The organism is Paramaledivibacter caminithermalis DSM 15212 (assembly GCF_900142245.1).
Lineage (GTDB): Bacteria > Bacillota > Clostridia > Peptostreptococcales > Caminicellaceae > Paramaledivibacter > Paramaledivibacter caminithermalis.
In genome coordinates this window covers 1-57,671 of the sequence record NZ_FRAG01000008.1, presented here as the reverse complement: position 1 = coordinate 57,671, position 57,671 = coordinate 1, and the positions used below count along the sequence as shown (strand labels likewise).

The 57,671-nt window shown below is 30.1% G+C and carries 56 protein-coding genes and 3 pseudogenes (1 of these 59 running past the window's edge); 15 read left to right on the top strand and 44 right to left on the bottom strand.

The features are described from left to right. From BUB36_RS04805 to BUB36_RS04785, 5 genes are all read right to left on the bottom strand, one after another. Positions 1–212, bottom strand: partial view of a DUF6385 domain-containing protein gene (locus BUB36_RS04805; protein ID WP_073147571.1) — the 5' end (the start) only. 529 nt of this gene lie to the left of the window's left edge; the window shows 212 of its 741 coding nt (coding positions 1–212); its start codon is at positions 210–212; its stop codon lies beyond the left edge, outside the window. A 180-nt stretch (positions 213–392) separates the two neighbouring features. After that, positions 393–1,253, bottom strand: coding sequence for a DNRLRE domain-containing protein (locus tag BUB36_RS04800; RefSeq protein WP_073147569.1), 861 nt, complete (start codon positions 1,251–1,253; stop codon positions 393–395). 494 nt (positions 1,254–1,747) lie between these two features. After that, the gene (locus BUB36_RS04795) at positions 1,748–3,124 is read right to left on the bottom strand and encodes a SpoVR family protein (RefSeq protein WP_242655717.1); all 1,377 of its coding nucleotides are present in this window, start codon (positions 3,122–3,124) and stop codon (positions 1,748–1,750) included. 10 nt (positions 3,125–3,134) lie between these two features. Continuing rightward, positions 3,135–4,322, bottom strand: coding sequence for a sporulation protein YhbH (gene yhbH / locus BUB36_RS04790; protein WP_073147565.1), 1,188 nt, complete (start codon positions 4,320–4,322; stop codon positions 3,135–3,137). Between the two features lie 199 nt (positions 4,323–4,521). Then, a complete protein-coding gene (locus tag BUB36_RS04785; RefSeq protein ID WP_073147563.1) occupies positions 4,522–6,441 on the bottom strand; it encodes a PrkA family serine protein kinase in 1,920 nt (639 codons plus the stop codon). A gap of 1,345 nt (positions 6,442–7,786) precedes the next feature. Between BUB36_RS04785 and BUB36_RS04780 the strand changes: the two genes are divergently transcribed. From BUB36_RS04780 to BUB36_RS04770, 3 genes are read left to right on the top strand one after another with little or no spacing between them, the layout of a single operon-like run. Beyond that, on the top strand, positions 7,787–8,137 hold the full coding sequence (locus BUB36_RS04780; RefSeq protein WP_073147561.1) for a hypothetical protein: 351 nt from the start codon (positions 7,787–7,789) through the stop codon (positions 8,135–8,137). A gap of 23 nt (positions 8,138–8,160) precedes the next feature. Then, complete coding sequence (locus BUB36_RS04775) at positions 8,161–9,108, top strand: glycosyltransferase family 2 protein (protein ID WP_073147559.1); 948 nt, start codon at positions 8,161–8,163, stop codon at positions 9,106–9,108. Between the two features lie 3 nt (positions 9,109–9,111). Further along, positions 9,112–10,716, top strand: coding sequence for a DUF6056 family protein (locus tag BUB36_RS04770; RefSeq protein WP_073147557.1), 1,605 nt, complete (start codon positions 9,112–9,114; stop codon positions 10,714–10,716). A gap of 173 nt (positions 10,717–10,889) precedes the next feature. On the opposite strand, the gene trmB is transcribed toward BUB36_RS04770, so the two are convergent. Both trmB and BUB36_RS04760 read right to left on the bottom strand, forming a co-directional pair. After that, complete coding sequence (trmB, locus tag BUB36_RS04765; protein ID WP_073147555.1) at positions 10,890–11,534, bottom strand: tRNA (guanosine(46)-N7)-methyltransferase TrmB; 645 nt, start codon at positions 11,532–11,534, stop codon at positions 10,890–10,892. 56 nt (positions 11,535–11,590) lie between these two features. Then, on the bottom strand, positions 11,591–12,322 hold the full coding sequence (locus BUB36_RS04760; protein WP_084111709.1) for a sulfite exporter TauE/SafE family protein: 732 nt from the start codon (positions 12,320–12,322) through the stop codon (positions 11,591–11,593). A 346-nt stretch (positions 12,323–12,668) separates the two neighbouring features. On the opposite strand from BUB36_RS04760, the gene BUB36_RS04755 reads away from it, so the two are divergent. Beyond that, entirely contained in the window at positions 12,669–13,928 is a 1,260-nt protein-coding gene (locus BUB36_RS04755) for a [Fe-Fe] hydrogenase large subunit C-terminal domain-containing protein (RefSeq protein WP_073147554.1), read from the top strand. A 14-nt stretch (positions 13,929–13,942) separates the two neighbouring features. Here BUB36_RS04755 and BUB36_RS04750 read toward each other — a convergent pair whose 3' ends face one another. Continuing rightward, entirely contained in the window at positions 13,943–14,779 is an 837-nt protein-coding gene (locus BUB36_RS04750) for a CvfB family protein (protein WP_073147552.1), read from the bottom strand. A 162-nt stretch (positions 14,780–14,941) separates the two neighbouring features. Beyond that, entirely contained in the window at positions 14,942–15,424 is a 483-nt protein-coding gene (locus tag BUB36_RS04745) for a flavodoxin family protein (RefSeq protein WP_073147550.1), read from the bottom strand. A gap of 491 nt (positions 15,425–15,915) precedes the next feature. On the opposite strand from BUB36_RS04745, the gene BUB36_RS04740 reads away from it, so the two are divergent. The 3 genes from BUB36_RS04740 (at position 15,916) to hydG (ending at position 18,831) form a co-directional block, all read left to right on the top strand. Next, complete coding sequence (locus BUB36_RS04740; RefSeq protein ID WP_242655716.1) at positions 15,916–16,197, top strand: TM1266 family iron-only hydrogenase system putative regulator; 282 nt, start codon at positions 15,916–15,918, stop codon at positions 16,195–16,197. Further along, positions 16,194–17,249: a [FeFe] hydrogenase H-cluster radical SAM maturase HydE gene (gene hydE / locus BUB36_RS04735; RefSeq protein WP_073147548.1), complete on the top strand. Its 1,056-nt coding sequence runs from the start codon at positions 16,194–16,196 to the stop codon at positions 17,247–17,249. The genes BUB36_RS04740 and hydE overlap by 4 nt, the downstream gene beginning before the upstream one ends. Positions 17,250–17,328: 79 nt before the next feature. Then, the gene (gene hydG, locus BUB36_RS04730; RefSeq protein ID WP_207550757.1) at positions 17,329–18,831 is read left to right on the top strand and encodes a [FeFe] hydrogenase H-cluster radical SAM maturase HydG; all 1,503 of its coding nucleotides are present in this window, start codon (positions 17,329–17,331) and stop codon (positions 18,829–18,831) included. A 127-nt stretch (positions 18,832–18,958) separates the two neighbouring features. Here hydG and amrS read toward each other — a convergent pair whose 3' ends face one another. The 3 genes from amrS to thpR are packed head-to-tail and all read right to left on the bottom strand — an operon-like array spanning position 18,959 to position 21,940. Continuing rightward, on the bottom strand, positions 18,959–19,945 hold the full coding sequence (gene amrS / locus BUB36_RS04725; RefSeq protein WP_073147544.1) for an AmmeMemoRadiSam system radical SAM enzyme: 987 nt from the start codon (positions 19,943–19,945) through the stop codon (positions 18,959–18,961). Positions 19,946–19,975: 30 nt separating this feature from the next. Then, positions 19,976–21,376: an AmmeMemoRadiSam system protein A gene (amrA, locus tag BUB36_RS04720; protein ID WP_073147542.1), complete on the bottom strand. Its 1,401-nt coding sequence runs from the start codon at positions 21,374–21,376 to the stop codon at positions 19,976–19,978. 42 nt (positions 21,377–21,418) lie between these two features. Then, a complete protein-coding gene (gene thpR, locus BUB36_RS04715; RefSeq protein WP_073147540.1) occupies positions 21,419–21,940 on the bottom strand; it encodes an RNA 2',3'-cyclic phosphodiesterase in 522 nt (173 codons plus the stop codon). Between the two features lie 593 nt (positions 21,941–22,533). Here thpR and BUB36_RS04710 point away from each other — a divergent pair. Beyond that, a complete protein-coding gene (locus BUB36_RS04710) occupies positions 22,534–23,856 on the top strand; it encodes a GGDEF domain-containing protein (protein ID WP_073147538.1) in 1,323 nt (440 codons plus the stop codon). Between the two features lie 107 nt (positions 23,857–23,963). Here the strand turns inward: BUB36_RS04710 and BUB36_RS04705 are convergent, their stop codons facing one another. The 3 genes from BUB36_RS04705 to BUB36_RS04695 form a co-directional block, all read right to left on the bottom strand. Continuing rightward, the gene (locus tag BUB36_RS04705) at positions 23,964–25,226 is read right to left on the bottom strand and encodes a PTS ascorbate transporter subunit IIC (protein WP_073147536.1); all 1,263 of its coding nucleotides are present in this window, start codon (positions 25,224–25,226) and stop codon (positions 23,964–23,966) included. A gap of 1 nt (position 25,227) precedes the next feature. Then, the gene (locus BUB36_RS04700) at positions 25,228–25,503 is read right to left on the bottom strand and encodes a PTS sugar transporter subunit IIB (protein ID WP_073147535.1); all 276 of its coding nucleotides are present in this window, start codon (positions 25,501–25,503) and stop codon (positions 25,228–25,230) included. Between the two features lie 269 nt (positions 25,504–25,772). Then, positions 25,773–27,866, bottom strand: a complete 2,094-nt coding sequence (locus BUB36_RS04695) for a BglG family transcription antiterminator (protein ID WP_073147534.1) — start codon at positions 27,864–27,866, stop codon at positions 25,773–25,775. 637 nt (positions 27,867–28,503) lie between these two features. Here BUB36_RS04695 and BUB36_RS04690 point away from each other — a divergent pair. Beyond that, positions 28,504–29,001: a cupin domain-containing protein gene (locus tag BUB36_RS04690; RefSeq protein WP_330390411.1), complete on the top strand. Its 498-nt coding sequence runs from the start codon at positions 28,504–28,506 to the stop codon at positions 28,999–29,001. A gap of 228 nt (positions 29,002–29,229) precedes the next feature. Then, positions 29,230–29,342, top strand: a pseudogene (locus BUB36_RS19210) (IS200/IS605 family transposase); the annotation flags it as partial. Between the two features lie 334 nt (positions 29,343–29,676). Here BUB36_RS19210 and BUB36_RS19595 read toward each other — a convergent pair. The 17 genes from BUB36_RS19595 to BUB36_RS04615 form a co-directional block, all read right to left on the bottom strand. After that, positions 29,677–29,835, bottom strand: coding sequence for a hypothetical protein (locus BUB36_RS19595; protein ID WP_165613029.1), 159 nt, complete (start codon positions 29,833–29,835; stop codon positions 29,677–29,679). Positions 29,836–30,134: 299 nt separating this feature from the next. Continuing rightward, entirely contained in the window at positions 30,135–30,299 is a 165-nt protein-coding gene (locus BUB36_RS19590) for a hypothetical protein (RefSeq protein ID WP_165613028.1), read from the bottom strand. Positions 30,300–30,466: 167 nt separating this feature from the next. Further along, positions 30,467–32,236: a TRC40/GET3/ArsA family transport-energizing ATPase gene (locus tag BUB36_RS20120; RefSeq protein WP_165613027.1), complete on the bottom strand. Its 1,770-nt coding sequence runs from the start codon at positions 32,234–32,236 to the stop codon at positions 30,467–30,469. Position 32,237: 1 nt separating this feature from the next. Then, entirely contained in the window at positions 32,238–32,546 is a 309-nt protein-coding gene (gene arsD, locus BUB36_RS04680; protein ID WP_073147531.1) for an arsenite efflux transporter metallochaperone ArsD, read from the bottom strand. Between the two features lie 306 nt (positions 32,547–32,852). After that, a complete protein-coding gene (locus tag BUB36_RS04675; RefSeq protein WP_073147530.1) occupies positions 32,853–33,254 on the bottom strand; it encodes an arsenate reductase ArsC in 402 nt (133 codons plus the stop codon). Between the two features lie 48 nt (positions 33,255–33,302). After that, positions 33,303–34,364, bottom strand: coding sequence for an ACR3 family arsenite efflux transporter (arsB, locus tag BUB36_RS04670; protein ID WP_073147529.1), 1,062 nt, complete (start codon positions 34,362–34,364; stop codon positions 33,303–33,305). A gap of 12 nt (positions 34,365–34,376) precedes the next feature. Continuing rightward, positions 34,377–34,562, bottom strand: a complete 186-nt coding sequence (locus BUB36_RS04665; protein WP_073147528.1) for a hypothetical protein — start codon at positions 34,560–34,562, stop codon at positions 34,377–34,379. Between the two features lie 133 nt (positions 34,563–34,695). Further along, positions 34,696–35,013: an ArsR/SmtB family transcription factor gene (locus tag BUB36_RS04660; RefSeq protein WP_073147527.1), complete on the bottom strand. Its 318-nt coding sequence runs from the start codon at positions 35,011–35,013 to the stop codon at positions 34,696–34,698. A 306-nt stretch (positions 35,014–35,319) separates the two neighbouring features. Continuing rightward, positions 35,320–36,501 (bottom strand): MFS transporter, encoded by a 1,182-nt coding sequence (locus BUB36_RS04655; protein WP_073147526.1) that lies wholly within the window; start codon positions 36,499–36,501, stop codon positions 35,320–35,322. Between the two features lie 130 nt (positions 36,502–36,631). Continuing rightward, positions 36,632–36,865, bottom strand: coding sequence for a thioredoxin family protein (locus BUB36_RS04650; protein WP_073147525.1), 234 nt, complete (start codon positions 36,863–36,865; stop codon positions 36,632–36,634). Positions 36,866–36,894: 29 nt separating this feature from the next. After that, positions 36,895–37,131, bottom strand: a complete 237-nt coding sequence (locus tag BUB36_RS04645) for an ATP-binding protein (RefSeq protein WP_073147524.1) — start codon at positions 37,129–37,131, stop codon at positions 36,895–36,897. Between the two features lie 26 nt (positions 37,132–37,157). After that, positions 37,158–37,814 carry a cytochrome c biogenesis CcdA family protein gene (locus BUB36_RS04640; protein ID WP_073147522.1) on the bottom strand — a complete coding sequence of 219 codons (657 nt, stop codon included), beginning with the start codon at positions 37,812–37,814 and terminating at the stop codon, positions 37,158–37,160. Beyond that, entirely contained in the window at positions 37,814–38,281 is a 468-nt protein-coding gene (locus BUB36_RS04635) for a hypothetical protein (RefSeq protein WP_073147520.1), read from the bottom strand. Before BUB36_RS04635 ends, BUB36_RS04640 begins: the two co-directional genes overlap by 1 nt. A 21-nt stretch (positions 38,282–38,302) precedes the next feature. Then, complete coding sequence (locus tag BUB36_RS04630) at positions 38,303–38,833, bottom strand: permease (protein ID WP_073147518.1); 531 nt, start codon at positions 38,831–38,833, stop codon at positions 38,303–38,305. Beyond that, positions 38,830–39,315 carry a permease gene (locus BUB36_RS04625; RefSeq protein WP_073147516.1) on the bottom strand — a complete coding sequence of 162 codons (486 nt, stop codon included), beginning with the start codon at positions 39,313–39,315 and terminating at the stop codon, positions 38,830–38,832. The genes BUB36_RS04630 and BUB36_RS04625 overlap by 4 nt, the downstream gene beginning before the upstream one ends. A gap of 20 nt (positions 39,316–39,335) precedes the next feature. Further along, on the bottom strand, positions 39,336–40,331 hold the full coding sequence (locus BUB36_RS04620) for a permease (RefSeq protein ID WP_073147514.1): 996 nt from the start codon (positions 40,329–40,331) through the stop codon (positions 39,336–39,338). 1 nt (position 40,332) lies between these two features. Continuing rightward, positions 40,333–40,644, bottom strand: a complete 312-nt coding sequence (locus BUB36_RS04615) for an ArsR/SmtB family transcription factor (RefSeq protein WP_073147512.1) — start codon at positions 40,642–40,644, stop codon at positions 40,333–40,335. A gap of 209 nt (positions 40,645–40,853) precedes the next feature. On the opposite strand from BUB36_RS04615, the gene BUB36_RS04610 reads away from it, so the two are divergent. Then, positions 40,854–42,023, top strand: a complete 1,170-nt coding sequence (locus BUB36_RS04610) for a permease (protein WP_073147510.1) — start codon at positions 40,854–40,856, stop codon at positions 42,021–42,023. Between the two features lie 237 nt (positions 42,024–42,260). Here the strand turns inward: BUB36_RS04610 and BUB36_RS04605 are convergent, their stop codons facing one another. Next, the gene (locus tag BUB36_RS04605; RefSeq protein ID WP_408633770.1) at positions 42,261–42,752 is read right to left on the bottom strand and encodes a Csac_0668 family 2Fe-2S cluster-binding (seleno)protein; all 492 of its coding nucleotides are present in this window, start codon (positions 42,750–42,752) and stop codon (positions 42,261–42,263) included. 420 nt (positions 42,753–43,172) lie between these two features. On the opposite strand from BUB36_RS04605, the gene BUB36_RS04600 reads away from it, so the two are divergent. Further along, positions 43,173–43,751 (top strand): DUF6391 domain-containing protein, encoded by a 579-nt coding sequence (locus tag BUB36_RS04600; protein WP_207550756.1) that lies wholly within the window; start codon positions 43,173–43,175, stop codon positions 43,749–43,751. Between the two features lie 102 nt (positions 43,752–43,853). Here BUB36_RS04600 and larE read toward each other — a convergent pair whose 3' ends face one another. The 9 genes and pseudogenes from larE to BUB36_RS04555 form a co-directional block, all read right to left on the bottom strand. Then, positions 43,854–44,660 (bottom strand): ATP-dependent sacrificial sulfur transferase LarE, encoded by an 807-nt coding sequence (larE, locus tag BUB36_RS04595; protein WP_073147504.1) that lies wholly within the window; start codon positions 44,658–44,660, stop codon positions 43,854–43,856. Further along, on the bottom strand, positions 44,650–45,855 hold the full coding sequence (gene larC, locus BUB36_RS04590) for a nickel pincer cofactor biosynthesis protein LarC (RefSeq protein ID WP_330390409.1): 1,206 nt from the start codon (positions 45,853–45,855) through the stop codon (positions 44,650–44,652). The genes larE and larC overlap by 11 nt, the downstream gene beginning before the upstream one ends. Positions 45,856–46,046: 191 nt before the next feature. Further along, the gene (locus tag BUB36_RS04585; protein ID WP_073147502.1) at positions 46,047–46,502 is read right to left on the bottom strand and encodes a pyridoxamine 5'-phosphate oxidase family protein; all 456 of its coding nucleotides are present in this window, start codon (positions 46,500–46,502) and stop codon (positions 46,047–46,049) included. Positions 46,503–46,504: 2 nt separating this feature from the next. Beyond that, a complete protein-coding gene (locus tag BUB36_RS04580) occupies positions 46,505–47,062 on the bottom strand; it encodes a TetR/AcrR family transcriptional regulator (protein WP_073147500.1) in 558 nt (185 codons plus the stop codon). A gap of 114 nt (positions 47,063–47,176) precedes the next feature. Continuing rightward, positions 47,177–47,665 carry a C-GCAxxG-C-C family protein gene (locus BUB36_RS04575; protein WP_073147498.1) on the bottom strand — a complete coding sequence of 163 codons (489 nt, stop codon included), beginning with the start codon at positions 47,663–47,665 and terminating at the stop codon, positions 47,177–47,179. Between the two features lie 311 nt (positions 47,666–47,976). Then, on the bottom strand, positions 47,977–48,924 hold the full coding sequence (locus BUB36_RS04570) for a calcium/sodium antiporter (protein WP_073147496.1): 948 nt from the start codon (positions 48,922–48,924) through the stop codon (positions 47,977–47,979). Positions 48,925–49,504: 580 nt separating this feature from the next. Further along, positions 49,505–49,987: pseudogene (locus tag BUB36_RS04565) on the bottom strand (IS256 family transposase); the annotation flags it as partial. A gap of 121 nt (positions 49,988–50,108) precedes the next feature. After that, positions 50,109–51,497 carry a sensor histidine kinase gene (locus BUB36_RS04560; RefSeq protein WP_073147494.1) on the bottom strand — a complete coding sequence of 463 codons (1,389 nt, stop codon included), beginning with the start codon at positions 51,495–51,497 and terminating at the stop codon, positions 50,109–50,111. Between the two features lie 4 nt (positions 51,498–51,501). Further along, complete coding sequence (locus BUB36_RS04555; protein WP_073147492.1) at positions 51,502–52,212, bottom strand: response regulator transcription factor; 711 nt, start codon at positions 52,210–52,212, stop codon at positions 51,502–51,504. A 173-nt stretch (positions 52,213–52,385) separates the two neighbouring features. Here BUB36_RS04555 and BUB36_RS04550 point away from each other — a divergent pair, with 173 nt between their 5' ends. Genes BUB36_RS04550 through BUB36_RS04540 form a run of 3 tightly spaced genes read left to right on the top strand, consistent with a single transcriptional unit; the run spans position 52,386 to position 54,785 of the window. Next, complete coding sequence (locus BUB36_RS04550; protein WP_073147490.1) at positions 52,386–53,297, top strand: ABC transporter ATP-binding protein; 912 nt, start codon at positions 52,386–52,388, stop codon at positions 53,295–53,297. Beyond that, positions 53,294–54,046 (top strand): ABC transporter permease, encoded by a 753-nt coding sequence (locus tag BUB36_RS04545; RefSeq protein WP_073147488.1) that lies wholly within the window; start codon positions 53,294–53,296, stop codon positions 54,044–54,046. The genes BUB36_RS04550 and BUB36_RS04545 overlap by 4 nt, the downstream gene beginning before the upstream one ends. Positions 54,047–54,059: 13 nt before the next feature. Then, positions 54,060–54,785, top strand: a complete 726-nt coding sequence (locus BUB36_RS04540; protein WP_073147486.1) for an ABC transporter permease — start codon at positions 54,060–54,062, stop codon at positions 54,783–54,785. A gap of 900 nt (positions 54,786–55,685) precedes the next feature. On the opposite strand, the gene BUB36_RS04535 is transcribed toward BUB36_RS04540, so the two are convergent. Together BUB36_RS04535 and BUB36_RS20115 are read right to left on the bottom strand one after the other, a co-directional pair. Next, positions 55,686–57,326 (bottom strand): S8 family peptidase, encoded by a 1,641-nt coding sequence (locus BUB36_RS04535; RefSeq protein ID WP_242655721.1) that lies wholly within the window; start codon positions 57,324–57,326, stop codon positions 55,686–55,688. Positions 57,327–57,404: 78 nt separating this feature from the next. Then, positions 57,405–57,671 (bottom strand): annotated as a pseudogene (locus BUB36_RS20115) (IS66 family transposase); the annotation flags it as partial.

Below are 57,671 nucleotides of genomic sequence, written 5' to 3'. Positions count from 1 at the left end.
GTCACTGTTACCGTTTCTTTGATAACTACGCTGTCTGTTACCCCTGATAACTGTCTTATATCAAAGTTTTCTGCTGTCACTGTTACTGTACTTACCATAAGTCTGCCATCAGAATCTGTTTGAAGCTTTTTAGTCTTACCATCTTGGTCTACACCATTTATAAGAACTTGAAGCTGTTCAGCAACACCATTAAAAACTATATTATTGGGCAATTCACCTAACCCCCTTTCTAAAGAAAGATACTTTACCCACTTATATTTTATGTCACCTTCTAAGACTTGTGTAATCTTTTCAGATTAATTATTTGTGGATAAAGCAGGGATGTATTTCCCAGTCATATATTATGTTACTCTTATTAAATTGTGTGTATCTTTTTAATTTTCATCAACTTATTATTCTTGAGCTTGAAACCATATTCTGACCCTAGATGTCTCATCTTTATTTATATTTTTAACTCTTACCCTTATAAATTTTGCAAAAACATAGGGTATAAGCCTTATAGTTTCATTCTTTCTTATCATTGCTATCTTATTATCTTCAATAAAATTAATTCCGTCAGGACTAATTTGCAGGTCAGCAGTAATTGAATTTTCTCCTAAATTTTGGATGAAATAAGTTATGGTTTTTGTTAGAGAAGTATCTCTAATAGTTGAAAAATGATAGGATGTATTCGTATCAAATTCTTCTATTCCTTCAATAAATTTAGTTGGGATTACTCTACATATACATTTTGATTCTAATTTGTAAACTATCTCTACTATAGGTCCAGAATCTGTATTTGTTGTTGTCATTAGTCTTACATATCTTCCATCTTTTTTTTCATCATTTTTAATGATAATACCATAATTAGGAATTTCATTATTATACCACTTTCGAACTATTGAAGTAATATCGAATTCATTATGCGTTCCTTTACCCATATTTAAGCTTTCTCCACATATATCTGAGCTAAAAGACGGCTGATTCTTCCAATTAACTGTATTTACTAACCAATTTTCTGTTAAAGCGTAGGGGGTAACTTTTTTAGGAGGCATTCCCATAGTGTTTGAAAAGCTTGTTATATTAAATTTGGCCTTTATTATGATTGCATCTTTAGGAAGAGAAGTTATGGGAAATTTAAATAATATTCTACAAATACAGCTGCTGGTATATCTCCCCAAAAACATTGCTGGCATTTCAGAAAAATTCTTTGATGGCTGACTTGATAAAATCTGCGCAATTTCTATATTAGTATTTACATATAATTGTTCCAATATCTCTCTACCCCCTCTCTAATTACATATTGGCTTCTATTATTCTATTTCCAATACATGGTTTTTCTATTTTATTTTATGTTACTAATATATATATAGATACTGTTTTTTTATTTTATACATTTCTTATAAATCTTCATTAAAGCTATTTAACCTAAGAAACAAAGGCGTGTGATGACGCATTTTAGCTGCAAGTTCCATGTTCTAAGTTGAAAGTATCAGGATCTTTCCCTATAAAGTTCCTTCTTTTGTGAAAAAAAATCCGACTCATGTTTAACGAGTACGGATTTTGGGAAAAAACAAATTTTTTTTTGCAAGAAAAATTTTATAGGTATATTACTAAATATATTTTATAACTGAGGAAATTGCATAATACATTTAAAGAATTTTTCAATACAAAATGTAGTAGAGAGAATCAAGAAAGCTATCTACATATTGTATTTCAAAATTATTAGTGTTAATTATGCAAGTTTCTCAACTAAGAAAATATATTGTTACCCTCCTGTCATAGTAATAGTTTTATCGTCATTACATACAATCGTCTTTTGAGAATTGTTAACAGTAGTCTTCAATAGCACTTTTCTCCCCCATAGGTCAACAAGATATTTTAATGTTTCATATGCATAATTTAGCTCCAGCTCTCTACCATCATATTCATGAATCAGTACAAGTGATTTATTTCTTGGCAATATTTCTTCAACCTTAATATATGGTATCCCGCCTATCCCAACAGTATTAGCCAGTGTATCTCTAAGCTTCTTCCAACCTTTCTTATCTGCTATTTCTTCTATTATATAGTTATTTCCTTTTTTATTATATTGAAAAATGTTCATTTCAACAGCCAGTTCTTCTGTAAAATATTTTCGAATAAAAGACTGATCTCGCTCCAGCCTTCGAACTTCAAATATTTTTTCCTTTCCATATTTTTTCTCAATATCTTCAAAGATTTTAAATCCAAGATAATAAGGATTGATTCTACCATAAAATGGTCGTATAATCTGATTATGCCTATTTAGGAACTCCATGTACAAGCCCTGTGGCAATTCTAATTGACTTAATATCTTATAGTGCCAGTGACTTGCCCAGCCTTCATTCATAATTTTAGTTTCAATTTGTGGAATAAAATATTTTGTTTCTTCATTTACAATATGAATAATATCCTTTTCCCAATTCTTTAAATCGCTATATTCAATCAAGAAAGACATAATATCATCTGTTGGTTCTAAAGGTATTTTATTTATACAAGGAAAAGTAATTTCTTTTTTATCATCTAGAGGACCTGTGGACTTTAAATCATCATAGTATTTATCAAGCATTCTTTTCTTTTTCTCTTCTCGTGACAGTTCCTTTAATCCAATAAATCTTCTAGTATGATATCTTATTGCATGGGCTGCATCTAATATACGTTCTACCTTCTCATATCCAATAGTTGGATCTTCAATATAATTTCTGATTCTATCAGCATGATTTTTGAACATTTCTATAGTGTAATCTGCCTTTGTACCTTCTGCAAATAATCTATTATTTTTAAAGAAATCGTTATGCCCATAGACATGGGCCATAGTAAGTATCTGTAAAAGCAATGTATTATCTCTCATTAAATATGCTATGCAAGGATTTGAGTTGATTACCATTTCATATGGTAGACCTTCTAGGTTATATCTATAAAGGGTCTTTTTACGCTCATAGGCCTTTCCATAGCTCCAATGCGAGTAATGAGAAGGCATTCCCACATATGCTTCATAACAAATCATATCTTCATAATTACATATCTCATATTCCTGAGGATACCAATCAAGTCCTTCAGACTTTGCAATATCTGTAATTTTTTTATCCCATTTTTCCAGCTGCTTAGAAGTATATTCCATCATAGTTAAATCATTATTCCATAAGCCCCTCTTCCTTTTTTAGTAATTTTTTAAGAGCAGGAATAATATCCTCCTTTCTTGAAATAGTAACAACGGAAAAGTTTGGAGCGTTGACATTTGCTATAAATTGAGATTTTATTGAGCTTGTTGGTATATATCCTCCTACAACTATTTGTCCATATCCGAAAAGATTACAAGTTTCACATAGCTTTTTAGCTTGTTCAACTGCTTTTTCGTTATCTTCTCTCCAATTATCTCCATCGCTGCAATGAAAGGCATAGACATTCCAAACACTAGGATTATATCTTTTCTCAATAATTTCTAAAGCTTTTTCATATCCACTACTTATATAAGTTCCACCAGATTGTCCTTTATGAAAGAATTCATCCTCATTTACTTCTTTAGCTATAGTTGAATGGGATATAAACACCACCTTAACATTTAAGTATTTCAGCCTTACAAATTGATATAAAAGGAAAAAGAAGCTTCGAGCTATATATTTTTTTGTAATATTCATGGAGCCTGAGGTATCCATGATACATATAACAACTGCATTACTTTCCCTTTTTACATCCTTTCTTAGATGATAATATCTTAAATCATCTTCTTTAAAAGGAAATCTTTCTCTTTCTTCATTTTCTTTATCTCCATTAGAAGCTTTCTGTTTTCCCCTTTTACTGGCTTTTTCTCTTTTTATTTTTTCTATTACTGATCTTTTTTTAGCTAAACGAGGCTTTATACCCTTTCTCTGATATCCTAACCGCTTAAACTTTTTCTCAGATTCTATCTCATGAAATTTTTTTCTTTCCATGTATGGTAAATCCATATCATCAAATAGATAATTAATTAATTCTTCAATAGTGATCTCTGTCTCATATATATCTTCACCTTCATTATTTCCGGCTTGATCTATATCCTGACCCTTTTCTATTTCATCACTTCCTATTATGTCTCCTCTTTTTTCATCACCCTTACCTGAGCCTACACCAGGTTTATTTTTTCCATATATAAATCTATATTCCTTTATTCCCTTTATGGGTATTTTTATCTTTTTATCCTTACTCTTTCCTATAATACTCTCCTCAGCAATAATATTTCCTATATTTTTTTTGATAGAATCGTCAACTAGTTTTCGATGTCTAAATCTATCTTCTGCAGAGCGATCTCTTCCTCTGCTGTCAAATTCCCTAAATACTGCCAAATCTTCACCTCCTATAAGAGCAAATGCGTCTAAAGACGCTTAATTAGGTTGAGGTTCCATTTAGGGTGGGTCTTTTAAGTATAGGTTAAGGTTAAGAATTCCAAGTATTCTCTTAAACCTTCATTTTACTCCAAAGCTATGACCAATAATCTTAATCTTAACCTCGACCATTAAGCCTTTGACTTCATAGAATTTTCAACTAATCCTTCCATAGGTTATTTGCAGCATATTTTAGTATCACATTGCAGCAGTGTTCACAATATCCATTTTTCTTCATTTCTTCTACCATGGCATTATATTTTTCTTTTTGCTCCTTATCCCTTACCTTTGTACGAGTAATAACTCTACTTAATTCCCTTACTGATGCTGTAAGCTTCTTTTCTATAGCTTCTTTTAGAGGTTGATAACATGTATAATCGATTTTACCGCCATTTCTCATAACATAAAACATATAGGAAGTAACATCTTGTCTGAATCCTTTGGCAGAACTGCCTGTTATATTAATTTTTTCTTCTATTGATTTTAAAAACTCCTCATCGGGTTCCAGCTCTTCACCAGTACTTTCATCTTTAATCTTACTTTTATTTACAAAGGCTTCTGCATGATCTAAATAATTATTGAATAAATCTTCAGCCTGCTCTTTATATCCATGTATAAAGGCCTTTGTAACTTCACTTTCCAATATTTTGTGATATTCTTTTTTAATGGTATTTTGAAGAAAATTTAAATACTTCTTTTTTGTATCCTCCCCGATGGATAACTCCTTCACCGCTTTAACAAATGTCTCTAGAACCGATATAGGATTAATACAATTGTGTTCTGATTCAGCTATTGAATGGTCTAAAACCTTCATTATAAATCTTGTGGATATACCTGTCATTCCTTCTCTAGGTGCTTCTTCCTTTAGTTCAAATATATCTATTTTTTTAGTAGTACCCTTTTCAACAATCTCCTCACCATTATAAATTTTTAACTTAGTAAGAGGATTGACCTTCGATGAAGGGGCAAGTCTTGTTAAAATGGCAAACATAGATGCTACTTCTATAGTATGGGGTGCAATATGAGCATTAAATTTACTTCTTCCTAATATCTTATTATATATTTTTATTTCTTCATCTAGTTCAAGACAGTATGGAACCTCTATCTTGACAATTCTATCCAAGATAGCTTCGTTAGTGTGGTCTGATTTGAATTTATTCCACTCACCCTCATTAGAATGGGCTAGTATAATGCCATCAAAATAAATCATTGACGATTTTCCTGGAGATGGAATACTTTTTTCTTGAGTAGCAGTAATCATAGTATGAAGATATTCTATCTCATTTTTAAATACTTCAATAAATTCAACAATGCCTCTATTACCTACATTAAATGCACCATTTAAAGATAGTACCCTCGGATCATCCTCAGGATATAAATCTAGCTTTGATATGTCTACAGAGCCAACTAGTACAGAAGTGTCTTGATTGTTTGGATCGACAGGAGGAACTACACCTATACCCTTTCTTGATCTAATGCTAAAATCTACAGTTTCTATTGGAAAGTTTTCAAATTCGTTATTATATTCATTTTTTAATCTATATCGACATACGGGGCATAAATCTCCTTCAATTTTAACATTTAATAATTTTTCAAACTTTTCTCTAAGATGATTTGGTACTAAATGAAGTGGCTCTTCCCTCATTGGACACCCCTTTATTGCATATATTGGATCACTTTTTTCAAGTCCCTTTTTCAGCACCTCCATTATAGATGATTTTCCCGCTCCAACTGGGCCAACAAGATAAAGCACTTGACGAGATTCTTCACCCTTCATGGCAGCCGTTTTAAAATAATTGACTATTTTCATTAAGGTTTTGTCTATTCCATAGAAATCTTTGAAAAAATTATACTTCTTCACAATGTCATTACCATATATCCTTCTTAGTCTAGGATTTTCTGCCGTATTAATAACTTCTACTCCTTGATCCAATATTACTTTAAACATTCTTTCATGTGCAAGCATAGAAAAGTCAGGATTTTCTTTTAATATCTCTAGATAATCCAGAAAAGTCCCGTCAAAGTTCTTACTTTTTCTTTCCTCTCTATCTTTACTAATAATCTCGGTAAATCTAACCATAAATATCAAAGCCCCCTTTTATGAGATACCAATTATAATTAAGTAAATTACATAATAGATATGATGCTTTGCCTCTAGAGATTTTTAAATTATATGATAGTGAGTTTTAAGCAAAATCATTATGCAATTTACTCTATCAAAATACTTTTTGTTATTATACATATTTATGTGATTTTTATGGATTTTAAAACATCAAATATTTTAAATCTAGTTTTCTTTTAAAGATAGAAGATTTATCTATTTTAAATCTTTTAAGGACAGACATAAGGTTAAGTACTTTATCTGTGATATTGTCAATATTACTAAAATTTATTGTAACTAGTTTAATGAACTTTTAAATTCCTTTATCTGTTTCTGCACCGCAACCCGATCCTTTAATTACCAAAACTTAGAACTAGCAAATGCTAATGTGGAACTAAAAATAATTAATAAACAACTAGTGAAACTTTAATTTTTTTTATTTTTCTTATAAATATATCTCCTAATATATATTTTTTTAAATATATAAATTTTTTCTATACAAGGGTTAAAATCGAAATAAAAAATGGTGAAATATAATCAAAAGACCAAAAATAGTAATTAATATTATTGATTACCATACCACAATAAAAAAGTTATTTTAAATTACTAAAATACCTAAACAGATAAAGGCTTAAGGAGGTATTTATGAATCGATCAAAATTTATAATTAAAAAGAAAAACATGATTATTTGTATAGATTTAGATAGCATACTTTATTTTGAAAATTCTTTAAGAAAAGTAATTGTTCCTTAAATCTAACTTTATGACTTATATATGTGTCACCAGATGCAATTTCAGTATAGATATTTTTATTTAAATAGGTCTTCTACTATCCATATATCTAGTCCAAATTTCCATAGAGATTTATATGATTGTAACTAGAAAGTGAATAGCTAATAAAAATTTATGAAATTATTAAAATAATATTGCTAAATCTTCATAGTATGGAATGTAAAATAAGGATTTGAAATGGTTATAGAGGTGTTAGAAAAAAAGAATAAATACAAATACATTTATATACATAGTCTAATTTAAATGAATATTATTAGTTCAACTCACAAAATTGTGATTTTGAAAATGAAGACTTGTCAAAAAAATTTTTCATTGTAATTATTTCTAATTAAATTACTCAAAATGGCTATAGAGCAATGTTTCATAAAAACATTCCACTAATTACCTTATGAAAATAATTTGACATTTTTTTAGACACACTTATCACAAAATTCGTTGTTAAACCTAAATTTTATTCTTTATTTTTTTACTAATATATAGTAATATATCTATATATTATAAAAAATAATAAAATATTGCTATAGGGGTAAATATGATTTATTTATTAATATCATTATATTTGTTTTTTACAGTATCAGGGCTTGTATTGCTTAAAATAGGTGGACAAACCTTTAGTTTTTTAATTGAAGATGGTAAAATTCATATCATTATGTCTTGGAAGTTCATGTTAGGATTTGCTTCATATGTATGTTCTTTTATAATATGGACATTTATGCTGCAAAAATTTAATTTGACTTATATGTATCCTATTTTAGTAGGTTTAGCTTATGTTTTAGTTTTATTTGCAGGATTTTTTATATTACAAGAAAAACTTACAATTTTTAATGTCATTGGTTCTTTAATTATTCTTATAGGTATAGTGCTAATGAATATTAAAAAATAAAACTACAAAATGGAGGACTTATTTTGAAGAAGGGATTATTAAGTATTGTAGTACCATGTTACAACGAAGAACAAGTTTTAGACTTGTTTTACAGTGAGATAAAAAAAGTATTAAATAAGATAGAATATGACTATGAAATTATTTTCATTGATGATGGAAGTACAGATCATACCCCCGATATTGTTAAAGATATTCATAAAAATGATAAACAAGTTTCTCTTATTAGCTTCTCTAGAAATTTCGGAAAAGAGGCTGGAATATATGCTGGTCTTAGTAATGCAAAGGGAGACTTAATTGTTGTAATGGATGCAGACCTTCAACATCAACCTAAAGTTTTATTAGAAATGTTGAAATACATTGAAGAAGGCTATGATACTGTAACTACACAAAGAATTGATCGTGAAGGCGAATCTTTTTTGAAAAGAATATTTTCAAATTTATTTTATAGCATTATGAATAGATTTACAGATGTTAATCTTGTAAAAGATTCTCAAGACTTTAGGCTAATGAAAAGAATTGTAGTAGACGCAATACTTAATCTAAAGGAGTACAATAGGTTTTCAAAAGGTATTTTTAGCTGGGTTGGTTTTAAAACAAAATATATTAAAGTGGATAATGTTGAAAGACCCGCAGGTGATACCAAATGGAACTTTAGAACTCTTTTTAACTATGCTATAGAAGGTATACTTGCTTTTTCTACAGTGCCATTAAGATTTGCCACTATTATTGGAATACTTATATCTTTTGGTGCTTTTTTACTTCTTTTGCAAGTTATTATAGAAGCCTTATTCTTTGGTATTAAAGAGCCAGGCTATCCATCTATGATGGCAGTGATACTATTTATAGGTGGAATTCAAATTCTCTTAATTGGGGTTGTATCTGAATATATAGCAAAAATTTATTATGAAATAAAGTCAAGACCTAAATATATTATTAGAGAGTACATTAAGCCAACTGAAAGAGAGGGTTAATTAATGGAAATCAAAGTAAAATATTTTTTTAAAAAGTATTGGCATTACATAGTTTTAAGTATTTATTTTATATTGCTTGTTTATCAACATAGCTTTATTCATATGTACGGAGATGATTATTATTATGGAACTTTTTTAAAAGATAATTTTTTTAAAAAGCATATAGAACATTATATGTTCATTAATGGTAGAGCACTTGTACACTTTATAGTTTCACTAATGTTATACTTTGAGACAAAACTTTTTATGATTGTGAATCCATTGATGATTATTGGAGTTATAACTCTAGTAGCTAAACTTGCAGCAAAGGATAAAGATGATTACAAAATTGCTATAGCTTCTGGAATCGTCTTATTTTCTATGCTAAGCATTAACATTACAAGGCAAAGTGTTTTTTGGTTAGATGGATCTTTTAATTATTTATTTCCTATGTTACTGGCCCTAGCAACAATTTATTTGTTGAAAAAAAGTATTTATACAGGCAAAACTTACTGGTATTTACCTGTACTAGGTCTATTGGCTGGTATGACTGTGGAACAAGCTACTGCTATAACCTTTGGAGGAATTCTACTTGTCCTACTAAGTTCGAAGTTTATCAATAATAAAAAACTGCGATTCAATCATTATCTAACGTTAGTGCTTGCATTTTTAGGGGGATTAACAGTGGTCTTAGCTCCAGGCACTTTTATGCGTGCAGAAATAGAAGGAACTAACATAAATATAATGGAGAATATAAAAAAAATTAAAGAAATGTTATTTCTATACAAAGATATGCAAGTTTATAATTCCTTGTTATTAATTTGTGTGATATTTTGGTTTTCATTAGGAAAAGATAAAAAGTTTTTAAGCAAAGTTTTATTTACCCTTAATGTTTTTTTCTTTATACTTGTGTTGAAAATTGGAGGTAATTATACCGCCCTAATGCCAATAGATATTACAAGCAAGTTGATCTCAGTAGTAGTTTTACTAGGCATATTAACATTTTTAATTGGTCTTATATATTTAGCTCTTTATAATTTAATTATTGAGAAAAAAGATATAATTTTGATAAGTTTGATACTCGCTATTGGAGCACAAATTATGATGATTATATCTCCAGTCTATGGATATAGAATTTTACTTTGCACAATTATTCTATACTTTATACCTATTATTTCTACTCTTATAAAGTTTAAAGAAAATCAGTATATATGGTGTTTAGTAGCATTAATTCTTAGTATACATATAATAAACACTAAATTAACACTTATATGTACTGGGTTAATTATTTTTGAATATATAAATAATCAGTATAATTCTTCACTGTGGATTAAAAAATTAAATTCAGTTATTGCAGTTTTATTAATTGTAGCTATTACTTCAATAGCTATTTGGAACAATATTAACGGTTACAAAATCAATCATAATGCACATATATATAATAAAACTGCTATACAACGATATTTAAAAAATGGAGCATCTAGTAATGATACCATAATTCTTAAACAAATGCCTCTGTATGATTATGGTTGGTCATATCCTTATGTTAATCCCTATCACATGAAGGTTATGAAACTGTATTATGGAATAGATCAAGAAGTCAATATTGAATATGAACCGTATAATTAAAAATTTATACAAAATAAGGGTATGTATATTCTGAAATTAAAAATCCTAGTTTTCTATTACAAATTCTACATTGGTAGGCAAATAAACTATTTTAACTATGAAGGAATTATTGTAATCAAAAGGGATAAAGGTTCATTTAAATACTGAACTTCTATCCCTTAATGTTTTAATAGTTACTTTTTAGGGGAAATAGCTATAAGCTTATTTATGGCTTGTCCTCTTTTTACAAATTTTTCTTCATATTCTGTCATGACATTTCCTTCAGCATACTGGCTGTTATGTAAATCCCTAGTAATCAAACAAATCTCCCACCCAGCTTCTTTTAATTCTTCTATGGAGAAATCAAACAGGTCTACATTGTCTGTTTTGAAATGAAGCTCTCCTTTGGGAATTAAAATGTTTTCATAGATCTTCAAAAATTTTCTGTAAGTAAGCCTTCTTTTAAAATGTCTTTTCTTTGGCCACGGGTCAGAAAAATTTAGATAAACTCTATTAATCTCACTATCAATAAATATTTCTTCCAGTTTTCTTATATCTGAATGAACAAAATAAAAATTCACAGCTAGATTTTCTGGAAGCTTATTAATTCCCCTTATAATAACCTTTGAATTTCTTTCAAAGGCTAAATAATTTATATTTGGATTTTTCTCAGCCATTTGCACTATAAATCCGCCCCTGCCAGAGCCGAACTCTACATGTATTGGATTCTCATTATTGAATAACTTATTCCAACTTCCCTTATATTCTTCTGGCCTAGTAATTACTTTATCATGGTTTTGTAGTCTCTCAAGTCCATCTTTCACATACCTTAATCGCAATTCATTCATCCTTTCCTAATTTACATAACAAATATAGTATATGCAGTGGATATATCTTATCTTAATCCAGAAATTATTGATAATATTCCCATTATAACTATTAAAACTGTGGTTAACTTTTTAAATGTCTCTTCTTCAACTTTATTTCCTAGCTTAACCCCAATCAATACTCCTACAATTAATGCAGGTAATAAGTAACTAGTAAACTTTAGAACTTCAATAGTAATAAGCTTTTTATATATGAATATGGCTATAGTCATAATATTGAGTATCCAAAAATAAGCAGTAAGTGTTGCTCTAAAAACTTGCTTTTCAGTCCCTTGATTAGTCAAAAACAATATTACAGGTGGTCCACTTATACTAACACTTCCATTTAATAATCCACTGACAATGCCAACGGGTACATAAGCCAATTTTTCATTATCAACCTTAATCTTATATCCAAAATGAAATAATATTGACGATATAGTTACAATCACACCTACTATGATTTTTAATATGCTTTCATCTAGGTTTATAAGGAGATTTGCTCCTATAGGAGTAGCAATAACAGCTGATATGATTAATAAGGATATTCTCTTTAATTTTACATATTCTCTAATTTGATAAAGAATAATAGAATTCATTATAAAACTATATATTACCAACATTGGAACTATTATTTTTAGTGGCAAAAATATACTTAAAAGAGGAACTGACAGTAATGAAAATCCAAAGCTAGTTGCTCCTTGTACGAGTCCTGCCGAAAATATCACTATAAATCCTATCATAATTAAAATTACTTCCATTGTCATACTCCCTTCTAAATAAATTATATGGATTTATAAATTCACTGTATATAGTATATATGATACTAGAATATTTGTCATCAACTCTATTTTCATATTATTATGATTTATTAAAACCAAAGGCGTCTGACCACGCATTTTAGTTGCGAGTTCCAAGTACTAGGGTCTTTCTAAAGATAATCAGCTTTAAGGTTTAATAAATTTCAAATATGCCAATAAAATTTTTATTCTTTGTATTTTCAAAAAAGCAATAATAGTGTTACAATTATATATATGATGTCATAGGAATTGCAAATGAATAGTAATTATTATTAAAGTTGTCATACTTTTAAACGGAGGGATTATTATGGGAAGCTCATTTCACTCTGTAATTCTTAAAGAAGATTTATGTATTGGATGTACAAACTGTATAAAGAGATGTCCCACGGAAGCCATTAGAGTACGAAATGGAAAGGCAAAAATTATTGAAAGCAAATGTATAGATTGCGGTGAATGTATTAGACGATGTCCAGAACACGCAAAGGATAGTGTTTCCGATTCCCTTGATGAAATTAAAACTTATAAATACAAAATTGCTTTACCTGCTCCAAGTCTTTATTCACAATTTGGTGAAAAAGAAGACCCTGGCAAAATTTTGGCAGCCTTAAAAGCTATTGGATTTGATGAAATTTTTGAAGTCTCAAGGGCAGCAGATATTGTTTCAGAATACACAAAAAAAATAGTTGCTAAATCCAATATTAGACCTTTACTATCCTCTTCATGTCCTGTTATAGTAAGATTGATACAAGTAAGATTTCCAAACCTGATTAAACATATACTTCCAATAGAATCTCCTGTTGAGATAGCTGGAATAATAGCAAGAAAGCGAGCTTCAGAAAAACTAAAAATTAAACCTTCAGATATTGGCATCTTTTTTATTAGTCCTTGTCCAGCTAAAGTAACCAGCGTCAAAAGACCAATCGGTTCAAAAAAGTCGTCTGTTGATGGTGTTATATCTTTTAAGGAAATCTATCCATATATCGTAAGAAATCTCAAATTAGTAAAGGAACCATTACCCTTTTATTTATCTGGAAAGGGCATTGGTTGGGCTAGAGCTGGTGGAGAAACCTTTTCCCTTGGGATTAGCGACTATATATGTGTCGATGGAATTGAAAATGTCATTAAGATTTTAGATGACATAGAAGATGGTCGTCTGTCTGGCATCAGATTTGCTGAGCTTTTATCATGTACCAATGGCTGCGTTGGAGGAGTATTAACCATCGAAAATCCTTTTATTGCTAGAAATAGGATAAGAAGACTTTCTGAAAGCTATTTATCTGAAGAACCAGTTCTTGACTATGATTTATCAGAGGATGATATATACTTAAAAGAAGAAATAATTCCTATAAAAAATAATGTTTTTGGTGACAATTTTGTTGAAGCCATGAAAAAAATGTCAGAATGTATGGAAATAAAGGAACAGCTTCCTAGCCTTGATTGCGGTGCATGTGGTTCTCCTTCATGTCAAGTTATGGCGGAAGATATAGTGTTAGGTGAAACAAATATGGACGATTGTATGGTTTTATTTAAAAAGAAATTTGAAAAATCATCAAAAAAGGAAGGTTGATTTAATCCTTCCTTTTATAATCTTTCAATACCCTTTTCAGTCAGCTTGATTTTTCTCTCTTTCAACAGCCTTCCTACAGCTCTTTTAAATGCACGTTTACTCATATTGAGTTCATCTTTAATTTTATCTGGTGGACTACTATCATTTACTAACAAGGTTCCACCTTCTAAATCTAATTTATCTAAAATTATTTTTACATCCTCATCCATTTGTTTATATGCTTTTTTCCTTAAACTTAAATTCAATTTACCATCTTCTTTTACTTTAGTTATTCTAACCTCTACTCTATCTCCACATTTATAATCACCATATAATTCATGTTTTGGTATTAATCCCTTGTATTTATTATCAACTGCCACAAATGCTCCTATATCTCTAGATATACCATAAATAGTTCCATAAACTTTGTCATTCTCTTTGAATGGTGAATTATTACTTAATTGTTTGTTAATATTCATGGTAGCACATAGCCTATTGCTTTTATCAACATACATACCAACTAAGTATTTTCTACCTTTATGTACTTTACATGTCTGTTCTTTAAAGGGTAAAAACAGATCTTTTTCTAATCCCCAATCTAGAAATGCTCCAATTTTTGTAATTTCTACTACTTCTAAGGCTGCCAACTCACCAATCGTTATCTTTGGTTTTCTTGTTGTAGCTATCATCCTATCCTTTGAATCTCTATAAACAAAAACTTCTATTTCATCTCCTACCTCAATATTATCAGGAACTTGCTTTCGTGGTAATAAAATATCTTCATCACCCCTATTAGACTTTGAGTTTAAATATGCACCTATTTGTGTTAATCTAACAACCTCTAATTTCTGAAATTTACCTAACTCCAGCATGTTTTCACCTTCTTTAATATAAATAGTATTTTATCCTTATAGTTCTTATAGGGATTTAAGTAAAGACTTTAATTTATACATGTCCAAAACGCCCAGAAACATTGCGTATTTGTACATGTATAAATTAAGTTTTACTATGTAAATCCTATATATATAATTCCACTACTTGAACAATTTATTTACACTATCAGCAACCCTTTCAGCAAATAATTCCACCCTTTCCTTCTGCTCTGCGGTTCCATCTTTTATACATACAGCACCAAAGTGGGTATATGGTTGTCCTTTACTACCACCTACAGAATATACAAACATTCCCTTTACTAATAATTGGCTTAGTAGAGCCAACTCTGCATTATCTGCTCCCCCACCTAAATAATTTTCCGTAGCAAATACACAACCCACTTTCCCCGCTAATTTAAGCTTACATGTATCCAACCATTTTTTCATTTGCCATGAATATGTGCCTGCATATGTAGGTGTTCCGAAAAATACTACCTTGGCTTCTTCAACAAATCCTGTATCAACATCATCAATAGTCATACATTTTGTATTAACACCCTCTACTTTTTCAGCTCCTTTAGCAACAAGCTTTGCAACTTTCTCTGTATTTCCTGTTTCACTGTGGTAAATGATTGCTATTTTCATTCCCTATCAGCTCCTTAATTTTTGTTTATCAATATATTAAGCTCTACTGACCCTTTATATCTCATGTCTAAAAACAATTAAAATGTATTATAAAGAATCATAATTTGTAACATTATTCCATAATCATAATATCATAACAAATTAATTTCTCAAACTTTTCATAGAAGCTTTCAATAATATTATTATTGAAATATATTATTATTTATTATATAATAGATACAGATAAATACATCAATGCTATATTATAGCAATTTTTAGTTTCAAATTTTTAGAGAGTAATCTTTAAAAATTTGTTGTATAAAATAGTAGCCCTTCCGAAGAAGAAACATCTGATTCGAAAAGGAACTACGGCATATGTTATGACAACTTTTTGCTAGTTTTTTAAAGCTATATTAATGATTTCTATTAGTATGGTCCTATTATAGTTTTTTGTCATAATAAATTTAAAGCCGAGCTTTCCTTTTAGGAAAGTTTTTTTATTTTATGAGTAGATGAAAAAGGAGATGGTTCAAATTAAAAGAAAAATTGCTGTTATAGGTGCTGTATTGGATAATCCTAAGGATTGTCAATCTCAATTTAACGATATAGTATCTGATTTTAAAGGAGTTGTAAAGGGAAGAATGGGTATTCCCTTTGATGCCGAAGGAGTTTCTGTAATCTCTATAATAGTATATGGGACATTAGATGAAATAAATAGCTTAACAGGTAAGCTGGGCAATATAAAAGGTGTAAATATTAAAACATCATTTTCAAAGAAAACTATAGAAATATGAAAAAAATACTAAACAAGTTATATAGCACTAATAATTTGGAAAGAAGAGAGCTTATAAAACTGTTAAGTAGTATTGATAACAAACATAAAAAAATTCTTTTTGAGTATGCAGATATAGTCAGAAAAAAGATATATGGTAAAAAAGTATTTTTGAGGGGAATTATTGAATTTTCTAATTACTGTAAGAATTCATGTATGTATTGTGGGTTATATGCTTCCAACAAAATAATCAATAGGTACAGAATGAGTAAGTTTGAAATAATGGAATGTTGTAAAAAAGGATATGAGATGGGGTATCGTACTTTTGTTCTTCAAAGTGGCGAAGATCCATATTATACTGATGAAATGCTTAAAAGTACTATTTCCAGTATTAAACATGCCTTTCCTGATGCTGCTATAACTTTATCCATAGGTGAAAGAACCAAGCTGAGCTTTAATATGCTGTTTAATGCAGGTGCAGATAGATATTTATTAAGGCATGAAGCTGCAGAAAAGAATTTATACGAAAAACTACATCCTCACATGAGTCATGATAATAGAATTAATTGTTTAAAAATACTTAAAGACATCGGTTATCAAGTGGGGGCAGGCTTTATAGTTGGACTTCCAAATCAAAGCCTTGAAGATATTGTAGAGGATTTGATGTTTTTAAAGAATCTAAATCCTCACATGGTAGGAATTGGTCCTTTTATATCACATCCTCAAACCCCATTAAAAAATTCTCCTAATGGTTCTGTTGATATGACCATCATTTGTTTATCTATTATAAGACTTTTGCTCCCCCATGTGCTTTTACCTGCTACTACTGCTTTAAGGTGCTTGGATGCTCATAGCTGGGAAAGAAGTCTTAAGGCTGGAGCAAATGTCATAATGACTAATTTAACTCCACAGGAACAAAGAAAGAAGTATGATATTTATAAGGGTAAAGGTAATACTGCTGATAATGCAAATACTCTGACAGTTGAAGTAAAAGATTTGATAAAAAATGCAGGATATGAGGTTGATATGGGTAGAGGTGATCATATTTCCATAAGTAAACTTAGCTTAATATAATACTAATTTTAATTAAATAAATACATTCTTATTATTTCAAATTTAAAACAAATAAATGACTTTTGAAAGGATGATTCATATGGCAACAATGTCAGTAAATGAGTGGGCAAATCAAGTAATTAAACAAAGTCAAATTGATAAATATCTTATTAATGGTAAGGATTTCATTAATGAAAAAGAGATTTCTGAAAAGCTTAAGCTATGTAAAAACAATGATAAAAATTATATTAGAAATATTATTGAAAAATCCAAATCAATTGAAACACTTACTCCAGATGAAGTTGCTTCACTCCTTAATGTAACAGACAACGATCTATGGGAAGAAATGTACGAAGCAGGTGCAGAGATAAAACGTAAAGTATACGATAACAGAATCGTTTTCTTTGCTCCTTTGTATTGTAGTAATCTCTGTGTTAATGGATGTAAATACTGTGGATTTAGAACCAACAATAAAGAAGAAAAAAGAAGAATACTAAATATGGATGAGATAAAAAAAGAAACTGAATTCGTTGTGGATGAAGGTCACAAAAGAATGATTGTTGTTTATGGCGAGCATCCACTTTCAGATATCGACTATATGTGTGAATCCATAAAAGCAGTTTATGATGTTAAGAAAAAATCTCCTAATGGTAATGGCTATGGTAATATTAGAAGAGTGAATGTAAATGCAGCTCCAATGTCAACTGAAGATCTTGTCAAACTCAAAAATGTTGGTATCGGTACATATCAAGTATTTCAAGAAACCTATAATCGTAATATATATAAAGAACTGCATCCATTTGGTCCAAAATCTGATTATAGATGGAGACTTTATGCCCTTCATAGAGCAATGGATGCTGGAATCGATGATTTAGCAATTGGAGCTCTCTTTGGTCTTTATGACTGGAAGTTTGAAGTTATGGGGCTAATTTATCATGCCTTAGATCTGGAAAAACAATTTGGAATAGGTCCCCATACTATTTCTTTCCCAAGGCTTATGCCTGCATCAGGTACATCATTTTTCTCAGATACTAAATATTTAGTGAATAATGATGAATTCAAAAAGCTTGTTACTGTTCTAAGACTAGCTGTGCCTTATACAGGTTTAATCATTACTGCAAGGGAATCTCCTGAGGTTCGAGATGAGGTTATTAATGTAGGTTGTACCCAAATAGATGCTTCAACAAGAATAGGTGTAGGTGGGTATAGTGAAAACAATGGTAAGCAATATAAAGAAAAGCAGCAATTCATGCTGGGTGATACCCGAAGCCTAGATGAAATGATTAAAATACTTGCAAAGAAAGATACCATTACTTCCTTCTGCACTGCGGGTTATCGATGTGGAAGAACTGGAGATAAGATAATGGGACTCCTTAAAGGATGTGTAGAAGGTAAGTTCTGTAAATTAAACGCTGTATTGACCTTTAAGGAGTATTTAGAAGATTACGCTTCTCCAGAAACAAAGATAGTTGGAGAAAAAGTTATACAAAAAGAAATTGATGAAATAAGTAACCTTCCATTTTTTAAAGAACATGGTCTTTATAATAAGCTTATGGACTACTATAATAAAATTTCCAAGGGTGAGAGGGATGTTTATTTATAAAGATTAGTTAAATATAAGTGGACAGTTTTTACTTACCCTATACAGTTAAAATTGTCCACTACCATTTTTCTAGATAGAAGATAGGCTGCTACTAAATAATTATTAAGAAACAGCTAACTTATAACTTTTATAATAATATTTTTATATTATATCCACACCGAGGACATTGATTACTATCGATATAGAGCTTTGATAAAAAGCCATTTCTTTGAACTAAAAGCTTATTACATTTAGGACAATAAGTTGAATTATCCACATTAGCTATATTTCCTAAATACACATAATTTAAATATTTTTTAGCAATCTTCCTGCCTTCTAACATTACATCTATATTTGTAGGAGGTCGGTCCATTTTATATGCTTGAAAATATCGAGACAAATGTAATGGAATATTCTTATTTAGCTTACCTAAATAAGAAGCAATTTCTTCTATCTCTTCCATAGAATCGTTAAGACCATTTACCAATAACGTGGTTATTTCTACATGGGATTTTTTATATGCTTCTTCGATGGTTCTTAGTACAGCTTTAATATCTCCTCTACATATTTTCCTATAATAATTTTGCTTAAAGGATTTTAAGTCTATATTCATGGCGTCTATGTAAGGTAACAGTTTTATTAAAGGCTCTCGTTCTATATATCCATTTGTAACAAGAACAATGCTAAAACTTGGGTATTTTTCTTTAAGCTTCTTTGAAGTTTCATATACGTACTCATACCAGATAGAAGGTTCATTGTAAGTGAAAGCTATACCTACATTATCCTCTGAGTTTAAGCATATTTCTATTAATTCATCACTAGATATATATCTGCTTTGGGGTTTATAATGGGCTATCCTATAATTTTGGCAAAAATCACAAGAAAAATTACATCCAAAACTTCCCACTGATACAATATTCTTCATTGGCTTAAAATGATAAAGAGGTTTTTTTTCTATGGGATCATTTGCAATAGCCGTTATTTCTCCATAGTTCATTGTTTTAAGTGTCCCATCCTTATTTATTCTGACAGAACATAAACCAAACTTATTATTATCTATGATACAATTATGTGGACATAAAAAACATCTTATTTTATCATGATATTTTCCATAAAAATATCCATCATGTAACAAAGTATCACCTACATTTCAATATTCTAATCACTATCTATGTCTTATAACTTCAAATTTCTCAATAGTATAATCTTCATCTGGAGATATATTTCCTTTTTGTAATGCAATACTTAGCTGCTGATCCACAGTATTTATTCCATCTAAATCGGGAAGCAGTAATCCTGTCTTAGAGCCACTTTTTACTATCACACCGTATTTTTTAGGGTCTAGTTCTTCTTTTGAAGCTTTTTGTGGCTTTGTAAGTACATCCACCGAAAAATCTAATTCCCTTAATTCATCTTCCCTTACAGGTGAAAATCTAGGATCATGCTGTCCAGCTTCCACTGCATTTCTGATAATCTCCTCAGCTATATTTTCTGTAACGGGAAAAATGGTTCCAATACAGCCTCTTAATCTTCCTTCTTTTTTTAATGAGACGAAAACCCCTCTTTTAGCTTTTTTCATTTCATCATTTACATAAATAGGTATATTCATATAATCACCATACATTAAATAATAGGTCAAGCTTTCACGAGCAAGTCTTACATAGAGATCTTCCTTTTGTATTTTTTGTTGGATTCTATTTTCATTTTCTTCTATTAATTGCTTATAAGTATCTCTATTACTGTCTTTTATAGAAAAATCCATAACACAATACCCTACACCAAATGTACCTTCATAGGCTTTAAGATTTCCTTTAATATCATATCCATTCATTGCACCTAACATAATATAAAAAGATCTTAATCCACATTCACCTGCTTCTTCAACAGTTGTATAGTCAATATTAAAAACACCTGAAACATCGCCATTTTTAAGCTTAGCTATTATTTCTTTATCAAATTTCTCACCATAAGGGCTATATTCATATGGCCCATCTTTTTTAAGCCTGTGGGACAGATCCCCACTAGCAATAAATACTGCATCTACAGTACTGTCTTCTACAGCCTTTTTAATACACATACCAAATTTATAAAGCTGTAATTTAGGTAGCATTCCATAGGTTATATGAACTACTTTATAATTTACAAATTTCTTATTTATAAAATACAAAGGTATTATGGTACCGTGGTCTAGCCCATAATCGATTCCATATTGCAGAGCAGATTCCTTTGTTATTTCTGCCGTTAAAATATTTTCTTCGTTTGAATATTTTATCATTTTTTTTAATAAAGGTATATTTATATTTAAATTCATTTCCACCTGAGAAGCTTTAAAATTACCTAAATTTCCATATATGGTAGTCTCAGCAGATACTGCAACAGCATCGCTGAACAATGGACCATGGGGCGTAACTATTATTATTGTATCTGGTTTTATTTCAGCTATTTCTTCAGCAACTTCATAACATGCAGCCGATGTTGCTCTTATCTTCTTTTCTTCTCCTCGTCCTACCTCTGGAATCATGATGGGTGGATGAGGCATTGTATAAAAAGCATGAATTTTCCCCACTCTAATCACCTCTTTCTAAATTTTCGTTTTAATTATTACCTCTTATATAATTATTTCCTTCAATGGTTCATAGACCAACTTTTCACCTACTCTTTTGCTTTCCATGAGAGCTATTGAACGTATTGGTACTTGTATAGGATTTACAATAATTTCTTTTATTGAGTCTTTCCTTACTATTTGTCTACCTATAGTAATATGAGGTCTATAGCTTCTATTATCAATCTCAAATTCATTTTTCATTAATAAATTTCTTAATTCTTTTTGCAATCTTATAAGCTCCCAATTTTTATCAATTCCCAGCCAGATGATCTCTTTATTTTTCCTTTTAAATGACCCAATGTGAGATATGATAAGCTGCTTAGGAGGATGTTTCAGCTTGTATAAAATATCCACAAGTAAACTTAATTCCTTTGAATTAACTTTACCAATAAACTCCAAGGTTAAATGAAAATTATTTAGACTTGTAAATCTACCCTTGATTGAATGTTTAACAACCATGTTCCGATATTCAAATAATCTTTCTTTTGTTTCCTTATGAAATGTAACTGCATAAAATACCCTCATTCTTCTCACCTACATTACAAATATTTTATAACCATAATCTTTTTACTTGAATTTGAAAACAAGTTCTCTAAAAGTTCCTGTAATAATAGCTTCTTTATTTATTAATTTTTCATTCATATAGATTTCCCATAGTAAAACTTAATTTATACATATCAAAATATCTAGGGCTTTTAAGGAGTTTTGATGTGTATAAATTAACTGCTTTACTGAAATATCTATATATTTTTTGTAAATACAGCTTCTATGTAAATAATGATACCAAAAAAACAAAAAAATACCATACTTGAATATTAAGTATTAAAAATATTTTTTATAATTGAGAAACTTGCGTAGTTAAAAATTAATAATTTTAAAATACAATATGTAGATAGCTTACTTGACTCTCTCTACTATATTTTGTACTCCAATCTAACTCCATCAAGATATCTTAAAAAGTTTCTTAGAGTTGGAGAATTACCAACCTCTTCAATTCTAGATGCCATTTGTTGAGTTAATCCTGTTTCTTCATCTATAAAAAATGTTGAAATATGCTGAAAATTACGATAGCATGTATATAGCTATATCCATAAAAAATATTACACTGGGGTGAAGAAGTGTATAGTAAAAAATTAGCTAATAATAAGGTTCATTCATATTATAGGAGGTATTTCATTATAATTGCAGTTATTTGGATTACTTCCCTATTGTTTTTATCCTACTTCTCATATACTAGAGTAGCAAAAAACATAAAAGAACAACTAGGTAATAAAGCAATGCTATTAGCTAAAGATATCTCACAAAGATTTGTTTTAAAAGAAAAAGACTTTAATGAACTGCTAAGATTAGATTTTAATAAAGTATTGCAGCATCCTATCAATAAAGAATTTGAAAAAGATATAAGGTCTGTTATTAAAGATTCTGATATCAAATATGTCTATCTTGAAGTTCCTTTAATCCCTTCACAAGTAAAATACACTGTTGAAGCTGGTGAAGAAGAAATATATAATGCCAAACTAGGAACCCCTTTACAGGTTATATACTTATTAGACGCAGTTATAAGTGACGAAGTTCGCCTAGAAGATACCAATGGTAAGTGGTATGTTGATAAAGATAGATATAATGTGATGGATAAAAAATTTTATGATATATATGAAAGTAAAAAAACCTCTTATCATATTGTGAGAGATAGATGGGGTAATTATATAACGGGTTATGCACCTTTCTATGATGATAATGGAAACTATATAGGACTGATAGGCGTAGATATATTTATTAAAAAGTACAATAAAATTTTATTAGAATATTCAATATGGATATGTGGATTCATATTGATTAATTTAATTATAGGCATAATGGCGACACATTTATGGTTTAGAGTAAAAAGTGCAGAAAAATATGCAAAAGAAAAGGATTTACTTTCAGCTCTTGATGATTTGACATCAATACTTAATCGTAGAAAATTTATGGAGATATTTGAAGATGAATGGAAAAAAGGTATTGAAACTAAAGAAAGTCTTTCATTATTTTTAATAGATGTAGATTATTTTAAAGAATATAACGACAATTATGGGCATCTCAAAGGTGACGAACTTTTAAAAAAAATAGCTTTTGTGTTAAAACATAACGTAAAGAAGTATGGAGGATATGTAGCTCGTTATGGAGGAGATGAATTTATTGTATTATTGACCAATATAGATATAAAACAATCTGAAAAAATAGGAAATAATATTGTTGAAGCATTATACAAGCTTAAAATAGAACACAAATATTCGAAGATTAGTAATTATCAAACTGTAAGCATTGGCCTAGCAAATATGATTCCAACCCAAAAAACATTTCCACAGTTTTTGTTTAGCTATGCTGACAAAGCTTTATATAAAGCAAAGCATTATGGACGTAATCGAATATGTGTATGGAAAAAGCAGTCATTTAACTAACTTTTAAATGACTGCCTTTTAGTTTCCCCAAAGTATTGTTTAATCTATATTTTTTAATTAAAGATTAGTAAGGCAATTCAACTTTTTAACCCTGACCTCATTTCACATTAATTAAATAAATTAGAAATAAAGCCGATTATGATTCCTACAACTCCAAAGTCTGAATCTCCAAATGTTGTGCCTTGGAAACCTAAGTCCCCTAAAACAGGTAATAATAATGCTGGCAAAAAGCTAATCAATAGGCCATTTGCAAATGAACCAACAATAGCTCCTCTTTTTCCTCCAGTGGCATTACCGAATACACCAGCAGCTGCACCCGTAAAGAAGTGGGGTATTAACCCAGGTACAATTATTTTAAGACCAAATAACGGTAATATAAACATAGATACAACACCAGCAATAAAGCTGAAAAAGAATCCAATGATAACTGCATTTGGAGCAAATGGGAATACTGCTGGACAATCCAAGGCAGGAATTGCATTTGGTACAATTTTATCAGCAATTCCCTTAAATGCTGGAATAATCTCTGCCAGCAACATTCTAACACCTGCCAATATTATATAAACCCCTGCTGCAAATGTAATCCCTTGCATCAATGAAAAAATCAAAAAGTTTTGACCGCCACTTAGCTCAGTTTTAATGTATTCAGAACCTGCCGCAATTGCCACAACCATAAATAGTATTGTCATTGTTAAGGATACTGCAACAGAAGTATCTCTTAGAAAACCTAGAGATTGCGGTACTTTAATAGTTTCTGTTGACTTTTCTTTATCCCCTGCCACTTTTCCAATTACTGCTGCACAAAAATATCCTATAGACCCAAAGTGACCAATTGCAAAATCATCACTGCCAGTAATTTCTCTAGTAAATGGCTGTAACATTGCTGGTAATGCTGCCATTAAAAATCCTAAAATCATAGCTCCTACAATAACCATCATAATACCTGTCATACCTGAAGTTGCTAAAATTACACCAATCATACATGCCATAAACATGGTATGATGCCCTGTTAAAAAAATATATTTCATTTTAGTTATTCTTGCTACCAATATATTTACCAGCATACCAAATAACATAATAAGTGCTGTTTCTTTACCAAAAGTCTTTTGTGCAACTGCAACAATAGCTTCATTATTTGGAATAACTCCTTGTATGTTGAAGGCATATTCAAACATTTTTCCAAAAATATCTAAGGAACTAATTAGTATACCAGCTCCGCCTCCTAATATTATAAAACCCATAATCGTTTTCAAAGTACCTGAAATCACTTCAGCACTGCTCTTTTTCTGAAGCAAGAGCCCAAATAATGCAAATAATCCTACAAGAATTGCTGGTGAGCCTAAAATATCTTTCATTATTAAATCATACATATTATTCTCCTCCTAAATTTTCCTCAAGAACTTTCCTCAATTCTTCTTTATCTAATAAATTAGCTAATTGGATAACTTTCCTCTCTCCATCTACTAAGTTATTAACAATTGCTGGAGAACCAATATAGAAGTCAGCCTTTTCTGTTTTTGCAGATGCTAAATCAGTATGTGCTACTTCAGCTTTAATTCCTAGCTCATTAAGAATTTTTTTAGCATTCATTTCAACAATAAAACTGCTACCTAAACCATTTCCACATACAATAAGAATTTTCTTCATGATTTTTACCTCCTACACTAAAATAATTAACTAAATTAAACTTCTAATCATGGAACATCCCAATCTTGTATCACCTCCAATTGGTACTACTATAGCGTTTAGCTTAAATTTAAAGGTTTTCTATTACTTTCTTCTAAAACATCAGATTTTCAATCACTCTATAAATTTTTTATAAAAATATAATCCTATTACATAAAAAAGTAGTAAACGATATTTTAAAAATAAATTCAAATATGAGTATTCTTATCTTTTTTAAGCTAAAAAAAGGGTTATTTTATCGAATATTGTTCCACCTTCTCAATTACTGTATCTACTGAATTTGCATTAATTAATTCTTCAATGTTTTTCTCATCTGATAACAAAGAAGATAATTGAGCCAAAGCCTTTAAATGTGTTTCGTTGTCTATTGCTGCTAACACAATCATAATATAAACCCTATGTTTTTCTTCTTCCGAAAAAGAAACGCCGTTTTTAATCCCTAAAAAACTCATCCCTATCTTCTTCACTCCATTTTCTGGACGAGAATGAGGTATTGCTATTTTAGGTGCAATAACAATATACGGTCCCATTTCTCTGACGCTATCGATCATCGCATCAACATACTGTTTTTCAATATGCTCATTTGCAAGTAAAGGTTCCGATGCAATTTTTATCGCCTCCTCCCAATTATCTACTTTATCAATAAATTTTATATAATCTGTTCTTAGCAATTCCTTAAGCATAGGTTTTTTATCCTCCTTAATTTCTACTTGGGCTTTAAAGATATAATTTGTTATATCACTCTTCAATTTATCCCTGTTATTAATCTGAGAATGTTGTTCGATTATTTCCATTAATGTTTCTATATATTTCACTTTATTATCGTTAACCCCGATTGCAGTATTAATCCGACTTAAAAGCAACTCTTTTTCTAGGTCACTTAATATAGGTGACACAACAAATACATTCTGATATTTTTTTTTCTTTTTTAGTGGTACCGTAGAAATTATAAAATCAACTTCATAATTTTCATTCTCATATTCTCTCAGTGTTATTATTTTAATAATATCAACTGTTGAAAACAGTTCATCTAATTGAATCTTCAAAAGCTGTGCTGTGCCTATCCCGCTTGAACATACAATAATAGCCTTTTTCCTTACTGGTGAAACTAAGCCTTCTTTCTTCATCCAACCACCGAAATGCATAGCTATATAAGCTATTTCATCATCATTCAGCTCAATATTGAGATCTTTTTCTAAGTGCTGCACAACTTTTTTTGTTAAGAAAAACAGAGAGCTGTACTTATCCATCACCTGATTAGTCAATGGTGCATTAGTGTTTATGCTGTATTTAATCCTGTAGTAAGCTGGCTTTAAATGAAGTAGCAAATTCTTCTCTAGATTGCCTCTTTGTTGAAAATTTACACAAGCAAACCGTTGGAAAGCATCGACCATGTTCTTAATTAGTTTTTTTAAGTATCCTTCATTTTCATTCAACACATCTGAACTGTTTGGATTGTTAATCCGTGCACATAAAAAATGTATTGTAATATATGTAATTTCATCCTCAGAGAGTCTAACTTTGTAAAGCACTTTCAATCGTTCAGCAATGTACTGAGCGGCTTTATATTCCTTTGTTTCTATAAGAATCTTTTTTTCTTCAGCATCAATCTTTACTGTTTTTTCATTTTCTATTCGATTAATGAAAAATATCAGTTGTAATGAAAATTTAGAATAAAATTCATAAGTATACTCTACGTTTAAAAAACGTTCACATTCACAAAGAATACTGTTTATTTCATCAATATCAAAACGCCAAATAAAATCAAAGCTTTGAAAATGCCATTCAAACCACCTTCCATCATGTATGTTAATTAACTGTGAAAGATAAAAGACCAAACAGCTTCGTATATCCCTCTCAGTTCCATTCAAAAGATATCCTTTCTTTCTATCGGACATAACTTCAACATTGAATTTTCTTACTTCCTTTTTTAGTTCCTTTAAGTCTGACAGGATAGTATTTCGACTTACATCAATAATTTCAATTAGATTATTTAGAAACACACTACCATTACAAGCTGTTATATGAATAACGATTAGTGCCTTTCTTTCATTGGCAGAATATTCATATCTTACTCCTTGAATCTTATCAAATACCTTTTTAATCTCTTCCTTTTCTTCTTCTTGAATAAAAAGCCCTAAAGTATGAATATTCTGAACTGGACTAAAATTATTATATTCCAACCACATATTGACCTTTTTTAAATCGTAATAAATCATACGCTTTGAAAGTGACAGTTTCTCAGCTAGCACCTCTATAGATATATAGTCATCTGTATTTATTAATTTTGTTAGCAACATACTACTTCGATAGTCTAAAATCATAATAACCTCCATAATACTATTGTTTAACAAATTTCTATATGAGTGCTCACTTTGTATACTGATACTAATGGTTTCTCTTTACATGATGTCAAAATCGATTTAAATCTCCTCATATCCATAGTTCTGTTTATAATTTATTTGCAAAAATTGTATATTTTACCCCTGCTGCATTAGCAATTCACTGGCTAATCTTATATGTATACCATTTACAGATTTTATCACAACACTCGTCACTTTAATATCCCCATCATCTATGAAAAGTACATCTTCTGTATTATCAGTATATTACATCAATTAGGTCTATGAATAGTACAAATGTTGTAATATCTATATACACAAATTGGACTCTTTTACTTAAAAATTAATAAAAAGAGCCATAGAAAAAATTTCTATGATTCAAATTATTTAAGTAGAACTATTAATTTAAACCATCAAATAATGAATAGATTTTTTTAAGATATATAAGGAAATTCCAATATTTCATCTAAATAATCTTTATAAATCTAATCACATTCCCTAAACATAGAACATATGATAATTTTATAAAACTATGAAAGGAATGAATAATATGTACAATGCTTATCAAACATATCCCTCACCTTACTACATTAGCACACCAATCTATGGTTTTGGCAATATGTATAATTTTTATAGAACCTATCCATATCCTTACTGGTGTAACACCCCGATGTTTAACTTAAAATTTCCAAAGCAATTTATTAAATTGAAGGATTATGGATCTGAACCCTTTGTAGTTAATATTGAAGACGCTACTAAGCAAAATAATACTTACCGTACTGCTTTATGGACAGGAGATAATTTACAAGTTACATTGATGAGCATTAAGGCTGGAGAAGACATAGGTTTAGAAGTTCATCCTACAGTGGATCAATTTATACGTATTGAAGAAGGTCAGGGACTCGTTAAAATAGGAGATAAAAAAGATAAGTTGGATTATCAAAAAAAAGTCTATGATGACTATGCAATAATGATACCTGCTGGCAAATGGCACAATGTAATCAATACAGGTAATAAACCACTTAAATTATATACTATCTATGCACCACCTGAGCATCCACATGGTACGATTCATGTAACTAAAGCAGAAGCTGATGAAGGTAACTACGGTCATTAATATCAAGGAAAACAGTTTTTAGAACAGCTTTCTAGGCTAAGAGCAAATTATCCTATGAAGCTGTTTTTTTATGGTAAAATAAATGGATACTTCATTTGTCTTTGTTGTATTATAAATACCACCCCCTAAGCTAGTGGTTCTAAAAAGCTTTAGCGGCGAGGAAAAAAAAACCAATGCTATATAATATAGTCATTGACCAACCAACTAAAAAGCAAAGGGGGAAATCCAATGAAATGCATAAATATTTTATCACATACTAAATGGAATTGTAAGTACCATATAGTGTCTGAACCAAAGTATAAATATATGGGAAAATGAAAAAAGATATAGGGATTTTACGGGTGGTTATGATTAGACTACTTTCCCTATTACCGCTTCTGTAATCCCTAATATTTAATAGATTTTTATATACTTGTATCTATTTTGTTATACTTTTTTCTTCTATAGCTATTTATTAATATCATATTATTAATGAATCATTCTTCATACTATATTATGCTATTTAAAAATAGCATAATATAGTAAGCAAGACAAACGAAACGTCCCCTTGTCTTCTATAGTAAGCAAGACAAACGAAACGTCCCCTTGTCTTACCCTTGTCTTAAGACCTTGACCAATCAATACTATATTAGCCAAGGTCTTAAGACTTACTTTAGATAGTGTGAAAATTTATTTTTAAATCTTTTTTTCGATTTTTTCTAATTTGTCTCCAATATTCCTTAATTCCTTTACCATTTCACCTATTGCCTTCTCAATTTTTTCCATTCTTGCATTTTCTAATTTTTCTTTTTCTTTCATTCTGCCTATACCATAAGGATCATTAGAATTTTTCATTACTTTATCCCCCTTCAAATACTTTTTATTAACAGGTTACTTTAGTAACCGTAAAGATGGTTATTTGATTTGTAGTCACAACTTAATAGAATGTCTCTTGAATAAATCCTCTCTCTAACTCATTATTTTTTAGTATTCCTATTCTACTAATTAATTTATCTTTAACATAATTGATATCTTTATATACTATTACATTATTTAGTTTATCTATATTTCTTATGTTTTTACATATAAATAATTTTGTACAAAATAGCTAGATTTCATAGGATAGTCACGTCTTAATTTCCCTATTTTTTTTATTATCCTTGAATCTTTTTCTCTATTTTTTCTAATCTCTCACCAATATTTTTCAATTCCCTCACTATCTCTCCTATTGCATTTTCCATTTTTTCTATTCTTTCATTTTGCACTTTTTCTTTCTCCTTAATACGGTCTATAGCATATGGATTATAATAACAATTCACGATAGTTCCCCCTTTTCCCATTATTTTATTTGGTGACTACTCCTAAGAAATCTTAGCTTATGGTTACTCAATTCGTTTATTTTTCTCTATACTTTATTAGTCTTTGAATTTCATTATAGAAATCTTTACTGGACATTTCTCTTTTATATTTTCAAAATTCAATGTCTTTAAAAACAGTTTTCTCCTATCCTCTTTAGCATATCAATACCTTTAATCTCATTATCATACATGGGAACTTGAAGTATTTTAGCTTCATTAAACCTCTCTACGATTTCATCAAAATATTTTATCTGCATCCTTCTTCTATTCCTGAAAAAAGGTGTAATCGCTTGCTCCTTTGGAATAATAAGGTTTGCAACAGCTAGCTGAGTTTTTATTCCTACAGTTTCTAACTCTTTTGATGCTCTAAAGGCTTCTATGATTGGTGTTTTCTCAGGATACATTACAAAAGCAAATGTAGTTCTTTCTTCATCCTTCAACATTTCTATAACCCTCTGAAATTTTACTCTTTGCTTTTTATCTGCTTCACTTATGTCTGCTGACTCTCCTGCTTTAAATTGGATTTGTTTACTCCAATCCATTGGGAGTTCTAGTAATCTCAAGGTATGTCCTGTCGGAGCTGTATCAAATACAATCACTTCAAAATCCTCTAGATTTGCATATTCGATAAACTTTTGGAAAGCTGCCATTTCTTCTGTACAAGGTGAATCCAATTCTTCTTCCATAGTCATTACTGTTGTTTTATCAAACTTTTCTCTAGCATCTGATAATATCATATTCTTATATTCTTCTGTTGCTTTCTTTTGGTCAATCTTTACTGCATATAGATTATCTACTCCATCTATTTCCGTAATTTCATCTGTAACAGGCTTTTCTAATACATTCCCAATATGTGCTGCGGGATCGGTTGTCATTAGTAGAGTTTTATAACCATTCTTTGCAGTTTGTATTGCAGTAACACAAGCCATAGATGTCTTCCCTACTCCACCTTTACCTGAAAAGAATATGTTTTTTCTTTTTCCGTTTTGAGGGTAGATAAGATTCTCTATACTCTTTTTATCATTATTCCCTTTAAATAGTTTTTGTGAACTCTTTCTGAACATCTCTATACCTTTAAGCTCTGAATCAAATAGTTCCATTGTTACTATAGGAATATCTATAAATGTTTCCTTAGCCTTTGCTAAATAGCTTTGCTGCATATCATATCTTGATTTAAAAAAGTGATTGATAGCTTCTTCCTTTGGGATAAAACCATTAATAATTATTTTTGTTGTATTTATTCCTAATTCCTTCAGTTCATTAGATGACCTTATTGTTTCTTGTAGAGACGTTTGTTCTGGCTGCATTACAAAGATAAAATCCGTTTTATCTGTGTCCCTCAGCTTTTCAATTGCATGATCGTATTTTTGTTTGCTTTCTTGTATAAGTGCTACAGGCCCCATACAGGTTTGCCCACTACCCTTTGCACTTTCTTCGATATGTTTACTCCAATCTACTGGGAGTTCCAAAAGTCTAATTGTATGCCCTGTTGGAGCAGTATCGAAGATAATAATATCAAATGTATCTTCCTCCATGAAGTCAATAAACTTGTCAAAGGATGCCATTTCTTCTGTACATGGCCCACTAAGCTGCTCCTCGGCAATTTTTATCATTTCTTCATCGAAAAGCTCTCTCATAGGTGCAAGAGATCTTTCTTTATACTCATTAGTAGCTTTTTCAGGATCAATCTCCATCGCAAATAGGTTTTCTAATCCATCAATTTCCGTCACTCTGTGACCTATTTCCTGCTCAAAGACATCAGAGAGATTAGCAGCTGGATCTGTTGTAACTATTAATGTTCGTTTACCTTGGTCGGCATAATAAACTCCAGTAGTGCATGCCATTGAGGTTTTACCTACGCCACCTTTTCCAGAGAAAAATATGAATTTAGTTTCCATTTTATTCATCTCCTAAGCTTTTTTCCATCTCTTCAAGGGTTGGGTATTCATGAGTTTTAATAACTTCACCATTAATAGTTGTTACTGGGAGCACTTTTCTTCCATTATCTTTTACTAGTTTATATACTTTTTCATTTTCCTTAAATTTCATTGGTTGCTGCGTTATCATATATCTTTCTATCTGAATACCTTCATGCTTCTTTTTCAAATGTTCTATATTTTCCATTAGTTTAACTAATTTTTCATCTACACTCGGTCCACACACACCCGTTGAACAACACATTGCTGGCTCAAAAAATTCTATTTTCATTGATTTATCCTCCTTAAAATATTGGTATATACAGCAAATAGGTAATGAGTGTTTTCATTACCTATTTAATTATTAAATTCAATCTTTAATTTAACTTCTTGTGCTAGTTAATTAAATTTTTTGTTTATAAAATACCTTAGAGAGTTTTAATATTTCATTTGAGTGATTTTTATAAACCTGTTTTCACCTTCAAAACAATATAAAAAAACAGTTTTATTACATGAGCGAAAAAGAAATATTAAAACTCTCGTGATAGAAACTATCACAATAGGTTAATTTGAAGTATATTGCTAAGCTATTAAATTTTTACAATTCACCCCTTTTTACTCTTTGAATTAACTCTTCTACTTTTTTCTTTACAATATCTCTTGTTTCTCTGAATCCTTCAATTGGTCCTCCAGATGGGTCTTCAAGCCCCCAATCTTCTGAGTGCTTGCATGGCACATATGGACAAACCACGTTACATCCCATAGTTACTAAAATATCTATTTCTTCTGGGATATCAGTTAGAAGTTTAGGATGATGCTCACTCATATCTACCCCTGCTTCCTCCATTACCTGTACTGCTTTAGGTTTTACTTCTGGATATTCTTCAGTTCCTGCCGAATATACCTCAAGAACATCACTACCTAATTTCTTAGCCCATCCTTCTGCCATTTGAGAACGACATGAGTTGTGAACACAAACAAATGCTACCTTCTTTTTCATGATAAATCCTCCTAGTTATAGTCTTTATACTGTGGCATTTTGAATTGTCTATTTTGCAGCTTTAAACCAATGCTTTGTATTATTTGCAATCTTTACAAGTGTAAGCATTAATGGTACTTCCACCAACACACCAACTACTGTAGCAAGGGCTGCTCCAGACTGAAGTCCAAATAATGATATTGCTACTGCAACAGCAAGTTCGAAAAAGTTACTTGCCCCTATCATTGAGGCTGGTGCTGCAATATTATGTGGAAGCTTCCAAACCTTAGCCCAACCATAGGCAATAATAAATATAAAGAAGGTTTGTATAATAAGTGGTACTGCAATCAATCCAATATGAAGTGGATTGTTAATTATAACTTCTCCCTGGAATGAGAAAATTATTACAAGTGTTAGTAAAAGCCCAATAATTGTTATATTGTCAAACTTTTTAATAAATACATTTTCAAAATAATCTAAACCCTTGTTTTTTATTATATATTTTCTTGATAGATATCCACCTGCAAGGGGTATTACAACAAATAGTACAACAGATAAAAATAGAGTATCATATGGAACTACTACATCAGAAACTCCAAGTAAAAATGCAACTATTGGTGTAAAGGCAAATAATAGGATAAGATCATTTACAGCAACCTGAACTAAAGTATAAGCTGGATCTCCATCGGTTAAATGACTCCACACAAAAACCATAGCTGTACAAGGCGCAGCTCCTAAAAGTACCGCTCCTGCTAAGTAATCTGTTGCTAAATCTGCAGGAATAAGTGCTTTAAAAACTATTTTCAAGAAAAATGCAGCTATTAAATACATAGTAAATGGTTTTATAAGCCAGTTTGTAACACATGTTACCGTTAATCCTTTTGGTTTTTTCGTAGCTTCAACAATACTTGAAAAATCAATTTTAAGCATCATAGGATAAATCATTAGCCATATAAGAATAGCAACGGGTATTGAAACCTGTGCATACTCAAATTTACTTAAAGTTTTTGGAAATGCAGGTACTAACTGACCTATTACAACTCCTGCCACAATACATAATGCTACCCAAATTGTAAGGTATCTTCCAAAAAAATCTAAGCCTCCACCTTGCTGTTTGTTTTTCTTTGACATGTAAATCCTCCCTTATTTTCTTATCTTTCCACCTTCAAGAGTTAATTTTTCCCAAACAAAAAGTTTAGATAGTGATATCCTTAATCGTTCTTCTTCTAAGTCAATATTTTTTACAACATACAAAATAATTCCTTTTGTCTTTATAATTCGATAATCTTCCAGATTACCTTCAGGACTTCCTAGATGTACAACAGGCACATCTACATTTCCTGTATGACATCAACCCTGCTTAGTATATCTTACAGTAGCATGCATTCCATTTTTAGCAATATACTTTATTGCTTCATAGTCAATATATACTCCCATCAATTACCTCCTTTTTGTTTAATTTCTAATCTTTACCACATTTTGTTTTTACAACTTTTTCACAAATACAATTTTCTTTATATGATGACAAGTGGTTAATAAAATCACATAAATCATTAAAGATTTCTTTATTTAATGAATATATAGTCCATTTACCATTTTTTTTTAAATTTACTAGTCCTGCATTCTGAAGTATTTTCATATGATGTGAAATAGTTGGCTGCGTAAGCTCTAATCCATCCATAATGTCACATGCACATAGTTCGCCACAAGATAGCATATCAATAATAAGTAATCTATTTTTATCAGATAATGCCTTAAATATTTTAACTTTTTTTTCCATCAAATCACTCCTAATCCTCTCAATATATAGACATATTTATATGTGTCTATATATAGAATAAGATTTTATTACTCTTTTGTCAATACATTTTTTATTAATAAATATCAGATCATACTTTCTTCTAATAATTAAGAAAGCCAATACTTGTAATTTTCTATTTCTTAAATCAAGTATTGGCTTATAAATATTATAATATGCACTAATCATATTCTATTTATTACTATTCATATTTTATAGAAAAATTTGAATAGTAGTTGCTTATCTATATTCTTAATAAGACAAGCTAGAATTTATACTTCAGTTATGCTAAGCTATTTGCTTTTTTCCCTTAGAATTTTGCTCTAAATTTACAAAGGTATTAGCTACTAAGCCAACTGTAAATAATACAATAGCAGCAATAAAATAAATTTTGTTTATTCCAAAGTTATTTAATATCTTTCCATTTATAAAAGTCCCTATTCCTCCACCTACAAACATATTAAAAGACGCAAGGGACATTGCTGTTCCTCTAAGCTTTGGCATCACTTCTTGTGCTTTCATAACTAATGTAGATTGTAAGAATACAAAAGATAAACCAAAACCAAATAGAGCTACTGATATTAACAATGAAATATTTGAATATGATAAAAGTAATAATGAGATGCCCCCTAGTATACCCGTAAACAATAAGAATTTACTACCAAGAGATTTTCTTACAATACCAGCCTTTCTTCCTCCAACTACAGTCCCAATTCCAAATAAACTTAAGATAAGACCAACTATTAAAATATTATATCCAGTTACACTTTGAACGAACTTTCCTGAATAAGTAAAGCTTCCAAATATACTAAAACCCATCAAAAATATTATAGATACAATCTTTAATAACTCTGTGTTTGATAAAGCTTCTTTGTACACTTTTGTAAAGTTAAGCTTATCAATTTTACCTCCACTTTTCTCAAGGACTTTAAACATTGTTAAAGCGAGGATAAGCTCTGCCAATCCATATATAAAATATACAAGCCTCCATGATCCAAAGTAAGCAAGAGCTCCACCTATAGCTGTAGCTGACGCTCCACCTAAGAACATCATTCCCATCACTTTTCCAATTGTATTTTGTCTTTCTGATGCTTGAACACTTTCACCAACCAATGCCATTGTTACTGGAAATATACCTGCTCCAAATGCTCCATTAATTGCACGAACTGCTATAAGATACGGTAGATTAGTAGCAAAAGCACCTAACATACTAAATATCGCTGTACCAAAGGCTGCAATATTTATAACCTTTGTTTTACCAAATCTATCACCTAATGGTCCAAACATTATAGTGAACAGTCCAAAAGATAACATATATGCTGTAACCGATAATGCAGCTCTGCCAATTTCTATATTTAAATCCTTTGCAATATCTATTAAAAGTGGGGCTACTGCATAGTTATCTCCATTAGCCCAAAACGCCATAAATCCTAGTATGAATACCATCTTTTGAAGCTTTTTTGAATTCATTTCTATCTCCTCCTAGTCTCCGTTTCCCCTATACTTATGGGTGGTATTCAAAATTCATTTTTATAGTAGTGCTAAGCAAATTACTTAACACTACTATGATTAAAACAAGAAAGCTACTATATAATCGTTGTTACTTATTAAGATGTTTTTTTATCTCATCAGCTTTAGCAACTCTTCCCATAATAACTACCTTTTCATCTACTACCAGTGCTGGTGTCTTCATTACACCATACTTCATTATTTCTTTAAAATCTTCTACTTTTTCGATAGTTGCATCAATACCTAATTCATTTACTGCTTCCCTAGCATTTTCCTCAAGTTTTTTACAGTTTGCACATCCTGATCCTAAAACTTTGATTATCATTTAAATTCCTCCCTATAATTTATTATTAATTAGCAATTACAATTGCAACCACATGAGCTTGTTTGCCCTGTATCTCCAACATACTCAATTGCAGCAGCTGGACATAGTTTTTGACATCCTCTACAACCATAAATACAGTTATCTGGCTGAACAACAACAGGTCTATCTCCATCCTTCTCATATACCCCGTGGGAACACTTATTAAAACATGCACCACATTCAGTACATATTTCATAGTTAATAACAGGATACCAATTTTTAGCCATAATAATTCCTCCCTTTCAAAAATATTTTAAGCCTTCCAAATGAAGTATAAGGCTAATATTATCATTACTATTCCACTAATCTTTTCTATCACACCTTGATATTTACCTATCCCCTTTATCCTATTTAAAAATCCTGTAAAGGTACCGACTAAAAGTAATGGAAGACTTCTTCCAATTGCATATATAAACATAAGCATCATTCCATTAGATACACTTCCCTTTGAAGCTGAGTAAGCAAGAACTGAAGCAGTAATAGGCATTGTACATGGTGAAGCAGCTATTCCAAAGGGAATTCCAAGTAAGAAGGCTCCTATTATGCCGCTGCCTTTTTTTGTTATTTGTAGATTCTTTGGTCTTATATCAATATTAATTACTTGTAAAATCCATAATCCCATTAAAATCAATACACTAGCAATAAAATAATTAAGTATTTTAGTCTGCATTAAAACATTTCCTATTATCCCTGCAAATAGACCTAATATGGTGAGCATAAGTACAATTCCAGATACAAATGCAAGCGATAAAACAAATCCTTTTTTCTTAGAATAACTTTGACTACCACTTACATAAGCAGATATAAACACTACAGTGGGCAAAGTACAGGGGCTTAAGCCACCAATTAATCCTGTACTAAATATAATGAATAAAGTTGTTATTAGATTGTTACTAGAAGTAAAATCCATTATTTCACCAACCCATCCATAATATCTTTTACTTCTTTCTCTATAAATGGTCCCTCAATTACTTTAATGACCTTACCTTCATAATTTCTTATTACGATTGTTGGAAGTTTTTTTACACTGTTTTCATTTGCAATTTTCATTAAAATTTCTTGGTCATCTTTAGATAATATTCCAGTATTGATATATAAGCTTTCAAAGCTATCTTTATACTTACTTATCAACTTATTAGCCATACTATTGTAGTTATCAAAAAATTTTTTAGTGCTTTCACAACAATCTCCTTCATAAGTAAATATTATTATAGATGGTTTATTTATCTTTTTAATCTTTTCATATTCTTGCTCAATAGAAAATGAACCTTCGTTTGTAGATTCTATATTAGATTTTGCAAATAGTTCCTTAGCTAAAATTACTCCTACTACAGCCAAAATAACTAAAATTAAAATTCCAAATTTTTTCTTACTCACCCAATCACCCCAATAAAATTATTAATTTGATTCTGCTTTTCTATATAGCTCTATTGCCTCCTCCTCTGATGTTACCAAATCCAATATATATGCAATCAGCATAATGCCTATTACATTAACCAAAAGCCTAGTAGTGGCAAACTTCATACCTAATGATGTCATTTCAAATAGAAACATAGGAATTTTAGTTGTTGACCATGCACCAATAAATATAAATATATTACTAAGTTTGACTCCTTTTTTCATGAATATTGCTGCTATTGGAAATGCCCCATAGAGTGGTCCAGCTGCTGCGGACCCTAGTATAAAAGCAAGTATAACTCCTTTTATTCCTGAACCTTCTCCCATATATTTCATCATAATCTCCCTTGGAACCCAAACATCCAACAATCCTAAAAGTACAAATACTGGTGGAATAATGAGTATCATTTCTTTCATGCTAAACCCTACATTTTGGATTGCTTTAACTCCTAAATTACCACTATTCAGATTTAATATAATCATGACTATTATAGTTATTATAAAAAATTTATATCTTTTTATATGTCTCATATCCCACCAACTACCTTTCCTATAACAAAAGCCACTAAAAATGAAAATACAAAAGCTAGTGCATTTCTTAAAATTGTAAGCTTTCTACCAAAAAATTTAATCTCAACTGGCATTGTTACTATTCCAACCATCATCAGGGCAGATACAAATGCACCTATTTGCATATAACCTGCCCCCTTTTCTAAGAGCATAGCAGCAGTAGGAAATGCTACAAATCCTGGAATTAGCGTGATCGCTCCCACTGTAGCTGATATGATTATTCCATACCAACCTGATTTTTCACCTATCAAACTTAATATTATCTCAGGATTCATTATTGCCAGTAAAATACCTACTAACATAATAATACCTAAAAACTGAGGAAGAATATTCTCAAATGCCTTCCATGATTTTTTGAGGGCTTTTTTTGTTTTCTTTTTATCTTTTATAAAAGATAAAAAGAGTAAAATAATTGTAATCCCATATAATAAGAGGTTATTCATTTCATTTTCCCCACATTTCCTTAAACTAATAAGTGAGCTATTCCATTAAACAAGTATCCAACTACAATAATCCCAATTCCTGTAATAATTACAAAGGCTGTTATAAGTTTAGGCTTTATAACCTTTCTTAAAAGTATCATCTCTGGGAGAGATAATGCAGTAGTCGCCATCATAAAGGATAGGGCAGTTCCTATTCCTACACCTTTATTGATTAATGCTTCAGCTATTGGTATCGTACCTAATGCATTTGAATAAAGGGGTATTCCAACTAAAACTCCTACAAGTACTGCAAAGGGATTGTTTGGTCCTGCATACTTTGCTAATATGGGAGCTGGAGCCCATCCATGTATAACTGCTCCTATTCCTATGCCAATTGCTAAGAATAACCATATTCGCTTTACTATATCCTTAACATTATCTATTGCAAATCTAACTCTATCACGACTGCTCAATTCATCAATTGCTACTTCCCCCATTTGTATTTGATAAACATATTCTTCTACTTCTTTTTCTAGATTTAAGCTTCCTATTATTAATCCTCCTACTACTCCTACTACAACACCTGTTATTACATAAACCACTGCTATCTTCCATCCAAAGGAAGCAAGAAGAATAGCAAAGGCTGCTTCATTTACAATAGGTGAAGTTATTAAAAATGAAAAGGTTAATCCAAGAGGAACACCTGCTTCAACAAAACCAATAAATATAGGAACAGACGAACATGAGCAAAAAGGCGTAACTATTCCTAAAAGTGATGCCATAATATTTCCTGTTATTCCACTAAACTTACTTAATATCTTCTTAGTTCTTTCTGGCGGAAAATAACTTCTTATATATGAAATTGTAAAAATCATAATTCCAAGTAAAATAATTATTTTAATTGTGTCGTAAATAAAAAAGTGTATACTTGAACCTAATCTTGTAGTCATTGAAATTCCAAATACATTTTCTACTAGCTTTTCTACTAATTTGTCCAGCCACTTAAACTGAAATAATCCATTTATCCATTTAAGCATCTTATTTTCCTCCTATTTCTTCTGTAATTTTTTTAATTTCTTTAAAAACTATATTCTCTATAATATCTAAAACTTTAATTATATCTGCATTTTTAATATAATAATTAATTCTTGTTCCATCCCTTTCTTTAATGAGTATACCTGCATCACTTAAAATCTTTAAATGTTGTGATAAATTTGATTGACTGAATTCTATATCTTCATTAAGCTCACATACACATAATGTTTTATTAGCTAACTTTTTTACTATTTTTAATCTTATTGGATGTGCAAGTGCCTTAAGAATCTTTACTTCCATTTTGGCAAGTTCCATAATCTCGACCTCCTTTGTAATATTTTTCTTATTAATATATTATAATATTCTAATATACTAATTTATTTTTAGCTTACCCTTATTTTTTCTATTTGTCAATATAAAAATAAAAATTATTATAAAAATCCAATTAAATTGTTAATATGTATGAACATAACGAATATTATATTAGTATATTATAATATATTAATATAAAGGGGGTTTTTTATATGAGTGAGAGAAAAAAATTTATTATTATTGTTTTGACTTTTATTGCCGCTTTTTTTATGCCCATTACCAATCCAAATTTTAAAAATGCAATATTCGAAGCATTTGCTATGCTTCATGAGTATGCAAGAGAACACGTTCTTTTATGCTTAGTACCTGCATTTTTCATTGCGGGAGCTGTTTCTATCTTTGTATCACAAGATTCTGTTATTAAATATTTCGGACCAAAGGCTAAAAAATGGATTTCATATTCTGTAGCTTCGGTCTCAGGTTCTATCTTAGCCGTTTGCTCTTGCACAGTCTTACCTCTATTTTCTGGTATCTATTTCAAAGGAGCTGGTTTAGGGCCTGCTATTACATTCCTATATTCAGGTCCAGCAATAAATGTTTTAGCTATAATTATAACTGCTAGAGTATTAGGACTAGAGATAGGTATAGCTAGAGCTTTAGGTGCTATAGTATTTAGTATCATTATCGGTTATCTAATGCATCTAATTTTTTTAAAGGAAGAAAGAAATAGAACAGACTTAAATGAAGATATGTTTAATTTTGATGTTAAAGAAAGTAGATCTTTGTCAAAGACAATGGTATATTTCTTTTCCATGATAGGTATTTTAGTTTTTGCCAATTGGGCTAAACCACTTGAAAAAAGTGGTACATGGGCTACTATATTTAGCATTAAATGGATTATAGCTGGTATATTTTTAATAATCTTACTGTATAGTATTACACAATGGTTCAATAAATCTGAAAGAAAAGAATGGTATAACGCTACTTGGAAATTTGCACTCCAAATACTACCTTTACTTTTTGGTGGTGTACTAGTTGCAGGAGTCTTATTAGGTAGACCAGGTCATGAAGGAATCGTACCTTCAGTCTGGGTTGAATATCTTGTTGGTGGTAATTCTCTGAGAGCTAATTTCTTTGCTTCGATATCTGGTGCTTTTATGTATTTTGCTACCCTAACTGAGGTTCCTATACTCCAAGGTTTAATTGGAGCAGGTATGGGAAAGGGTCCTGCACTTGCATTGTTACTTGCTGGCCCAGCACTGTCTTTGCCAAATATGTTAGTTATCAACAGTGTTATTGGTCCTAAAAAAACCGTAACCTACGTTTCATTGGTTGTTGTTATGGCTACAATTGCTGGAATGGTTTATGGCATCTTTTTATAATAATTATTTTACTATATTATACAAACATATTTCCAAAGTAGCTATCACTATTGAAAAACACATTTTAATACTTAACAAAGTATAAAAGGGCTTATAATATTTTTTTATATTATAAGTCCTCTTATTTTAGGTCTAAAAAACTCAATTCTTAATTCTAAAATTTTGGCAAAACCAAATGACACTTTAAATAGTGCCTCAAATTATACAAGCAAACTTAAAATACTATATCATCAAATTTCATTTTATATTCATTATTTTATCAATAACTTCTTTAATAAAAGGCCCGCAACATTTACCTAAAGGATTATTAATTTCACAATTTGAATTTTTCATTGCTCCTGTAATTTTTATGATATCTTTAATGCTTCTTGCTCCATCATTAATAACTGCATCAACAATTTGTTCCTCAGTAATCTTACTACAGTAGCATATATATTTAGGATTAGCATTCTTTTTATACCATATAGGAATTTTAATATCATGCTTTGTGAAAATTACATCTTTTTCTAAATTGAAATAAACAACATCACAACCTTCACTTAAACAAATACAATAGGTATCCTCAGTTACCTTATTGACAAGGCTATTAACTACAAAATGCTTAACAGTTATTTCTTTTACTTCTTCACTCTCTCCCTTACACACAGGACAGATAAAATCTTGTTCTACTATACCAGTAGAGTTTTCTTTACTTGCTCAACAAGATATTTTTACATCTCTATTCTCCAATTTTGACACCTCGCAACCTTTTTTATATTATATTTCATTTTGAAATAATTATTAACTATAGAAATACTCTTCCTTATGACTTCGTTAAATATATAGGAATTTAATATATCAGTAGATATTATTCATAATTTGATATTATTTTGTGCTAATCACCTGTTTTTAATGTGTTTTACTGTTTTTTCAATTTTTTTGGTATTTGAATTTAATTTTTAAAAATGTTATAAAAAGATTAAAGGTCAAAGTAAGTCAAAGTAAAAACAGTATTCCAAAATAAAAAAAATGGAGGGATGAGCAGTGCCTTTTTTATTATTCTTGATTTTGTTTTTTTGGTTATTTCCTTTTCTAATAATACCTTTTTTTATTTTCTTAGGAATAGGATTTATATTTTTAATTCCTTATGTAGTTTTCTTTAATTCTTTTATGAACATATTAACGATACCATGGCAAATATTCAAAATAGCTTCCAATAAACAAATAAGAAGAAATCACAGTTTAGAACATGCAACAGTCAATGTATTAGAAGAAAGATACGGTAAAACCCTAAAAATAGGAGGTCTTGCATATTCTAATGGCTTCTCTTTATCAGGTCCTGATCTGCCTTCACCTTATGAAGTTTTAGATGCTGCAAGGGAAGGCATTTATCGTATGACAAAAGGAGAAACATCCCTAGCACTGCATCCAAGATGCGGAACATCTATAGCAACATCTACTTTCCTTTTATCTTTAGGCTTTATTATTGTACTCTCTTTTTCCCAACATTTATCTTTATTAAATATTGCAATTGTTTTTATACTAGCTAATATAATCGCAAAACCTTTAGGTTTAACAGTCCAAAAATTTTTTACAACACATGCAGATATAAGTAATATGAGTATAATAGATATTTATGGTAAACCATCTATTTATAACTTTCCCTTTGAAATAATGATAAATCCTAATCGAACTTATTTTATAAAAACAACTTCAAATAAAAATATGTTGTTTTGGTTTTCATTTTAAAAGACACGAGCATTGAAAGATTTAACGTGTCTTTTTATTTGTCTCATTTTATATTTTTTAATAATTTTTTATAGCTTCTTTATTCATATTGTCCTCCAAAAGCTATGGTTTATTCACTTTATCATTAAAGCTTCCTATGCGATATCCTTCTAAATCCATTGTTATATATTTAAATCCAAGTTCTTTGAACTTTTTTGAAATATCATCTAATACGTTTTCATTAAATAATCTTTTTCTATCTTCTCTATTTACTTCTACTCTTGCTAAATCACTATGTTTCCTTACTCTAATAGCTCTAAATCCTATGTCCATCATATATTTCTCAGCCTTTTCAATCATATTCAAATCTGTTATTTTCAATTCAGTCTCATAGGGTATTCGTGTAAGAAGACATGCATAGGCTGGCTTATCCCACGTCTTTAACCCAAGTTTCTTGGATAGGCTTCTAATTTCCTCTTTTGTTAGCTCAATATCAAGCATCGGACTTTTGATTTCTAATTCATCAAGGGCTACAAGTCCAGGTCTATAATCCTTTGTATCATCAAAATTTGTACCATCTATAACGTGATTATATCCTTGCTTTTGTGCTATATCTTTAATTGTTGAAAAGATGAACTTTTTGCATAAGTAACATCTATTTATGGGATTATTTTTAATCTGATCATTTATGTGAATCTCAATTATTTCATGTTCTACACCAATTTTCTTTGCTAATTCCTTTGCCTCTTCAATCTCCCATTTAGGTATATAGGGTGAATTAATCGTAATAGCCTTTACATTATCCCCTAAAGCTTCTTTACATGCTTGTAGTAAAAATGTACTATCTACTCCTCCAGAAAAAGCTATTAAAACACTTTTTAAATCCTTTAAATAATTTATTAAGTTCATATATTTTACATTATTTATCATCAACAATACTCTCCCCTACTATATAGACTTCTTTATATATTCTATCAATATTTACATCGTTTTTCACTGCTAATTCTTTACATTCTTCATATTCTGGCTTGTATTTGATTATTTTCCCATCATAATAAGCCTTTTTAATCGTAATTTTTCCATATTTTGTATTTATTTTTTCAAAAGTTCTTTTTAGCATAATTTTTTCAACATCAAATTTTCTAATTCCTAAGGATGTAGTTTCTTTAAATATAATATCTATTATATCCTTCTCCTTTTTTTCATCTACTAAAACACTTAGTTTTATAGCTGGTCTACCCTTTTTCATAATAATAGGAGTCTTAAATACATCTAAAGCGCCTTTTTGGAAAAGTTTTTCTTCTATATAGCTATAAAATTCTGGATTCATATCATCTATATTAGTTTCCAATATAAATTGTCTTGTTATTTCTTCTTTCTCTTCTATTCCTAAATAAACTCTTAATACATTTGGAATTTTTAAATCTCTTGTACCTAAGCCATATCCTATTTTTTGCACTCTAAAATCTATTTCATTTTTAAATTCTTTCACATTTGCAGCCAAAATAGCTGCTCCAGTAGGTGTAGTTGTCTCAAATTCTACAATGCCTTTCTTTACTGGAATATCTTTTAATATCTCAATAGTCGCTGGAGTTGGTACCGGTATAATCCCATGGGTACATTTTACAAAACCCCCTCCTAATTGTACACTAGATGCTATAATTTTATCTACATTTAAATAGTTTAGACATATAGCTGCTCCTACTATATCTATGATGGAATCAATAGCTCCAACTTCATGAAAATGCACTTCATATAGGCTTTTTTTATGGACCTTAGCCTCTGCTTTAGCCACTTCCATAAATATATCTAAACTTAATTTCTTGATATTTTTATTTAAATCACTTGAATTTATTATGTCTTCAATATCCTTTAACCCTCTATAATGTTGTTTATAGCTATGCTTATAATCGCTATATTTATTTTTTATAATTACATCCACCTTAGTTCCTGCAATACCCATTTTATTACCTTTTTTAATATTTATTTCAAATTCATCATCTAAATTTAGTTTTGATAACTCTCCTAGTAAATATTCTTGATCTACTCCTAAATCAATTAATGCCCCTAAGTTCATATCCCCACTTATACCACAAAAACAATCATAATAGAGTATTTTCACCATTTATCTCTCCTTAAAGTACTTTAGTTCTATATTATAGTAATTATTTTTATTTTTAAATATCTTTAAAAAAGTTTATTATCCATTTATCCTTTTATTCCCTAAATGCCTGTTGCGAATAATATATCAAAACCGCTAATAAATAATGACAAAGGATATTATATCCTTTGTCATTATTTATACTCTGACACATATTATCTATACAACACATCTTCCATATAACCAAAATGAACTGTATTATCTGTTAAAGTAACTTTCTCAAGTTCAACCTTTATTCCTACAAAATCACTTGGTTCTCCTGGAAGGTCTTTTAAATATGGGAATTTTTGCATCACATATCCGAAAGCTTTTTGTACTTCTTCAGGACTTTCACAGATGTAAGCTTTCGCTGTTGCTTTAATATATCTAAGTTGCTGTAATTCTTCCATAGAATCGCAATCATGGTCTATAACTATAAATACATTGCTATTGTTCTTAATTTCATTTATCTTATCAGTTTCTTTATTAGTTATGAAATATAAAATAGATTCGTCTTCACCTGTAGCATAATCTACTGATCTGCCCTTTGGCATACCATTTTCATCGACAGTACATATACACATGAGTTTGTGATTATTTATAACTTCTCTAATTTTATCTTTTGCATTCATCTTTATACCTCCTGTTGTTTTAATAGAACTTCAAAAATGAAATAATTAAATTCATCAATTGGCTTTAAGCTTTTTTCTAGTTTTGCCTTTAATAAAGCACCTTCAAAGTTCGAAATAATAAAGGATGAAAGTGATTTAGCATCAAATTCCTTCTTCAAATTGCTATTTTTTAATATATTATAAATTTCTTCTTCTAAAAAAGTATTCCATTCCAATAGCTTTAATCTAAAATTTTCATTTTTATCAGCAAGCTCCAATGCCAAATTTCCAATAGGGCATCCTCTTTTGCATCCAAACTCTTTAAATTTTTTAAAATAGCAATTAAAAAAATCCCTCAACCCATCAATATTTTTATCAAACATGCTAAACAACTTTTTAGTTTCCTTTATATAAAAATCTACCACATTAATCCCTAAATCTTCTTTGCTCTTAAAATAATAATAAAAAGAGCCCTTAGGTATTTCCGTTTCATCAAGTATTTGTTTTATCCCTACATTATTATATCCATATTGATGTATCATGTCTGCTGCTTTTAAAATGACCATTTCTTTCTTATTCATTTAAATCACGCTTTCACACCTTTTGTATTAGACCGGTCGTCTATTAAATTTTATTACTTCTTTTAGGTTTTGTCAAATAAATATTTCTTTTTATTTGGACAAATTCTCAATCTCTTATCTATCCTTGTCAGTAAGAAAAGATATTTTTGAAAGTATACCTTGATTTTCCATGAGTATCTCCATAACCATCTGGCAGGTTTCCCCAGTAACTTTAGTGCATCTTTCTATATGCCCCTTGGAGCCAAATTTATAGTCCTTTATAAGTACTCTGCAACATACACTTTTATATTTTTCTTTAAATCTATCATGTAACTGTTTTGAAAGCTTCATTACTTTTTTGTTATTTCCACCTGGTTTACTTCTACCATTCACAAGCCCTATTGCACATTGTCCTCCAGTTACAGCACCACAGCTACAACCACTTCCACCCATACCAACAGGAAACCCCGAAGCCAATCTAACATACTCTTGAGGCATACCACAATCTAAAACTTCATTTACTGCCGATAAAACAGCTTCTGAACATAAATATTTACCCTGACTGTAATATTTTTCTGCTAATTCTCTAGCATCTTTTATTAATTCTGCACTTATTTTCTTCAAAAGAATCCCCTCCAACTGTTCTTGGTTTAATTTTTACGAGCAAATCAATTTTAGAAATATCTATAACAATTTGCATTTTTTATATCTATATAGAACGTACAAAAGATTTTTCAGTTTAAATTTTGTGGGCTTCTATTACATTAATGTTTATTGCGAAAATTTAATTCATTTCATGTAAAATCATTTTTGGGATTCATATATTTACTATTCTGTAACCAAGACATACTCCAAATAAGCTTAGCATTTTAAATATCTTTAAGGTAATCTTGGAAGCAAACTGAAAAACATGAAATTCTTTTTGTGTAGCTAGGTTAATTTCTAATTATGATATACCACATATATATTATATAACTCAAGGTTAAAAATATCCCTTCACTTCTAAATACCACTTTTTTCGTAATAGAGAATATGTAAGTTATTACAGTAACTAATAAAAGACAAATCATATCAAAAAAAATGCCTGAATTAATAGGTATTGGTCTTATTGCAGAAGATATTCCTAAGACAAATAGTATATTAAACATATTAGAGCCTATAACATTTCCCATTGCTATATCACTTTCCTTTTTAATAGCAGCAACAATAGACGTTACAAGCTCTGGTAGAGAAGTTCCAATAGCTACAATAGTCAACCCTACTAAGTTTTCACTCATACCTAACCTGATTGCAATCAAAGAACTCGAATTTACTACCAATTCTGCTCCAATCATTATTCCAATAACACCTAGAATACTAAATAATATGCTCTTACTTAAAGGTTTGTCTTTTATTTCTTCTTTATAATCTTCTTTTCCAAGTATAGCTAACTCTATTAAATAGTATAAAAACACTAAAAACAATGATAACAATATTAAACCATCCGCTTTTGATAAAAAATTATCACTGGTTTCTTGTAATAGTTTGTCAGCAGAAAGTATAAACAAAACAAAGGAAGCTAGAATAGCAAATGGAAATTCTTTTAGTATAGTTCCTTTTTTTACCTTCAATGGATTTATAACTGAAGATACACCTACTACAATTAAAAAATTAAATAGATTAGAACCTACTACATTTCCAATAGCTATTTCATTTACACCCTTTAATGCGGCATTAATACTTACCAATGCCTCTGGTGCACTTGTGCCAAAAGCTACAATAGTTAGACCTATTAGTATTGATGGAACTTTTAATTTTTTTGCTATCGAAGAAGAACCGTCAACAAAAAAATCAGCTCCTTTTATTAAAAATACAAATCCAAGTAACAATGCAATATAATCCATTTGCACCTTCCTTATTAATAAATTTTACAATAATTATATTATTATCACTAGTGTTGCATAAAATTAATTACGAAAAGTCAAGAATAAATCTCTAAGTGATTAAGGTTTTTCTATTTGTGTATATATCATAGGAGCAATACATTTAGAAGCAGTAAATTTCTTAACATATTTATCTATACCCCAAATTTTTAAAATATTTAAACATTTTTTACATGTCCGAGTTTTTATTGTCTAATTAAGTATAATCTATGATTGTGTCAAGGTACTGTAGGAAAAAAATTTTAAAAAATTCTTATGTTCTGATGAAATTAAGCACCACGAACAGACTTGAATAATTAGAGTCTGTATAATGTGTGTCTAAAGGAAAATATTCTCCTAGCTGACAAGATGAATGTATAAGAGATTAGATATGTAATTTATTGAGTTATTTATATTATTGGCAAAATTTTATGATTATACATATGAAATCATACAATTTCGCCAATAATTTTTTTATAATGGGGAAAGTATGCCATAGGTCAGTAAAATTTATTGTTTTTACCTATGGAACATTTCCCTTATTGATTTTTCAATCTGTACCTTAAAGATAAGGATGTATTCTTCCTTCAAAGAATATCATCAGTTGGTTAAGTACGATATCCCATTTACCATGCCTTCTGATCCATTTCTTTGTGATGTTTTGGCTAGCTAAGTAAAGAATCTTCTCTAAGGCTTCCTTCGATGGGAATATTGTCTTTGTCTTTGTTACTTTCCTAAACTGACGATGTAAGCTTTCTATGGGATTTGTGGTGTACATTATACTTCTAATTTCACTTGGAAATTTAAAGAATGGTGATAGTACATCCCAATTCATCTCCCAGCTACTAAAGACAGAGGGATATTTTTGACCCCATTTTTCCTTAAGTTCTTGAAGTTCTTTATATCCTACTTCTTCGCTAGAGGCAGTATATACCCTTTTAAAATCTTTAGCAAACTCTCTAAGATCTTTATAATTAACATATTTGAATGAATTTCTTAATTGATGTATAATACATCTTTGTATTTCTGATTTAGGAAATGTAGCACCAAATTTTAAATGAATTAGGATCAGCAGAGAAATATTTTTTCTTTTTGCCGTTCATCGTATCTGTATAACACCTCTTTAGATTAAACCTTTCATTTATGTTATTTTAGTTTACTATAGTTTAATCTTCGAAATATAATGGAAGTTGTATAATTGCTTTCATTCCTTTTTCTATTTCACTTTCCAGTACGAGCTGACCATGATGTGCTTGACAAATTCGTGCAACCATCGGCAAACCTAACCCATGTCCATTACGAAAAGAATGTTCTTTATTTGAGGAATATGGAAGTTCTGTTAATTTAGAAAGTTTATCACGTGGCACACCCTTTCCATTATCAGATACAATAAAATAACATGTCAGGTTATCTGAGGAAATACATGTTTTTAATAAAATTTTACAACCATTCGGATTATGTATAGTACTATTTTGTACTAAATTATTTATAGCTCTAAGAAGTAATTTTTCATCAGCCTTTACTTTGATATTCTCATCAGAAATATCTAAAGTAATCGTAAATTTTTCATCTAACCCATTATTAAGAAATTCTGAAGCAACCTTCCTTGCAAGCACAGATAGCCGAACAGGTTTTAAGTTTAATGGCTGCATTTCATATTCTAGCATAGATACAAGGTTTAAATCGCTGACAAGAGAGCGAAGTTTTTGAGCTTGTTTTCTAATAATCCCAGCTTGTTGTCTTTGTTCTACAGATATAGCCATATTTTCTTCTAATTCACTAGCATAACCAAGTACTATAGAAAGAGGAGTACGTATATCATGTGAAATACCAGCTATCCAGTTAGAACGTGCTTCATCCCTTGCCTTGAGTGCAGTATTTTTTTCTTGCAGTATATCCGAAGTATGATTAATACTTTCGGCAAGGTCACTAAAAATTCCTTTTACTTCAACATAGGTAGGCTCTTCTTTTGACAGAGCATGTACTCCAGCAATAAGAGGTTTTACAGATTTTATAAGTTTTGTACCTATTAAAATTGATAAAAACAAAGCCAATATAATATTGCTTACAAACAAAGTAACTATTCTCATTGGCAAAGAACTCATCCAACTAATAGGAAAATAAAATTGATATTTAGCATAACTTTTTTTGGGATAACCAACTACAACAAGTCCATCATTATGTTTCCAAACAAAAACTGGATAATCCATTAAATAGTTTCGGGAAAACTTTGCTACATCAATCAGAGTATAAGAAAGTGGAATTTCTTTAGGTAAGTTATAATTCCATTTCACTTTTCCAGTATTATCTATAAGCATTGACCATGCATGATTTTGTGCCAACAGCTTTTTGGCAGGTTTACCCAAAACATAGCTTTTACCTTTATGCTCAAGATTTAACACTACATTTTCAAGTATTTTTTTTGGAGATTGTTTTTCATTCATTCCATTAAATACAAAAGAACCCAGCACAATAAAATTAAATATAAATAGTAAAATACATATTAAAATTGTTACACCTATAAAGCGACGCAAAATATGTACGACGCCATCCATTTTGTTATTCCTCCTTCACTATTAACTTATATCCTAATCCTCTTATAGTAAGAAGATTTTTAGGTTTAGATGGATTTATCTCAATTTTCTCCCGTATCCGTCTAATATGCACCATTAAACTATTTTCATAACCATAATAATCATCACCCCATACTGCTTCACATAAAGCGTCGCTAGTAACAATACGTCCTTTATTTTCATACAATTTCAAAAGAAGACCATGTTCTTTTGCTGTCAACGTTTGTTCTCCTTTATTACTGCGTACTATAGCACTTTCCAAATCTACAATACATCCTTCCAACTTAAAAATTGGTAAACGCTGTTTTATTGTATTAATATAAACTCGTTTGAGTATAGCTGTAAGTCTAAGAATAAGTTCTCGCGGCAAAAAAGGTTTAACAATATAATCATCAGCACCAAGTCCAAGACCTAATAGACGATCTTGAGCCTCTCCTTTTGCTGTTAAGAAAATTACTGGCATTTGAGAGAACTGTCGTATTGATGAAAATAACTCAAAACCATCACCATCAGGAAGCATAACATCAAGAATTGCAATATGTGGCTTATTTAAACGACAAATTGCTAAAGCTTCCTCACAGGTTAAAGCAAGATATATACGAAAAAATCCTTCCTTTCGCAAAAAACTTTCTATCATCTTTCTAATTTCAGGTTCATCATCTACAATAAGTATTTTTTTATTTTTTATATTTTCCATTTATAATCACCCATGCTCTATTATATATAAAAATTGTAAGATTTTCATTAAAATTTCCGCTTTGAATGTAAATTTAAGGTTATCGTAAGGTTTTCTTTAGATCCAAGAAAGGTAAAAATATTATGATGATATTGTGCTAAATTACATAAAAATAGATAGGAGTTGATATCTATATGAACACAATTGTATCAACGTATAATTTGTCTAAATATTTCAATGGAATTTGCAGAGTTAATGAAGTTAATTTAACAGTATATGAAGGAGATATTTACGGATTTCTCGGTCCTAATGGAGCAGGGAAATCTACCACTCTTAAAATGCTGTTAGGACTGATTAAACCTACAAAAGGAAATATGGTAATTTTTAGTAAAAATTTCAATAAGAACCGTCAGCTTATTCTAAGTCAAACGGGTTCACTCATTGAATCACCATCATATTATGAACACTTAACAGGGTTGGAAAATATGCGTATCCTACAACGTCTACGTAATGTATCAAATAAAAAAGTACAGGAAGCTTTACATATTGTTCGATTAGAAAAACAACAGAATAAACTAGTAAAACATTATTCATTAGGTATGAAGCAGCGTCTTGGTATTGCAATGGCTTTAATCAATTTTCCTAAACTTTTAATACTTGATGAACCAACTAATGGACTTGACCCTAATGGTATTAGAGAAATTAGAGAACTTATAAAGTCATTACCACAGCGTTATGGTATCACTGTTTTGATTTCTACTCATCTTCTATCAGAAATTGAACAGATAGCTACTTCTGTAGGCATTATAAACGATGGAAATCTTTTATTTCAGGGGAGTATGGAGCAACTAAAAGCAAAAAACAAAGCCTACATTTCTATAAAAACACAAGATAATAATCTAGCTAAAAAAATATTACTTACAGAAGGATATAAATTTAAGCAAAACAATGATCGTTTAATTTTTGAAGATCTAACTGATTCACATATAGCATATTTAAACAAACTTTTCATAGGACAAAGTATTGATGTTATTCGTATCGAGGAACATAGAAAAAGTCTAGAAGATATCTTTCTTGAGCTTACAGGAAAGGAGCGATCACTTTGATTAAAGCTATATCATTAGAATTTTTTAAACTACGTCGCAAAAAGATATTTTTAATGATTACCTTATTTTTAGGCTGTGAAATATTATGGGCTTTTATGTCTGTTAGTATTTCTTTGTCACGTAATCCCAATAGTCCTGTTTGGGAATCTACGCTTACAACTATAGCTTCTATGAATGGACTGTTTTTACCTATAATATGTGCTATTGTAAGTTCTCGTATTTGCGATATGGAGAATAAAGGTAATACATGGAAACTTTTAATATCTTCAAACCTAAATCGTAAATTTATATATGCAGCCAAATACATATGTTCTGGCACTCTACTATTATATGGAGTTGTTTTACAAGCCTTTGCTATAACAATTTTTACTATTACAAAAAGTTCTACTGTAATAATACCTCTTTCTCTAATAATGCGTTTTATTGGAAGTACTATGTTAGCTTCTATGGTAATACTTGCATTACAGCAATGGATAACACTAGCTGTTAAAAATCAAGCTTTTGCTTTATGTTTTGGAATGATTGGCGGTTTTCTAGGAATAGTGTCTGACTTTTTCCCTGAAACTGTACGGCGAACGGTTATTTGGTCTTACTATACCGGATTATGTCCTGTTAAATATTATTTTACAAATGGATCACTTGAACTTATTCAACAAAATCTAGGGCTAGGTATGTTAACTGCAGTTTTTTTATTGATTATAATTTTTTATATTGCTGGGAGTCATCACTTTTCCCGACAGGAAATTTAAGGAGGAATTTGATATGTTTAAAAAAAGTATTTCGGCTGAATGGTTAAAACTACGTAATTCCCGTATATGGCTTGTGCTTATTACTCTCCCTGTTATAAGTATATTATTGGGCAGTATTAATTACTATTTTAATCAAGGTGTATTGCAAAATGAATGGTACAGCCTTTGGACACAGGTAAGTCTCTTTTATGGAGAATTTTTTCTTCCTATTCTTATTGCTATATGTTGTGCCTATATCTGCAGACTTGAGCATATGAACAAAAACTGGAATATTGTAATGACTTCTCCTGTGCCTATTAGAAGTGTGTTTACTACAAAATTAATTATTATAGCAATTCTAATATTTATAATACAGATATTTTTTTTAATTCTATATTTTATTGTAGGTAAAATATTGGGATTATCTAGTCAAATACCATCGGAAACTATTGGATGGATACTTAGAGGATGGTTTGCGTCTTTAAGCATTAGTGCAATACAACTTAGACTATCTATACAAATTAAAAGCTTTGCTGCTCCTATTGGAATCAGCCTTTGTTGCGTATTTATCGGTTTAGGTATGTATATTATGGAATTTGGGATGTTTTTTCCTTATTCCCTTTTATCAATAGGAATGGGAGTGCTTAGTCAAGAGGGTTTAACGATTGTTGAAAATATTCAATTTTTTGTCATGAATATTCTTTTTACAATACTGTTTTCTTCATTTGCAATTTATAGATTAAAAACAGCTGATATATAACATAGATAGAAAAAAGCATTTTCCATGAGAAAAAATAATATATAATAAATACAATCCAAGCATTAATTCCCATACTGTTTATTCTTATGATTCAATAAAACCTACAATTAAAAGAGCTTTTTCGCCTCTATGATAAATCAATTATATGCAATTAATTACATTGTAGATAGAGTCGCCTCTTATTTTTTTACTATCTGTGAAACAACCTCAACGTGTGTGGAGATTGGGTTTTGAATTTTAAAAAAACACCTCATATGTTTCCATATGAAGTGTATCACCCCAAAATATTATATAAATTTGTGAAGCCTGATCCTCTTATTCTCTTACCCAAGCATGTTCTATGTAAAGTATATGTACATATGCCTAAATATCAAAGTAATAATAATTAGGAAATAGCTCTTAAATCGTTCTGTTAGTATATTAGCTACCATCTTTGCAATTTAAATACCACAACCATCAAACTGTAGAAATCTATATACAACAGTAGCACTACTTGGACTACATTCTCATATATTAGCTTAATATCCACTATAATTATTTATAATATGATGAACTCTGTTTTTAAAAAACACCTTGGCCGGTACGGTATTATCTATGTTCTTTCTATTCAATTTATCTATCCATTTTATATATAGTCCAATACATTCTCATTAACATAGTCAACAATATTATAGAAAAATTTATTAACCTCAGCATCATCTTAGAAATGAATTGAATTTTCTTTGGCTTTTTAAATCTATATTTTCCTGTAGTTACTAGTAAATATCCCAAATATAAATTATTTTCTCCTCTTTTTTTATATTAGCAATATTCTTCTTGAAAAAGCAACCTCACTAAGTAAGTAGATAACTTCATCTACCAATTTAGTGGATTGCTCTATTTCACATAATAAATACAAACTTAGTTATGAATTGTAACTTCTGTATGTAGCTTAATATTATTGTGCCAAAAGTTATATTCATTTAGTTTTTGGTTTACCTGGTCATATACTGGTTTTGTACCTGTAGGATCTTTTATAGTTACAATTAAACAAAACTCTTGGCTTGGATTTGTTCCTTCTATCTGGGATTTAATTTCAATATGATCTCTAAAAAGTCCCTTCAAGCATAAAAACCATTTTTTATCTTTACCTAAATATTTCAGTTTATTAGACTCCGTCATTTCAGATAAGTTCACAGCAAATTTTTTTACAGGATAATATTTATCACCATACTTAATCAGAAGTCTTTCTTTTAACGCAAAATCGTCTTTATTCTTCTGCATTTTCCTTTTACTATAACAACTTTCTAGCAATATGTTCTTAGAGCCATCTCTTCCAACAGGATTAAGAATATTTTGTTTTGTCGTATCTCTATTTTTTTTATCATCGTATGTCCCCATCTTAACATCGATATTTGATTGACAATATTCTGCTCTTTGTGAAGAGTCTAAAATTGGGTTATATGCCAATGTCACAACAACTTGTCCACTATAATAATCTCCATCAATTAGACAGTCAGGCATTGGAAAATCCATAATATCTATGTATTCACCTTTGGAAATCTCATCACGTAATATCAAGGTTACTTCATTAGGTGTATTGTAGAGAATTTCTCTTACTGATTTAGGTTTTCCAAATCCTATTTGATTGACTCTTTCTGCATTTGGAACCTGTAGGTTTTCTGAATAACTAGCAGAATGTACTATTAAAGCTTTCAATAATAACGGATCAAACTCTTCTTCCATCTCTTGATACAACCCTGCAGCTAAAGCTGCAACACGTGGTGTGGAATAACTAGTTCCTACAGATTGATTTAATCTTCCATCTAAACCAAAAGATTTTACACCTGTTGTTATTATTCTTCCATTAGTATCTACCCCAGCATTTCCGCCATAATGAACGACTTCAGGTTTAATAATATATGATGGTCCTCTACCAATACGAGTAAAAGGTGATGGATTATCTACTTCTGCAAGGTCTAATGCTTCTTTCTTATGTGCTATAGACCCAACAACTAATGATCTAACACTATCAGCACCATGATGTATTTTCCCTTTTGGTCTGCCAGTTGCAAAGTTTTTACAGTTACCTGCAGATTTACATATCAATACATCATATTTATCCTGCAAAGCATCTAATGCAATAGCAAAATCTGAAAAACTGAACTCATCTACTGGGTTTGTAATACTAATTGATAAATTCCATATTTTCACTTCTTCATGATGAGCATGAACTGCTTCTTGAATATTTCTAATCAGCTCATCCTCTTCGATGTCTTCTTTGTAAGTGTCTGGAAATACACACGCATCTAATATTCTAACACCTTCTACACCAACCCATTGTTTATCTTCAAGATGATCTCCATAAACAACAACCCCAGCCACAAACGTTCCATGATGCTTCTTCATATATTGTTCAGGATATGCAGTGTATCGTTTATCAATAAGCCAAGGCTTTAAATGTGGAATGTTAGCAATACCATTATCTAAAATTCCTACTGTTGTATACTTTTTTCCTTCCTTAGGTATTGAAATGTTTATTGTAGCTTCATCTTCTTCCATATCTAGGGTAACTGTATATTTTGGCATAGGTTCAATAGAGAAGATAGCTTCGAAAGCTTCACTTGTATTTATTGTTTGTAAAGCATCAAGGTGAGTCGTATTTGTTATATCTATGTTAGGTAATTTTACAAATAAATATTGTAGGTAATGAAATGGACTTAAGTTATTGGCTTTAGCAGTTTCAATTATGCTATATATCACAGCACTTGCTGATGCTCCCTTTGGAGTATTAGCAAAAATCCAATTTTTCCTTCCAATTGTAAAGGGTCTTATAGCCCTTTCAGCTCTATTATTGCTGATTTCAAGTCTACCATCTTCAAGATATGTTGTTAGTTTAGACCATTG

Bases quoted from the DNA above. Each gene is read 5' to 3' on its own strand.
- arsD (WP_073147531.1), bottom strand. From the start codon at position 32,546: ATGAAAATAGAATTTTTTGAGCCAGCAATGTGTTGTTCAACGGGTGTG.
- BUB36_RS04675 (WP_073147530.1), bottom strand. From the start codon at position 33,254: ATGAAAAAGAAGGTAGCATTTGTTTGTGTTCACAACTCATGTCGTTCT.
- BUB36_RS04550 (WP_073147490.1), top strand. From the start codon at position 52,386: ATGAACACAATTGTATCAACGTATAATTTGTCTAAATATTTCAATGGA.
- BUB36_RS04780 (WP_073147561.1), top strand. From the start codon at position 7,787: ATGATTTATTTATTAATATCATTATATTTGTTTTTTACAGTATCAGGG.
- larC (WP_330390409.1), bottom strand. From the start codon at position 45,855: ATGGTGAAAATACTCTATTATGATTGTTTTTGTGGTATAAGTGGGGAT.
- BUB36_RS04625 (WP_073147516.1), bottom strand. From the start codon at position 39,315: ATGAATAACCTCTTATTATATGGGATTACAATTATTTTACTCTTTTTA.
- BUB36_RS04620 (WP_073147514.1), bottom strand. From the start codon at position 40,331: ATGCTTAAATGGATAAATGGATTATTTCAGTTTAAGTGGCTGGACAAA.
- BUB36_RS04645 (WP_073147524.1), bottom strand. From the start codon at position 37,131: ATGGCTAAAAATTGGTATCCTGTTATTAACTATGAAATATGTACTGAA.
- BUB36_RS04570 (WP_073147496.1), bottom strand. From the start codon at position 48,924: ATGGATTATATTGCATTGTTACTTGGATTTGTATTTTTAATAAAAGGA.
- BUB36_RS04750 (WP_073147552.1), bottom strand. From the start codon at position 14,779: ATGCTGGAGTTAGGTAAATTTCAGAAATTAGAGGTTGTTAGATTAACA.
- BUB36_RS19595 (WP_165613029.1), bottom strand. From the start codon at position 29,835: ATGAAAAATTCTAATGATCCTTATGGTATAGGCAGAATGAAAGAAAAA.
- BUB36_RS04540 (WP_073147486.1), top strand. From the start codon at position 54,060: ATGTTTAAAAAAAGTATTTCGGCTGAATGGTTAAAACTACGTAATTCC.
- BUB36_RS04695 (WP_073147534.1), bottom strand. From the start codon at position 27,866: ATGATTTTAGACTATCGAAGTAGTATGTTGCTAACAAAATTAATAAAT.
- arsB (WP_073147529.1), bottom strand. From the start codon at position 34,364: ATGTCAAAGAAAAACAAACAGCAAGGTGGAGGCTTAGATTTTTTTGGA.
- BUB36_RS04585 (WP_073147502.1), bottom strand. From the start codon at position 46,502: ATGAATGCAAAAGATAAAATTAGAGAAGTTATAAATAATCACAAACTC.
- BUB36_RS04690 (WP_330390411.1), top strand. From the start codon at position 28,504: ATGTATAATTTTTATAGAACCTATCCATATCCTTACTGGTGTAACACC.
- BUB36_RS04600 (WP_207550756.1), top strand. From the start codon at position 43,173: ATGAACATATTAACGATACCATGGCAAATATTCAAAATAGCTTCCAAT.
- hydE (WP_073147548.1), top strand. From the start codon at position 16,194: ATGAAAAAAATACTAAACAAGTTATATAGCACTAATAATTTGGAAAGA.
- BUB36_RS04700 (WP_073147535.1), bottom strand. From the start codon at position 25,503: ATGAAGAAAATTCTTATTGTATGTGGAAATGGTTTAGGTAGCAGTTTT.
- BUB36_RS04655 (WP_073147526.1), bottom strand. From the start codon at position 36,501: ATGAATTCAAAAAAGCTTCAAAAGATGGTATTCATACTAGGATTTATG.
- BUB36_RS04650 (WP_073147525.1), bottom strand. From the start codon at position 36,865: ATGATAATCAAAGTTTTAGGATCAGGATGTGCAAACTGTAAAAAACTT.
- BUB36_RS04770 (WP_073147557.1), top strand. From the start codon at position 9,112: ATGGAAATCAAAGTAAAATATTTTTTTAAAAAGTATTGGCATTACATA.
- hydG (WP_207550757.1), top strand. From the start codon at position 17,329: ATGGCAACAATGTCAGTAAATGAGTGGGCAAATCAAGTAATTAAACAA.
- BUB36_RS04660 (WP_073147527.1), bottom strand. From the start codon at position 35,013: ATGGAAAAAAAAGTTAAAATATTTAAGGCATTATCTGATAAAAATAGA.
- BUB36_RS04745 (WP_073147550.1), bottom strand. From the start codon at position 15,424: ATGAAAATAGCAATCATTTACCACAGTGAAACAGGAAATACAGAGAAA.
- BUB36_RS04630 (WP_073147518.1), bottom strand. From the start codon at position 38,833: ATGAGACATATAAAAAGATATAAATTTTTTATAATAACTATAATAGTC.
- thpR (WP_073147540.1), bottom strand. From the start codon at position 21,940: ATGAGGGTATTTTATGCAGTTACATTTCATAAGGAAACAAAAGAAAGA.
- BUB36_RS04580 (WP_073147500.1), bottom strand. From the start codon at position 47,062: ATGAATAAGAAAGAAATGGTCATTTTAAAAGCAGCAGACATGATACAT.
- BUB36_RS04760 (WP_084111709.1), bottom strand. From the start codon at position 12,322: ATGGAAGTAATTTTAATTATGATAGGATTTATAGTGATATTTTCGGCA.
- BUB36_RS20120 (WP_165613027.1), bottom strand. From the start codon at position 32,236: ATGGAAACTAAATTCATATTTTTCTCTGGAAAAGGTGGCGTAGGTAAA.
- BUB36_RS04555 (WP_073147492.1), bottom strand. From the start codon at position 52,212: ATGGAAAATATAAAAAATAAAAAAATACTTATTGTAGATGATGAACCT.
- BUB36_RS04705 (WP_073147536.1), bottom strand. From the start codon at position 25,226: ATGTATGATTTAATAATGAAAGATATTTTAGGCTCACCAGCAATTCTT.
- BUB36_RS04640 (WP_073147522.1), bottom strand. From the start codon at position 37,814: ATGGATTTTACTTCTAGTAACAATCTAATAACAACTTTATTCATTATA.
- BUB36_RS04615 (WP_073147512.1), bottom strand. From the start codon at position 40,644: ATGGAACTTGCCAAAATGGAAGTAAAGATTCTTAAGGCACTTGCACAT.
- BUB36_RS04755 (WP_073147554.1), top strand. From the start codon at position 12,669: ATGGGAAGCTCATTTCACTCTGTAATTCTTAAAGAAGATTTATGTATT.
- larE (WP_073147504.1), bottom strand. From the start codon at position 44,660: ATGATAAATAATGTAAAATATATGAACTTAATAAATTATTTAAAGGAT.
- BUB36_RS04740 (WP_242655716.1), top strand. From the start codon at position 15,916: ATGAAAAAGGAGATGGTTCAAATTAAAAGAAAAATTGCTGTTATAGGT.
- BUB36_RS04795 (WP_242655717.1), bottom strand. From the start codon at position 3,124: ATGATGGAATATACTTCTAAGCAGCTGGAAAAATGGGATAAAAAAATT.
- BUB36_RS04785 (WP_073147563.1), bottom strand. From the start codon at position 6,441: ATGGTTAGATTTACCGAGATTATTAGTAAAGATAGAGAGGAAAGAAAA.
- BUB36_RS04535 (WP_242655721.1), bottom strand. From the start codon at position 57,326: ATGGAAGAAGATGAAGCTACAATAAACATTTCAATACCTAAGGAAGGA.
- BUB36_RS04610 (WP_073147510.1), top strand. From the start codon at position 40,854: ATGAGTGAGAGAAAAAAATTTATTATTATTGTTTTGACTTTTATTGCC.
- BUB36_RS04560 (WP_073147494.1), bottom strand. From the start codon at position 51,497: ATGGATGGCGTCGTACATATTTTGCGTCGCTTTATAGGTGTAACAATT.